The following is a 56716-nucleotide window of genomic DNA, read 5'->3' as shown; positions in this document are numbered from 1 at the left end:
AGCTGGCCGCCGCCGCCATGGGGCAGACCCCGGCCGGGGACGTCACCCTGGCGGCCATACCCGGGGCTCCCGCTCCCACCGTGCCGCGCGGCCTGCGGGCACCGGCACCCGCTCCGTCCCCCGCCCCGCAGGACGCTCGGCACGCCCCGGCCGCTCCCACGCCGCCGGAGCCGATCCCCGTCTCCGGAACCCCTTACGCCGCCGCGCCCGGCGGGGACACCGCGGGCGGGCCGCCCACCATCAGCTACGCCCACCCGCGCCGCCGTACCAGCACCGAACCGCCCGAGCCCGCGCCGCGCCCCGCCGCGCCGCCCCCGCTCGGCGAGCAGCCGCGCCCGGTCGCCGGGGACGCGAGCGGCTGGTCCATGGACGAGCGGCTCTACAACCAGGTCTGGGGCATGTTCGAAGACCTGGCCCGCTCGGTCGCCGCCTACCGGGGCGCCGTCGAGTTCGCCGACTCCCGGATGGACCGCGAGCTCGACGAGGCCCTGTCCGACCCGCGCCACCGCCTCGGCGGCTCCGGCAACGCCGCCCGCGACACGGCCCGGGCCCGCCGCGAAGAGCTGGTCGCGCAGGCGCAGGCCGTCCTCGACCGGGACCTCGTCGTGCTCACCGCCGAGTCCGAGGTGGTCGAGCCCGCGCTGCCGGCCTCGTACGCACGCTGGGACAACCCGGTCTGGCACGCGCACGCCGTGCCCTCCGAGAGCCCGCTGGCGCTGCGCCTCGGCGACCTCCACCTGCCCGAGCGGCCGGAACTGCGGATCCCCATGCTGGTCCGGGTCCCGCTGGAGCGCGGCCTGTGGATCGACAACGGCCGCACCGGCTCCGAGGCCGCCATGGCCATGGACACCGACCGGCTGCGGCGGGCCGCCATGGACATGGCCGTCGCGCACGCCGCGCGTCTGCTCGCCGCCCATCCGGCCGACCGGTTCGCCGTCCACGTCATCGACGCGGGCGGCGCCGGAGCCGCCTCGCTCGCTCCGCTGGTGCGCGCCGGGGTGCTGGCCGGGCCGCCCGCCGCCGGTGCCGCCGGGGTCACCGAGACCCTGGAGCGGCTGACCCGGCGCGTGGACCTCGTACAGATGGCGGTGCGGGCCGGGGCTCCGGAAGACCTGCCGCCGGATGTGGACACCTCCGACCAGCTGCTGCTCGTGCACGACTTCCCGCACGGGTTCGACGACCGGGCCGTCACCCGGTTGCGCTACCTCGCCGACGAGGGTCCGGCGGTCGGAGTCCACCTGCTGATGGTCGCCGACCGCGACGAGGCCTCGGCCTACGGGCCGCTGCTGGATCCGCTGTGGCGCTCGCTGATGCGGCTGTCGCCCGTGCCGGACAACCATCTCGCCGATCCGTGGGTCCACCACGCCTGGACCTTCGAGCCGGACCTGCCCCCGCGGGGCAGCCGGGTCCTCGAGCAGGCGCTGGAGCGGGTCGCGGCGGCCAGGCGCACCGCCGGGTAGCGGCCGCGGCGGCCCGCCGTCCGGCCCGGATGACCGTCCGCTGACCAGTTCTTGGCTTCCCCTTTACCTTATGTGCCTGCGACGGGTAGGCTCGTGAGCGCGGAGGGGAGTATTCCTGCTTTCCTGCTACGACGTGCCCGTCAATACGGACTGCAATCGGTCCCGGGGCGCCGGCCCGTGGCCTCCTGGCCGTCCGGGTGGAAGAGACCTCCGGCAGCGATGACGCTGACAAAGTGCTGAGCCATCTGCCGGAGGCATGTTCATAGTGGACGTTTCCTTGACCCTCTGGGTGCTGACCATTCTCGGTCTGGGCATCCTCATCGGCGCCGATTTCTTCATCGGCCGCAAGCCCCACGACGTTTCCATGAAGGAAGCCGGCGTCTGGACGGTCGTCTGGATCGTCCTCGCCGCGCTCTTCGGCCTCGGCCTGCTGGTCTTCGGGCACGGCCAGGCCTCGCAGGAGTTCTTCGCCGGTTTCATCACCGAGAAGTCCCTGAGCGTGGACAACCTCTTCGTCTTCGTCCTGATCATGGCGAAGTTCGCGGTCCCCTCCCAGCTCCAGCAGCGCGTACTGCTGGTGGGCGTGCTGATCGCCCTCGTCCTGCGCGCGATCTTCATCGCCGCCGGCGCCGCGATCATCACCAACTTCTCGTGGGTCTTCTACATCTTCGGCGCGTTCCTCATCTACACCGCGTGGAAGCTGATCCAGGAGGCCCGCAAGGACGAGGAGGAAGAGGAGTTCGAGGAGAACCGCCTCCTGAAGTCCATCGAGAAGAAGTTCGGCGTCGCCGACCGCTATCACGGCACGAAGCTCTTCATCCGGAACAACGGCAAGCGCGTCCTGACCCCGCTGATGGTCGTCATGCTCGCCATCGGCACCACCGACGTGCTGTTCGCCCTGGACTCGATCCCCGCGATCTTCGGCCTCACCCAGGACCCGTACATCGTCTTCACCGCCAACGCCTTCGCCCTGATGGGTCTGCGCCAGCTGTACTTCCTCATCGGCGGCCTGCTCAAGAAGCTGGTCCACCTCAGCTACGGCCTCTCCGTCATCCTGGGCTTCATCGGCGTCAAGCTCGTGCTGCACGCCCTGCACGAGTCCGGCCTGCACGTCCCGCAGATCTCCATCCCGGTTTCCCTGGGCGTCATCTGCGGCGTCCTGGTGATCACCACGATCACCAGCCTGATCGCCTCGAAGAAGCAGGCGGCGGCCGAGGCCGCCGCCGATCCGGAGAGCATCGACGCCTGAACGCGCCGGTAGGTCCTACGGGGCTACACGGGGGCGGCCGCTTCGGCCGCCCCCGCTTCCGATTCCGCCACGGCGCCCGTCCGCTGCCGTACGACCACCGGGTTCGTTTCCGGGAGCAGTGCGAAGCAGGTCAGTGAGACCGTGGCGATCGCCGTCAGGTACACCGCGACCGCCCACGGCGGGCCCGAGCCGTCCGCCAGGGCCGTCGCCGCGATCGGGGTCAGGGCGCCGCCCAGCACTCCGCCGAGGTTGTAGCCGACGGCCGCGCCCGTGCAGCGGATCCGCGGGGCGTACAGCTCGGGCAGGTACGCGCCCACCACCGCGAACATCGTCACCATGCCGAGCAGGGCGCCGAGCAGTCCCAGCGTCATCAGCAGCGGGTCCGCCGTGCGCAGCAGCGCCACGAACGGGAACATCCACAGCACGCAGGCCGCGCAGCCGGCCAGGCACAGCGGGCGGCGGCCGTAGCGGTCGCCGAGCACCGCGACCGCCGGGGTCGCCAGGCCCTTGAGCGCGACGGCCGCCATGATGCACGCCAGCATCACCGTGCGGTGCACGCCGAGGTGCTCGGTGGCGTAGGCCAGCGACCAGGTGGTGACCGCGTAGAAGACGGCGTAGCCCACGGCCAGTGCCCCGCCGGTCAGCAGGAGCAGCCGCCAGTGGTCCCGTACGACCTCGGCCAGTGGGGCGTCCGCCCGGCGGCCGGTCTCGGCGAGCGCGCGGAACTGCGGGGTCTCCTCCACCGAGCGGCGCAGCCACAGCCCGGCCAGCGCCAGCAGCCCCGCCGCCCAGAACGGCACCCGCCAGCCCCAGGCGGCGAACTGTCCGTCGGTGAGCGTGCCCGACAGGGTCAGCATCAGGCCGTTGGCCAGCAGGAACCCGACGGCCGGGCCCATCTGCGGGAAGCTCGACCACAGCCCGCGCCGCCGCTCGGGGGCGTGCTCGGCGGTCAGCAGTACCGCGCCTCCCCACTCACCGCCGAGGCCGAAGCCCTGGAGGAAGCGCAGCACGACCAGCAGGATCGGCGCGGCCACACCGATCGAGGCGTACGAGGGAACGCAGCCCACCGCCACCGTGGCGAGGCCGGTCAGCAGCAGGGAGCCGAGCAGCACCGGGCGGCGGCCGTGGCGGTCCCCGATGTGGCCGAAGACGGCGGAGCCCAGGGGGCGGGCGAGGAAGCCGACGCCGAAGGTGCCGAAGGCGGCGAGGGTGGCGGCGAGCGGCGAGAAAGAGGGGAAGAAGAGCGGGCCGAGCACCAGGGCGGCGGCGGTGCCGTAGACGAAGAAGTCGTAGAACTCGATGGCGGTGCCGGCGAGGGAGGCCGAGGCGAGCCGGAGCATCGAGGGGCGCGGGGCCGCGGGGGCGAGGTCCGCGGGGGTGGGGTCCGCGAGGGTGGGGATGGCCGGGGCGGCCGGGGAGGGGTCCTGTTGCATGCTGCAGCAATTACCCCGCCCCGCACCCCCAGGACGTGCGTTCGGCCATCATCGACCGGAAGGAGTGCAGTCCGGCGCAAGGTTGACGGATTCGGTACCCGCTACCAGCCGCGCTCGCGCCATTGGGCCAGGTGCGGCCGCTCGGCGCCGAGCGTGGTGTCGTTGCCGTGGCCCGGGTAGACCCAGGTCTCGTCCGGCAGTTGCTCGAAGAGCTTGTGCTCGACGTCGTCGACGAGCCGGGCGAAGGCCTTCGGGTCACCCCAGGTGTTGCCGACGCCGCCCGGGAAGAGGCAGTCGCCGGTGAACACGTGCGGGTGGCCGTGCGGGTCGTCGTAGACCAGCGCGATCGAGCCGGGCGTGTGGCCGACCAGGTGGCGGGCGGTCAGCGTGATCCGTCCGACGGTGATCGTGTCCCCGTCCGCGACGAGCACGTCGGTGGCGACCGGGATGCCCTCGGCGTCGTGGGCGCCCGCGTACGTCCGCGCGCCGGTCGCCTCGACCACCGCCTGGAGCGCGCCCCAGTGGTCGCCGTGCCGGTGCGTCGTGACCACGGACGCGATGCCGCTGTCGCCGATCAGGCTCAGCAGCGTCTCCGGCTCCGCGGCCGCGTCGATCAGCAACTGCTCGTCGGTGGCACGGCAGCGCAGCAGGTAGGCGTTGTTGTTCATCCCGCCCACCGCGACCTTGGAAATCATCAGGTTCGAGAGTTCGTGCACGTCGGCCGGACCGCCGACCTTGACCGTTCCGCTGTATGTCATATCGGCATCCTAGAGCGGGGGGAGCTCGGGCAGGCCGTCGCCGGCCAGGACGGCGAGGTGGGCACCCCGGAGACCGCGCCCGGCCAGCCAGCCGAGCAGTTCGTCCTTGGGGCCCTCGAGGACCACCGGGGTGCCCTCGGTGCCGCCGGTGTGCCAGACCTGGCCGGGCATGGCTGCCCGCAGCGTCACCGGCGGCACGTCCGGACGGCCCGACCAGCGATCGGCGAGGAAGTCGATCTCCCGGTCGGTGAACTCCTCGGGGAGGTCCGAGAGCTTGTAGCCGATGTTCAGGTCGACGTGGTGCAGCTCGACCTCGATCAGGCGCCGGAAGGGGACGCGGGCGGCGACGTCGGTGACGCCGTTGCGCAGCTCCACGACGCGGGTCCAGTCCTGCGGGCGCTCGGCCACGGCCTCCCAGCGGGTGGCGGAATTCCGGACGTCCTCGAGCTGTTCCAGGAGAGGCCGGCCGAAGTCGCGCTCGATGTCGGCCTCGCGGCTCTCGGCGCTCTCGTACATCGGGAGGCCCTCGAAAACGTTTACCAGGGCGTCGGCGTTGTGGGCGAGGTGGGCCAGGATGTGGCCGCGGGTCCAGCCGGGGAGATGTGACTCTTCGGCCAGGGCGGCGTCGTCCAGCTTCGCGGCCGCGGTCAGCAGCCGGTCCGTGGCTTCACGTACAGATCGCAGGTCGTGCACATGATCAATCATGCGGACGAGCCTAGTCCTTCGAGGGTCGCCGCCACACGATCGGGTGAAGCGATTGGCGTAGTGCCGGAAATCGAATGCACGTGCTATACGCTCGGAGTCCACGGAGCCCAGTCTCCGAGTCCATCGCAGAGGCGCCCCCCAATACCCTGGGACGGGGGCCCGTGCCCCCGCTCTCTCAAGAAAGGTGCGGACCGGCGTGACCGACCGTCTCATCGTTCGTGGCGCTCGCGAGCACAACCTCAAGAACGTCTCGCTCGACCTGCCCCGCGACTCACTCATCGTCTTCACCGGACTCTCCGGTTCGGGCAAGTCCTCCCTGGCCTTCGACACGATCTTCGCCGAGGGCCAGCGCCGCTACGTCGAGTCGCTCTCGTCGTACGCCCGCCAGTTCCTCGGGCAGATGGACAAGCCCGACGTCGACTTCATCGAGGGCCTCTCCCCGGCCGTCTCGATCGACCAGAAGTCCACGTCCCGCAACCCGCGCTCGACCGTGGGCACCATCACCGAGGTCTACGACTACCTGCGCCTGCTCTTCGCCCGCATCGGCAAGCCCCACTGCCCCGAGTGCCGCCGCCCGATCTCCCGGCAGTCGCCGCAGGCGATCGTCGACAAGGTGCTCGCGCTGCCCGAGGGGAGCCGCTTCCAGGTGCTCTCGCCGCTCGTGCGCGAGCGCAAGGGCGAGTTCGTCGACCTCTTCTCCGACCTCCAGACCAAGGGCTACAGCCGGGCCCGTGTGGACGGGGAGACGATCCAGCTCTCCGAGCCGCCCACGCTGAAGAAGCAGGAGAAGCACACCATCGAGGTGGTCATCGACCGCCTCACGGTCAAGGAAGGCGCCAAGCGCCGGCTGACCGACTCCGTCGAGACCGCCCTCGGGCTGTCGGGCGGCATGGTGATCCTGGACTTCGTCGACCTCGCCGAGGACGACCCCGAGCGTGAGCGGATGTACTCCGAGCACCTCTACTGCCCGTACGACGACCTGTCCTTCGAGGAGCTGGAGCCGCGTTCCTTCTCCTTCAACTCGCCCTTCGGCGCCTGCCCCGAGTGCACCGGCATCGGTACGCGCATGGAGGTGGACCCGGAGCTGATCGTCCCGGACGAGGACAAGTCCCTGGACGAGGGCGCGGTCTCGCCGTGGTCGCTCGGCCACACCAAGGACTACTTCCAGCGGCTGATCGGCGCCCTCGCCGAGGAGCTGGGCTTCCGCACCGACATCGCGTGGGCCGGGCTGCCGCTGCGGGCGAAGAAGGCCCTGATGTACGGCCACAAGACGCAGATCGAGGTCCGCTACCGCAACCGGTACGGGCGCGAGCGCGCCTACACCACGGCCTTCGAGGGCGCGGTGCCGTTCGTCAAGCGGCGCCACTCGGAGTCCGAGAGCGACGCCAGCCGCGAGCGCTTCGAGGGCTACATGCGCGAGGTGCCCTGCCCCACCTGCGAGGGAACCCGCCTCAAGCCGATCGTGCTCGCGGTGACGGTGATGGACCGCTCCATCGCCGAGGTCGCCGCGATGTCGATCAGCGAGTGCGCGGACTTCCTCGGGCGCATGAAGCTCGACGCCCGCGACAAGAAGATCGCCGAGCGGGTCCTCAAGGAGGTCAACGAGCGGCTCCGCTTCCTCGTCGACGTCGGCCTGGACTACCTCTCGCTCAACCGCGCCGCCGGCACCCTGTCCGGCGGCGAGGCCCAGCGCATCCGGCTGGCCACGCAGATCGGCTCCGGTCTCGTGGGCGTGCTGTACGTGCTGGACGAGCCCTCCATCGGCCTGCACCAGCGGGACAACCACCGGCTGATCGAGACGCTCGTACGGCTGCGCGACATGGGCAACACGCTCATCGTCGTCGAGCACGACGAGGACACCATCAAGGTGGCCGACTGGGTCGTGGACATCGGCCCCGGCGCCGGCGAGCACGGCGGCAAGGTCGTGCACAGCGGCTCGCTGAAGGACCTGCTGAAGAACAGCGAGTCGATCACCGGGCAGTACCTGTCGGGCAAGCGGGCCATCCCGCTCCCCGATGTACGCCGCCCCGTGGACCCGGCGCGCAGACTCACGGTCCACGGCGCCAAGGAGAACAACCTCCAGGACATCGACGTGTCCTTCCCGCTGGGCGTGCTCACGGCGGTGACGGGCGTATCGGGCTCCGGCAAGTCGACACTGGTCAACGACATCCTGTACACGCACCTGGCCCGCGAGCTCAACGGCGCCCGGTCGGTGCCGGGACGGCACACGCGGGTGGACGGCGACGACCTCGTCGACAAGGTCGTGCACGTCGACCAGTCGCCGATCGGGCGGACCCCGAGGTCCAACCCGGCGACGTACACCGGTGTCTTCGACCACGTCCGCAAGCTCTTCGCGGAGACGATGGAGGCGAAGGTGCGCGGCTACCTGCCGGGCCGCTTCTCCTTCAACGTCAAGGGCGGCCGGTGCGAGAACTGCTCCGGCGACGGCACGATCAAGATCGAGATGAACTTCCTGCCGGACGTCTACGTCCCGTGCGAGGTCTGCCACGGCGACCGGTACAACCGGGAGACGCTGGAGGTCCACTACAAGGGCAAGTCCATCGCCGAGGTCCTGAACATGCCGATCGAGGAGGCCTCGGAGTTCTTCGGGGCGGTCCCGACGATCGCCCGGCACCTGCGCACGCTGAACGAGGTGGGGCTGGGGTACGTGCGCCTCGGCCAGTCGGCGCCGACGCTGTCGGGCGGTGAGGCGCAGCGCGTGAAGCTGGCCTCGGAGCTGCAGAAGCGGTCGACGGGGCGCACGGTGTACGTCCTGGACGAGCCGACGACGGGCCTCCACTTCGAGGACATCTCGAAGCTGATCAAGGTGCTCTCGGGGCTGGTGGACAAGGGGAACACGGTGATCGTCATCGAGCACAACCTCGATGTCATCAAGACCGCGGACTGGGTCGTCGACATGGGTCCGGAGGGCGGGTACGGCGGCGGTCTCGTCGTCGCGGAGGGCACCCCCGAGCAGGTCGCGTCGGTGGGTGCGAGCCACACGGGCAAGTTCCTGCGGGACATCCTGGGCGCGGACCGCGTTCTGGAGGCCGGTGCCCCGGCTCCGGCCCTGCCGGCGAAGAAGACGGCCGCTCGCAAGAAGGCGGCGGCTCCGGCCGCGGCCGCGAAGAAGACGGCGGCCGCGAAGAAGGCGGCGGCGCCCGCCGCTGCGAAGAAGGCCGCGCGCGCCCGCAAGGAGTAGCCCTCCGGGGTGGGTGCGGCGCCGTTTGCGGCTGCGGCGCCGTGGCCGTGCCTCAAACGCCGGCGGGGCTGGAGGATCCAGCCCCGCCGGCGTTACCCGCGGGCACCCTTAGGCGGCGATGCCGATCGCGTGGCCGGCCGTCGAGGGGTCGGACAGGGTGGTCAGGAGCGCGTCCGCGACGTCCGCGCGGGAGACGACCTTGCCGCCCGGAACGTTGGCGTCGATCGCGCGGCGGTAGGTCCCGGTGCGCGGCCGGTTCAGCAGGCGCGGCGGGCGGATCACCGTCCACCGGGTGCGGCTGGCGGCGATCGCCGCCTCCATCACCGCGAGGTCCGCGTACAGGTCCCGCAGCGCCCGGCGCAGCAGCGGGTAGACCAGCAGCCGGGTGAGCGCGCCGTCCTCCGGCCCGTCGGGGGCCACCGGCGCCGCGCTGACCGCCGACAGGCGGCTCACCCCCGCCCGGTCCATCGCCGAGACGATCGACCGCAGGGCCGGGCCCGCGACCGGGGTGAGCCTGGCCTGCTTGTTGCTCGCGGGCCCGAGCGCGGAGACCACCGCCTCCCGGCCCTCCAGGACCGGGATCAGCGCCTCCTCGTCCGTCAGGTCCCGGACCACCACCACCCGGAGCCGCTCGTGCGCCGGGACCTCCAGCCGCGCCGGATCGCGGACGACCGCCGTCACCTCGTGTCCCGCGTCGAGCGCCTGCCGGACGACCTCGTGGCCGACTCCGCCCGTGGCTCCGAACACCGTGAGTCTCATCCTGGCTCCCGCATCCCGATAATGGGTGGGTGAGCGTTTACTCACCCCTGCTTCCGCTAGGGTGAGCGAATGCTCACCCCCAAGTCAAGCCGGCCCACCCCCGAGCGCCTGCTGGACGCCGCCGAGACGCTGATGCGCACCAGCGGGCTGGCCAACGCCACCACCAAGGCGATCGCCCGCGAAGCCGGCTGTTCGGAGGCCGCGCTCTACAAGTACTTCGCGAACAAGGAAGAACTGTTCGTGCGCGTGCTGATGGAGCGGCGCCCCAACGCCGGGGCGATGATGGCGGCGCTCACCACCGATCCCGGGGAGCAGCCGGTCGAGGAGCGGCTCGCCGAGATCGCCCGCCACGCCTCGCTCTTCTACGCCGACGCCATGCCCATGGCCGCCTCGCTCTTCGCGGACCCCGTCCTGCTCACCCGCCACCGCGAGGGCGTACGGAGCATCGGCGCGGGCCCGCACATCGTGCTGGAGGCCCTGACCGGCCACCTGCTCCGGGAACTCGAACGGGGCCGGCTCCGCCCCGACGCCGACCCGCGGGCCGCCGCCGCGCTGCTGCTCGGCGCCTGCTTCCAGCGGGCCTTCTTCCTGCACTTCTCCGGCCCCGACACGGTCGACCCGGTCGAGGACTTCGCCCCCGCCCTGGCCAGGACCGTCTGGGCGGCGCTGCGCTGAGGCCCCGAGGGCCCAAACCCGAGAGGCGGAAGCCAGAGAGGCGGAAGCGTCAGAGCTCGGCCGCGTACGGGGGCTCCGCGCCCGCCCGTGCGCAGGTCAGCGCGGCCGCGTGGGCGGCGTAGGAGAGAACCCCGGGCCAGTCCACCGGACCCGTGCCGCCCCCACCGCCCCATCCGCCCCATCCGTCCCCGCCGGCCGCGCTGCCCGAAAGCCGGTGCAGCAGCGCCGCGTTCACGGTGTCGCCCGCCCCGATGGTGTCCACCACCTCGACCCGGCGGGAGGACGCCGAGTACTCCTCTCCCTCCCGCGTCCACACCGTCATGCCCGCCGCTCCCCGGGTGAGCACCACCGCTGAGGGACCCGCGGCCAGCCAGTCGCCGACCCGCCCGCCCAGCCACGCCGCGTCCTCCTGCGACAGCTTCAGCACGCGGACGTGGGGCAGCCAGGACAGGAAGCGGGCCCGGTAGGCCGCCGGGTCGGCGATCAGCGCCGGCCGGATGTTGGGGTCGAGCAGGGTCAGCAGCCCGCGCCCCGACTCCCGGCGCAGCAGGGCCTCGTAGGCGCCGGCCCCGGGCTCCAGCACCAGCGAGCAGGTGCCGAGCGCGAGGGCCCGTACCCCCGCCGGAAGCGCGGGCGGCAGGCGGAACAGCCGGTCGGCCGTGCCTTCGACGTAGAAGCCGTACGCCGCCGAGCCGTCCGGGGCCAGCGAGGGCACCGCCAGCGTGGTGGGCTCCGGCCCGCGCTGGACCAGCGAGAGGTCCACACCGGCCGCGCGCAGCCCCGCGAGCAGCGAGTCGCCGAAGCCGTCCGTCGAGACCCGGGAGCAGAAGGCGACCCGCGCGCCCAGCCGGCCCAGCGCGAGCGCGGTGTTGTACGGTCCGCCGCCCGGCCGGGGCAGCAGGGCGCCCGGCGGCCGCGCCACGGGCACCAGGTCGATCAGGGCTTCTCCACCGACGACGATCACGCGGGGGAAGGTATCCCATCGGCCGGCGGTATCGTCGGGGGACCCAGCCGACCAGCCCCCGGGAGAACCGCATGTCCGCCTTGCCGCCCGCAGCCCGCCGTACCGTGCTCAAGGGCGCCGCAGCGACCGTCGGGGCCGCCGGTGCGGGAGCGGCGCTCACGGCCTGCTCCACCGAGTCCGACAGCGGCGCCGGTTCCCCGGCGGTCCCCGCCGAGCCCGTCGAGCTGGGCGCCGCGTCCGATGTGCCGGTCGGCGGCGCGATGCTGTTCCGGAAGGAGAAGCTCCTGGTCAGCTGCGCGGAGGCGGGACAGTACAAGGCGTTCAGCGCCCAGTGCACCCACGCCGGCTGCGTACTGGACAAGATCGTCGAGGGCCAGGGGAACTGCCCCTGCCACGGCAGCCGCTTCGACGTGACCACGGGCAAGGTGCTGCGCGGCCCGGCCGGTGACCCGCTGCCCGAGGTCCCGGTGAGGGCCGAGGGCGGCAAGCTCATCGCGGGCTGACCCGCGACCGGGCCGTCCGCGCTCATTCCCAGTCCCAGCCGATCCCCAGGACCCCGCGCCGCACCCCCTGCTCCACCAGGTGCACGGCGCGGTGCGGGCCGCTCGGGGTCAGGTCCGCGAGCCACCCGCGCGGCGCGTCCGGCCCGCTGCGGGTGAAGCGGCGGCAGCGCACCGGCAGCGCGGCCTCGTCGAAGCGGACCTGGAGCACGTACTGCCCGCCCGTGTAGCTGAAGCCGCGCACGTACTCGGCGCTGCGGCCGCCCGTACCGTCCTCGAAGCCGTAGCCGAAGACGTACGTGTCCCCGGCGCGCAGCCGGGCGTCGAAGAGCAGCTCGGCGACGACCACCTCGGCCTCGGGGTGGCGCCGGATCCGCCCGGTCCGGCAGTTCTCGTCGGCCCGCACCCGGATGCGCGCCGGATCGCAGCCCGGGTCGCCGTGGTGGACGGCGATGTACCGGTCGACCCCGTCGCGGTGGGCCCGTACGACGTGCTGCGACTCGCGGCCCAGCAGCTGCCCGGCGGGCCCGATCCGCACCCGCTCGTGGTGGCCGACGGTGTGCAGGCCGCCGTCGGCGGGCAGTTCCATGCCGGCCAGCAGTCCTTCCACGGCCGCGCCCACGCTGAACAGCGCCCGGTAGGAGCGGGCGGGAGGCCGGGCCGTCTCCGGGCCGGCGGGTTCCGGCGCTTCCAGCAGCCGCAGCAGGGTGCCCTCGGGCAGTTCGAGGATCTGCTCCAGGGCCCCTACGGCCTTCAGGGACTCGGCGCGGCGCGGCCGCCGGGCGCCCTGCTGCCAGTAACTGAGGCTGGTCACCCCGATCTTGATGCCGCGGGCGGCGAGCCGGTGCTGAACCCGGTGCAGGGGCAGCCCGCGGGCGGTGAGGGCGGCGCGGAGCGCCAGGTGGAAGGGCCCGGTGTGCAGCAGGTGCGGCAGCTCCGGGGTGCTGTCCGAGAAGGTGCGCTCAGCACTCGACCGCATGGCGCCTCCTCCTGTGAACGTTCACGCGCGGTGGTGCGGGCGGCCGCGCGGACGAGGTCCGAGGCCCGGGTGGGTCCAGGTGGACCGATGGCGGACGTTCACACTTCAGCCCCACCGTTCACACCGCGATGTCACGCCGTATTGAAGCCTGTTGACCTGTTCCCGACAACACCCTGATGCTCCTCCTCAGCGTCCGGACGCGCTCCTCCACCCCCACTCCCCACCTCGGGAGGAACGCGATGCGCAATCCCCACCGGCGGCTCCACCTCGCCGCCTTCGTCACCGCCCTGCTCCTCGCCCTGCCCACCGGTACCGCCACCGCCGCCGATGCCGGTCCGGGCTCCGCCACCGCCATGACCGCCGTCACCGATGTGACCGAGACCGCCGGGAACACCGGGGCCGCCGAGAACGCGGCCCTGGCGTACAAGCGGCTCGGCATCACCATGCAGGCACAGCAGAAGACCAACTGGTGCTGGGCCGCGGCCGGCAACACCATCGCCACCTGGTTCGGCCGCGGCTACAGCCAGAACCAGTTCTGCAACGCCGCCTTCAACCGCCAGCAGGGCTACGACTGCCCCAACAACCAGGCCACCCTCGGCAACGTGCAGACCGCCCTGCGCTGGGCCGGCATCAACTCCGGCTCCTACGTCAACGGCTGGCTCCAGTACTCCACCGTGCAGAGCGAGATCAACGCCGACCGCCCGGTCGAGACCCGCATCCAGTGGTCCAACGGCGGTGGCCACATGCACGTCGTCTACGGCTACGACACCGCGAACAGCTGGGTGTACTGGGGCGACCCGTGGCCTTCCAGCGACCGCTACAACTGGGCCTCGCACGCCTGGTACGTGGACAACGGCACCTTCTCCTGGACCCACTCGCTCTACCGGATCGGGGCGTGACCTCATGAATCCTCGCCTCGCCACGGCGCTCGTCGCCGGGGCCGCGCTGCTCGCCCTGGCCCCCACCCAGGCGACCGCCGCCCCCGTCCCGCAGCCCCAGAGCGACACCGCCGAGAACCGGGCCGCCGCCGCACTGGCGGCCGCGGCCCCCGACACGCTCGCCACCCTGTCCCGCTTCTTCGCCCGCGAGGGCAAGGTCTCGCCGACCTCCGCGCAGCCCCGTATCGACGGCGAGGCGATAGCCGTCAGCTACCTCTCGCCGGACTTCGTCGCCGGGAAGGCGGGCGCACCCGTGGCCCGGCTGGAGTTCCTCGCCAGCAAGGCCGTCTCCTCGGACGGTCAGCAGGCCGCCCTGTGGACCGCCAAGACGGAAGCGGGCTGGCAGGTGGTGAACATCGCCACCGGCGACGACGAGTTCCGCTACGCCCGGCTCGGCGCGGCGAAACTTCCCGGCGGCACGGTGTTCCGGGAGCCCCAGATCGACGCGTGGTACGTGGCCGGCGGCGAGCGGGTGCTGCCGCTGGACCCGGACGCGGTGGGAGCCGTGGGCGAGCGGGGTACCAGCCTCGCCGCCTACCGGGCCCGGGTCGTGAAGGCTTACGGGGACAAGCTCCCCGGGTCCGCCTACGCCAAGTCCGGGAAGGCCGGTGGCTTCGCCCCCACGGAAGCCACGGCCGGGTCCGGAGCAACGGAGGGACTGCCGGTCGCCGCCGGAGCCGTGGCTCTGGCTCTGGCGCTGGGCGCGGCCGGCCTGCCGGCCGTGCTGCGCTCCCGACGGCAGCGGGTGGTGCGGGCGTAGCCACCCGAGGGGACCCGGCCGCCGGCCAGGCGGCCGGGCCCCGCGGGGTCGTCTTCCCCCGCCTGCCCCGGGCCCCGCGGGGTCGTCTTCCCCCGCCTGCCCCGGGCCCCGCGGGGCCGCCCGCTGCCTGCCCCCGGGCCCCCTCGGACCCCCCGCCGCGGGAGGGGGAACGGCTCGGTTGTCGGCGGGCGACAGTAGGGTGGCTGGCATGGCCGACCCTTCCAGCTACCGTCCCGAGCCAGGACAGATCCCCGACTCCCCGGGGGTCTACAGATTCCGCGACGAGCACCGCCGGGTGATCTACGTCGGGAAGGCCAAAAGCCTGCGCCAGCGGCTGGCCAGTTACTTCCAGGACATCGCCGGACTGCACCCGCGTACCGCCACCATGGTGACCACGGCGGCCTCCGTCGAGTGGACCGTGGTCTCCACCGAGGTCGAGGCGCTGCAGCTCGAGTACTCATGGATCAAGGAGTACGACCCCCGGTTCAACGTCAAGTACCGGGACGACAAGAGCTACCCCTCCCTCGCCGTCACCATGAACGAGGACTATCCGAGGGTCCAGGTCATGCGCGGCCCCAAGAAGAAGGGCGTGCGCTACTTCGGCCCCTACGGGCACGCCTGGGCCATCCGCGAGACCGTCGACCTGATGCTCCGGGTCTTCCCCGTCCGCACCTGCTCCGCCGGGGTGTTCAAGCGCTCCGCCCAGATCGGCCGCCCCTGCCTGCTCGGCTACATCGGCAAGTGCTCCGCGCCCTGCGTCGGCCGGGTCACCCCCGAGGAGCACCGGGAACTGGCCGAGGACTTCTGCGACTTCATGGCCGGCCGCACCGGCAGCTACCTCTCCCGCCTCGAACGCGAGATGCGCGAGGCCGCCGAGGAGATGGAGTACGAGAAGGCCGCCCGGCTCCGCGACGACATAGGGGCCCTGCGCCGGGCGATGGAGAAGAACGCGGTCGTGCTCGCCGACGCCACCGACGCCGACCTGATCGCGGTCGCCGAGGACGAGCTCGAAGCCGCCGTACAGATCTTCCACGTACGCGGCGGCCGGGTCCGCGGCCAGCGCGGCTGGGTCACCGACAAGGTCGAGGCCGTCGACACGGCCGGGCTCGTCGAGCACGCCCTGCAGCAGCTGTACGGGGAGGAGAAGGGCGAGGCCGTCCCCAAGGAGGTGCTGGTCCCGGCGCTCCCCGACGACGCCGACGCCCTCGCCCTGTGGCTCGCCGAGCGGCGCGGCTCCCTCGTCAGCCTGCGCATCCCGCAGCGCGGGGACAAGAAGGCGCTGATGGAGACCGTCCACCGCAACGCCCAGCAGTCCCTCGCCCTGCACAAGACCAAGCGCGCCGCCGACCTCACCACCCGCTCGCGGGCCCTGGAGGAGATCGCCGAGGCGCTGGAGCTGGACGGCGCGCCGCTGCGCATCGAGTGCTTCGACATCTCGCACCTGCAGGGCGACGACGTCGTGGCCTCGATGGTCGTCTTCGAGGACGGCCTGGCCCGCAAGGGCGAGTACCGGCGCTTCCAGATCAAGAGCTTCGAGGGGCAGGACGACGTCCGCTCCATGCACGAGGTCGTCTCCCGCCGCTTCCGCCGCTACCTCCAGGAGAAGCTGAAGACGGGGGAGTGGTCCCCCGAGGACGCCGACGGCGAGCAGCCGGGGGCGGCCGAGGACGACGGGCGGCCCAAGCGCTTCGCGTATCCGCCGCAGCTCGTCGTGGTCGACGGCGGGCAGCCGCAGGTGGCCGCCGCCAAGCGGGCCCTGGAGGAGCTCGGGATCGACGACGTCGCCGTGTGCGGCCTGGCCAAGCGGCTGGAGGAGGTCTGGCTGCCGGGGGAGGACGACCCGGTGGTGCTGCCCCGCACCAGCGAGGGGCTGTACCTGCTCCAGCGCGTGCGCGACGAGGCACACCGCTTCGCCATCCAGTACCAGCGCAACAAGCGCGGCAAGCGCCTGAAGTCCGGACCGCTCGACGAGGTGGCCGGGCTCGGCGAGAGCCGCAAGCTGGCCCTGCTCAAGCACTTCGGTTCGGTGAAGAAGCTCCGGCAGGCGACAATCGACCAGATCTGCGAGGTCCCGGGCATAGGCCGCAAGACGGCCGAGACCGTGGCCGCGGCCCTCGCCCAGGCGGTTCCCGCCGGTCCCGCCGTCAACATGGCGACCGGGGAGATCATTGAGGATGAGATCCCCGCGCCCGCGGGGGCGGCATCCGAACGGGGGACCGAGCAATGACCGAGCGCGAATCCCAGCACGACCGCGGATCAGAGCATGATTCCGGGCACGAATCCGAATCCGAGTACGACCGAGACGGAGCACAGGTGAGTACGGGCACGACAGTGGAGCCCGGAGATACCGCCGAGGCGGCCATCCCCGAGCTGGTGATCATCTCCGGAATGTCCGGGGCCGGCCGCAGTACGGCGGCCAAGTGCCTGGAGGACCTCGGCTGGTTCGTCGTCGACAACCTCCCGCCCGCGCTGATCACCACCATGGTGGAACTCGGCGCCCGCTCGCAGGGCAACGTGGCGCGCATCGCCGTCGTCGTCGACGTCCGCGGCCGGCAGTTCTTCGACGCCCTGCGCGAGTCCCTCGCCGACCTGGAGACCCGCGGGGTCACCCGGCGGATCGTCTTCCTGGAGTCCTCGGACGACGCGCTCGTACGCCGCTTCGAGTCGGTCCGCCGCCCGCACCCGCTGCAGGGCGACGGCCGCATCGTCGACGGCATCGCCGCCGAGCGCGACCTGCTGCGCGAGCTGCGCGGCGACGCCGACCTGGTCATCGACACCTCCAGTCTGAACGTGCACGAACTGCGCGCCAAGATGGACGCCCAGTTCGCGGGCGACGAGGAGCCCGAGCTGCGGGCCACCGTCATGTCCTTCGGCTACAAGTACGGCCTGCCGGTCGACGCCGACCTCGTCGTCGACTGCCGCTTCATCCCCAACCCGCACTGGGTCCCCGAGCTGCGCCCCTTCACCGGGCTCAACGAGGAGGTGTCGGGCTACGTCTTCAGCCAGCCCGGTGCCAAGGAGTTCCTCGACCGCTACACCGAGCTGCTCCAGCTCATCGCCACCGGCTACCGCCGCGAGGGCAAGCGGTACGTGACGATCGCGGTCGGCTGCACCGGCGGCAAGCACCGCAGTGTCGCCATGTCCGAGAAGCTCGCCGCCCGCCTCGCCTCCGAGGGAGTCGAGACCGTCGTAGTCCACAGGGACATGGGGCGCGAGTGACCGGACGCACCCTGCGGCTCCGTCGCCTGCGCCGGCTCACCTCCGGCAAGGACGAGGCCGGCGGCGGCCGCGCGGGGCTGCGCCGCGGCGAGGCTCCCAAGGTCGTCGCGCCCAAGGTCGTGGCGCTCGGCGGCGGCAGGGGCCTCTCGGCCTCGCTGACCGCCCTGCGGCGCATCACCGGCGACCTCACCGCCGTCGTCACCGTCGCCGACGACGGCGGCTCCAGCGGGCGCCTGCGCGAGGAACTGGGCGTGCTGCCGCCCGGCGACCTGCGCAAGGCGCTGGCGGCGCTGTGCGGGGACGACGACTGGGGCCAGACCTGGGCACGGGTCATCCAGCACCGCTTCCAGTCCAAGGGCGACCTGCACGAGCACGCCGTCGGCAATCTGCTGATCGTCGCCCTGTGGGAGCAGCTCGGCGATCCCGTCCAGGCCCTGGACCTCGTCGGCAAGCTGCTCGGCGCCCACGGCCGGGTACTGCCGATGTCGGCGGTCCCCCTGGAGCTCCAGGCCCTGGTCAAGGGCCACGACCCGGCCCGCCCCGAGGACGTGGACACCGTACGGGGGCAGGCCACGGTGGCGCTGACCCCGGGCGAGGTGCTCTCCGTACAGGTGGTGCCGGCCGATCCGCCGGCGGTGCCCGAGGCGGTCGCCGCGGTCCTCGACGCGGACTGGGTGGTGCTCGGTCCGGGGTCCTGGTTCTCCTCGGTGATCCCGCACCTGCTGGTGCCGGAACTGCTCGACGCGCTGGTCGAGACGAAGGCCCGGCGGGTCCTCTCGCTGAACCTCGCTCCGCAACCCGGTGAAACAGAGGGCTTCTCTCCGCAGCGTCATTTGGAGGTTTTGGCCCGACACGCCCCTAAACTCGCCCTGGACGTGGTGCTGGCCGATCAGGCCGCCGTGCCCGACCGCGAGTCCCTCGCCGATGCCGCAAAACGGTTCGGCGCCGCGGTCGAGCTGGCGCCGGTTGCCAGGCAAGACGGCTCTCCGAAGCATGATCCGGAGCTGCTCGCCGCCGCGTACGACCGTATTTTTCGGATGCATGGAAGGATCGGCCCATGGCGATGACGCCCGCGGTGAAGGATGAGATCGCCCGCCTGCCCGTCACCCGCACCTGCTGCAGGAAGGCGGAGGTCTCGGCGATCCTTCGGTTCGCGGGCGGGTTGCACCTGGTGAGCGGCCGGATCGTCATCGAGGCGGAACTGGACGCGGGGATCGCGGCCCGCCGCCTGCGCAAGGACATCCTCGAGATCTTCGGCCACTCCTCGGACCTGGTGATCATGGCTCCGGGCGGCCTGCGCCGGGGCAACCGGTACGTGGTCCGCGTGGTCGCCGGCGGCGACCAGCTGGCACGCCAGACCGGACTCGTGGACGGCCGCGGCCGCCCGATCCGGGGTCTTCCCCCGCAGGTGGTCTCCGGGGCCACCTGCGACGCCGAGGCGGCCTGGCGCGGGGCCTTCCTGGCCCACGGCTCGCTCACCGAGCCGGGACGCTCCTCCTCCCTGGAGGTCACCTGCCCCGGTCCGGAGGCCGCGCTGGCCCTCGTCGGGGCGGCCCGCCGGCTCTCCATCGCCGCCAAGGCCCGCGAGGTCCGCGGTGTGGACCGGGTCGTCGTACGGGACGGGGACGCCATCGGCGCCCTGCTGACCCGGCTCGGCGCCCACGACTCCGTGCTGGCCTGGGAGGAGCGGCGGATGCGGCGCGAGGTGCGCGCCACCGCCAACCGCCTCGCGAACTTCGACGACGCCAACCTGCGCCGCTCGGCGCGGGCCGCGGTGGCCGCCGGAGCCCGGGTGCAGCGCGCCCTGGAGATCCTCGCCGAGGAGGTACCCGAGCACCTCGCGGCGGCCGGCCGGCTGCGCATGGAGCACAAGCAGGCCTCCCTGGAGGAGCTGGGCGCGCTCGCCGACCCGCCGCTGACCAAGGACGCGGTCGCGGGCCGGATCCGCCGGCTGCTGGCGATGGCGGACAAGCGGGCGCAGGACCTGGGGATCCCGGGCACCGAGTCGAACCTGGACCTCAGCGACAGCGAGGAGCTGGCCGACAACATGGCCGGCTGAGGCCGCCCGGCGCCGGGTGGCGCCAGACGGCGGAAGCTGTGACTCCGGAAGGGGCCCGTGCGATCACTCGTGCGGGCCTCTTTCCGTAGGCCCCATTGACATGAGCATGGGCTGGTCGTGAGCCTGTCGTCCGAAGCTTTCGTGGCAGACGACGCCCAGGGGGGCACATGAGGCACCGCGCGAGATCGATCCTCGCCGCAAGCGCACTCGTCTTCGGCACCACACTGGCCGCACTACCCGCAGCGGCCCACGCCCAGGCCGAGGCGGCCGGAAAGTCCGCCGCCGACGAGGTGCGGGTCTACGACGCCGACATCACCAAGGAACAGGTCCCGCTCGTCCTGGCCGCCGGCCAGGACGCGCACGAGCTCTCCGAACGAGCCCCGGACACCGGGACCGCCAAGGTCGAGCTCTTCCTCACCGGGGGGCAGGCCAAGGAGCTGGCGGCCCAGGGGATCAAACTCGCCGAGCGCAAGATCGCCGCCAAGGCCGCGGCGCGCGCCCAGGAGGCCGGAGACGGGGTGTTCCGCCCCTACAGCGGCAAGGGCGGGCTCCAGGAGGAGATCCTGCGCACGGCCCAGGAGAACCCGGGCCTCACCAAGGTCGTCTCCATCGGCAAGACCGTCCAGGGCAAGGACATCCTCGCCCTGAAGGTCACCAAGAACGCCAAGAAGAGCAAGGACGGCGACAAGCCCTCCGTGCTGTACATGTCGAACCAGCACGCCCGTGAGTGGATCACCCCCGAGATGACGCGGCGGCTGATGCACCACACCCTCGACAGCTACGGCAAGGACTCGCGGATCACCAAGCTGGTGGACTCCACCGAGCTGTGGTTCCTGCTCTCCGCCAACCCCGACGGCTACGACTACACCTTCGCCCCCGACGGCCAGCGGCTGTGGCGCAAGAACATGCGCGACAACAACGCCGACGGCAAGATCACCGCCGGCGACGGCGTCGACCTCAACCGCAACTTCGCCTACAAGTGGGGCTACGACAACGAGGGCTCCTCGCCGAACCAGTCGAGCGAGACCTACCGCGGCGCCAAGGCCTCCTCGGAGCCGGAGACCGTCGCCCTCGACAAGTTCCAAAAGCGCCTCGGCTTCGCGTACGCCGTCAACTACCACTCGGCCGCCGAGCTGATCCTCTACGGCGTGGGCTGGCAGGTGGCCACCCCGACCCCCGACGACATCGCCTACAAGGCGCTCGCCGGCACCCCGGAGAACCCGGCCGTGCCCGGCTACTACCCTCAGGTCTCCTCGGAGCTCTACACCACCAACGGCGAGGCGGACAGCCAGGCCGCCAACGCCAACGGCGTCATGATGTTCACGCCGGAGATGACCACCTGCCAGACGGCCTCCGCGATCGACCCGGACGACCGGTGGAAGCCCGAGGACTGCGCCTCCGGCTTCAACTTCCCGGACGACGAGAAGCTCATCCAGGCGGAGTTCGCCAAGAACATCCCCTTCGCGCTCTCCGTGGCCGAGAGTGCCGAGCACCCGGACCAGCCGAAGTCCTCCCTGGGCCTGACCGCCCCGGACTTCACCCTCGACCCCTTCACCACCTCCTACGTCGCCCGCGGCGAGGACCAGACGGTCGCCGTCACGGCCCGCAAGGGGCTGAAGGACAAGGAGCTGCATTTCAGGATCAACAGCGGCCGCGAGCACGACGAGGACCTCAAGGCCTGGAGGGGCGGCGACGTCTACGGCGGCGACGACAACAACTGGTTCGACGAGTACCGGGCCGAGGTGGACGGCGCGAAGCCCGGCGACAAGGTCGAGGTCTGGTTCACCGGCCGCGACCGCTCCGGCAAGCAGGTCTCCAGCGAGCACTTCACGTACACGGTGGCCGAGCGGCCGCGCGCCGACGTACTGGTGATCGCGGAGGAGGGCGCACCCGCCCAGCACGCGCCGGAGTACGTCGACGCCCTGCGGGCCAACGGCAAGAGCGCGGCGGTCTGGGACGTGGCGGTCCAGGGCGCCCCCCACCACCTCGGCGTGCTCTCGCACTTCCGCACGGCCGTCCACTACACGGGGGCCAAGTCCCCGGGCGGCGACACCCAGCTCGCGGTGCGCGACTACCTGAACGAGGGCGGCAAGCTGATAGAGGCCGGTGAGCTGGCCGGCGGCAACGCCCAGGTGGGCCGCGCCGTGACCAACGACTTCAGCCAGTACTTCCTCGGCGCCTACGGCCGCGCGGGCGTCACCGGCCCCACCGGCTTCACCGGCGCGGGCTCCCTCACCGGGGCCAAGGGCGGCCTCGGCGACGCCACGGGCAACCCCCTCGACCGCCCCGGCTCCTACACGGTCACCTCCGACACCCTGCCCGCGGCGCAGTTCCCGCAGTTCAAGAGCGCGCAGTCGGGCCAGTACGCCGGAGTCGTGAACCCGTACGCCCCCTACGCCGGCAGCTGGATGGCCTCGGCCACCCACGAGGACGACGACTGGAAGCGCCTCACCCGCACCATCGACCTCACCGGGGTCAGCGCGGCCGACAAGCCGCAGCTCAAGATGGCGCTCAACTGGAACACCGAGGAGGGCTACGACCACGCGGTCCTGGAGTCGCACACCGTCGGCGGCGACGACTGGACCACGCTGCCCGAGGCGGGCGGCCTGACCGGCACGACCGTTCCGGAGGAGTGCGGGGCCGGATTCTTCATCAACGGCCACCCGTTCCTGCGCCGCTACCTCACCCTCGACGCCGGTGGCTGCACCCCGCAGGGCACCAGCGGCTCCTGGAACTCCTTCACCGCCTCCTCCGGCGGCTGGAAGCAGGTCTCCTTCGACCTGAGCGCCTACGCCGGCAAGAGCGTCGAGGTCTCTCTCTCCTACATCACCGACCCGGGCTCGGGCGGCCGCGGCGTCTTCGCGGACGAGGCGCGCCTGTCCACCGGCGGCACCGACCAGGCGGCCGAGGGATTCGAGACCTCGCTCGGCGTCTGGACCGCTCAGGGCGCACCTGCCGGAAGTCCCGATGTTCCGGGCGATTGGTCCCGGTCGGGCGAGCTGTTCAAGTCCTACGCGTCCGTGACTACGCGTGACACCGTGCTCCTGGGCTTCGGCCTGGAACACGTGCCTGCCGCGGCGGACCGTGCCGTACTCGTCGGTAAGGCGCTGCGCTCGCTGAACCGCTGATCAGAGCCCCCGCATTCGCTCACCGTGAGTGACAGGGCAAAAGGTCCCCGAGGTCCCGTACTCGTCTTGGAGTGCGGGGCTTCGGGGCGTGTCCGAGGATGGGTCGATGTCACTCGGAAGCTCACGGAGAGGTAGGGTCGTAAGCGGTCGGGGACATCCCATACAGCTCGCCGGCGGACAGGCCGGCGCACCAACGAGGAGATCGGTTCGTGACGATCCGCGTAGGCATCAATGGTTTTGGCCGAATTGGCCGCAACTACTTCCGTGCGCTCCTGGAGCAGGGAGCGGACATCGAGATCGTCGGTGTCAACGACCTGACTGACAACGCCACCCTGGTGCACCTTCTCAAGTACGACACGATCCTGGGCCGCCTCAAGGCCGAGGTCAGCCACACCGACGACACCATCACCGTCGGCGGCAACACCTTCAAGACCTTCGCCGAGCGCGACCCCGCGAACCTCCCCTGGGGCGAGCTGCGCGCCGACATCGTCATCGAGTCGACCGGCATCTTCACCAAGAAGGCCGACGCCGCCAAGCACATCGCGGCCGGCGCGAAGAAGGTCCTCATCTCGGCTCCGGCCAAGGACGAGGACATCACGATCGTGATGGGCGTCAACCAGGACAAGTACGACGCGGCCAACCACCACGTCATCTCCAACGCCTCCTGCACCACCAACTGCGTGGCGCCGATGGCCAAGGTCCTCCTGGAGAACTTCGGCATCGTCAAGGGCATGATGACGACGGTCCACGCCTACACGAACGACCAGCGCATCCTGGACTTCCCGCACTCGGACCTGCGCCGCGCCCGCGCCGCCGCCGAGAACATCATCCCGACCACCACGGGTGCCGCCAAGGCCACCGCGCTGGTCATCCCGGAGCTGGCCGGCAAGCTCGACGGCATCGCGATGCGCGTCCCGGTTCCCACCGGTTCCGTGACCGACCTGGTCATCGAGCTCGAGCGCGAGGTCACCAAGGACGAGGTCAACGCCGCGTTCCAGAAGGCCTCCGAGGGCCAGCTCAAGGGCATCCTGGACTACACCGAGGACGCGATCGTCTCCTCCGACATCGTGAACTGGCCGTTCTCCTGCACCTTCGACTCCTCCCTGACCATGGTCCAGGGCAAGAACGTCAAGGTCATCGGCTGGTACGACAACGAGTGGGGCTACTCCAACCGCCTCGTCGACCTGACCGTGTTCGTCGGCGGTCAGCTCTAAGCATCAAGGCAGGCACCACAATGTGAGCACCGGGGCTCGTTCAGCGCGACGAAGCGCTGTACGGGCCCTGTTGCTTGCCTTGTACCTCTCACCCCGCACGGATACAGGATCCGGCCGGGGAAAAGGAGCAGTAGAACCATGAAGACGATCGACGAACTTCTCGCCGAGGGCGTATCCGGTAAGCGGGTTTTCGTCCGCGCCGACCTCAACGTGCCGCTCGCGAACGGTGAAATCACCGACGACGGCCGCATCCGCGCCGTCCAGCCGACCATCGCGAAGCTCGCCGAGGCCGGCGCCCGCGTGATCGTGGCCTCGCACCTGGGCCGCCCCAAGGGCGCCCCGGACCCGGCCTTCTCGCTCGCCCCCGCCGCGGCCCGCCTCGGCGAGCTCCTCGGCGCGGACGTCGCGTTCGCCACCGACACCGTCGGCGACTCCGCCAAGGAGACCGTCGCCGCCCTCGCCGACGGCCGGGTCGCCGTCATCGAGAACCTGCGCTTCAACGCCGGTGAGACCTCGAAGGACGACGCCGAGCGCGGCGCCTTCGCGGACCAGCTCGCCGAGCTCGCCGACGTCTACGTCGGCGACGGCTTCGGCGCTGTCCACCGCAAGCACGCCTCGGTCTTCGACCTCCCCGCGCGCCTGCCGCACGCGGCCGGCTACCTCATCGCCACCGAGGTCGGCGTCCTGAAGAAGCTGACCGCCGAGGTCAAGAGCCCGTACGTCGTCGTCCTCGGCGGCGCCAAGGTCTCCGACAAGCTCGCCGTCATCGACGAGCTGCTCGGCAAGGCCGACCGCCTGCTCATCGGCGGCGGCATGGCGTACACCTTCCTGCACGCCAAGGGCTACGAGGTCGGCATCTCCCTGCTCCAGAAGGACCAGGTGGACGTCGTCAAGGAGTACATGGCGCGCGCCGAGGCCAACGGCGTCGAGCTGGTCCTGCCCGTGGACATCCTCGCCTCGAAGGACTTCCCGGACCTGAAGACCAAGGCGCCGGCGCAGTTCATCACGGTGGACGCGGACAAGATCCCCGCGGACCACGAGGGCCTGGACATCGGTCCCAAGACCCGCGAGCTGTACGCCTCGAAGATCGCCGACGCCGAGACCGTCTTCTGGAACGGCCCCGTGGGCGTCTTCGAGCACCCCGACTACGCCGGCGGCACCCGCGCGATCGCGCAGGCCCTCGTCGACAGCAGCGCGTTCACCGTCGTCGGCGGTGGCGACTCGGCCGCGGCCGTGCGCACGCTCGGCTTCGACGAGAACGCTTTCGGCCACATTTCGACCGGTGGCGGCGCCTCCCTCGAGTACCTCGAGGGCAAGACGCTCCCCGGCCTCGCCGCACTGGAGGTCTGACCCCTGATGACTGAGAACACCGCCGGCCGCACCCCGCTGATGGCGGGCAACTGGAAGATGAACCTCAACCACCTCGAGGCCATCGCCCACGTCCAGAAGCTCGCCTTCGCCCTGGCCGACAAGGACTACGACGCCGTCGAGGTCGCGGTCCTGCCGCCCTTCGTCGACCTGCGCTCGGTCCAGACCCTGGTCGACGGCGACAAGCTGAAGATCAAGTACGGCGCCCAGGACATCTCGGCGCACGACTCCGGCGCCTACACCGGCGAGATCTCCGGCCCGATGCTGTCGAAGCTGAAGTGCACGTTCGTGGCGGTCGGCCACAGCGAGCGCCGCCAGTACCACGGCGAGAGCGACGAGATCTGCAACGCCAAGGTCAAGGCCGCCTACAAGCACGGGATCACGCCGATCCTGTGCGTCGGCGAGGGCCTGGACATCCGCAAGGCCGGCCGGCAGGTCCCGTACACGCTGAACCAGCTCGACGGCGGCCTCAAGGACATTCCGGCCGAGCAGGTCGAGTCCATCGTGATCGCGTACGAGCCCGTCTGGGCGATCGGTACCGGCGAGGTCGCCACCCCCGAGGACGCCCAGGAGGTCTGCGGTGCCATCCGCGCCCGCCTCGCGGAGCTGTACTCGCAGGAGCTGGCCGACAAGGTCCGCATCCAGTACGGCGGCTCGGTCAAGTCCGGCAACATCGCCGCGATCATGGCCCAGCCCGACGTCGACGGCGCCCTGATCGGCGGCGCGGCGCTGGACACGGACGAGTTCGTGAAGATCGTCCGCTTCCGCGACCAGTGAGCCTCATCGTGAGTATGCGGTAGGGCGGATCCGTCGTACCCTTGCGGGGGCCGGCAGGCTGGACCATCAGCTGCCGGCCCCCGTGCTCGTTTCGCAATGCGGGATAGCCCAGAAAGCCAGAAAGTAGGAATCAGCCGTGATTATGGGGTTCTCGATCGCCCTGGTCGTCTTCAGCGCCCTGCTGATGCTGCTCGTGCTGATGCACAAGGGCAAGGGCGGCGGCCTTTCCGACATGTTCGGCGGCGGTATGCAGTCGTCGGTCGGCGGCTCCTCGGTCGCGGAGCGCAACCTCGACCGCATCACCGTGGTGATCGGTCTGCTGTGGTTCGCGTGCATCGTCGCGCTCGGTCTGCTCATGAAGTCCAGCAACTGAAGCGTTCTGGCCATTCCGGCAGTCCGGTCGGCTCTCCCCGGCCTATCATGAGGTCCGGCGTTCACGTCTGGAATGGGTAACTCCGTTCACTGGACGCGCGTTGGGCCTTACGTAGACTTGGGCGCCCGCGACGGAATCCACTCACGTTTCGCGGCACCATCACGCAGGGAGTTACGACCGTGGCAAGTGGCAACGCGATTCGTGGCAGTCGGGTCGGAGCGGGGCCGATGGGTGAGGCCGAGCGCGGCGAGTCCGCGCCCCGCCTGCGCATCTCCTTCTGGTGCTCGAACGGGCACGAGACGCAGCCGAGCTTCGCCAGCGACGCACAGGTGCCGGATACATGGGACTGCCCGCGCTGCGGGTTCCCGGCCGGCCAGGACCGGGACAACCCGCCGGCGCCGCCGCGCACCGAACCGTACAAGACGCACCTGGCGTACGTACGCGAGCGGCGCACCGACGCCGACGGCGAGGCGATCCTCGCCGAGGCGCTCGCCAAGCTGCGCGGTGAGATCTGACGCGTCCCGGATAAAGAACCGACGCGACTTCGGGCCCGGCCCGCAGGAGGCTTCTTCTCCTGCGGGCCGGGCTGCTTTGTGTCGGTTGCGCCGCTTCCTATCCCTTAGGTTGGGGAACGGCGGGGCACGACAGGACGGAAGAAGTGGGTTGATGTCCGAGATGAACGCAGACAGCCGCACGAAGCTCAACCGGACCCCCGAGTGGCAGGCACTCGGCAAGCACCGGGACGAGCTGGGACAGACGCATCTGCGGGAGCTGTTCGCGGCTGATCCCGGCCGGGGCGCCGGCTACACCCTGCGGGTCGGGGACCTGCACATCGATTACTCGAAGCACCTCGTGACCGACGAGACGCTGACACTGCTGCGGGCACTGGCGGCCGCGACCGGCGTGGCCGAGCTGCGCGAGGCCATGTTCCGCGGCGAGAAGATCAACACGACCGAGGACCGGGCGGTCCTGCACACCGCGCTGCGCGCCCCGAAGGACGCCGTCGTCGAGGTGGACGGCGAGAACGTCGTGCCCGGCGTCCACGCCGTCCTCGACAAGATGGCGGCCTTCGCCGACCGGGTCCGGTCGGGGGAGTGGACCGGGTACACCGGCAAGCGCATCAAGAACGTCGTCAACATCGGCATCGGCGGATCCGACCTCGGTCCGGCGATGGCGTACGAGGCGCTGCGCGCCTTCACCGACCGCGCCCTGACCCTGCGTTTCGTGTCCAACGTGGACGGGGCCGACCTGCACGAGGCCGTGCGGGACCTGGACCCGGAGCAGACGCTCTTCATCGTCGCCTCGAAGACCTTCACGACGATCGAGACCATCACCAACGCCACCTCGGCGCGGGAATGGCTGCTCGCGGGTCTCGGCGGGGAGAAGGCGGCCGTGGCACGGCACTTCGTGGCGCTGTCGACCAACGCCGAGAAGGTCACCGACTTCGGCATCGACCCGGCGAACATGTTCGAGTTCTGGGACTGGGTCGGCGGGCGCTACTCCTTCGACTCCGCGATCGGCCTCTCGCTGATGGTCGCGATCGGCCCGGCGGCCTTCCGGGAGATGCTGGACGGCTTCGCGGCCATGGACCACCACTTCCGCACGGCGCCGCCGCAGGAGAACGCGCCGCTGCTGCTGGGCCTGTTGGGGATCTGGTACGGGGCGTTCTTCGACGCCCAGTCGCACGCGGTGCTGCCCTACAGCCACTACCTGTCCCGGTTCACCGCGTACTTGCAGCAGCTGGACATGGAGTCCAACGGCAAGTCCGTCGACCGCGACGGCAACCCGGTGGAATGGCAGACCGGTCCGGTGGTGTGGGGCACGCCCGGCACCAACGGCCAGCACGCGTACTACCAGTTGATCCACCAGGGCACGCGGGTGATCCCCGCGGACTTCATCGGCTTCGCGCGGCCGGTGGGCGAACTCCCGCCGGCGCTGGCGGCCCAGCACGACCTGCTGATGGCCAACTTCTTCGCGCAGACGCAGGCGCTGGCCTTCGGCAAGACGGCGGACGAGGTCCGGGCCGAGGGCGCCCGGGAGCCGCTGGTCCCGCACAAGACCTTCGCCGGGAACCACCCGACGACGACGATCCTGGCGCCCGAGCTCACGCCGTCGGTGCTGGGCCAGCTGATCGCGCTGTACGAGCACAAGGTGTTCGTCCAGGGCGCGGTGTGGAACATCGACTCCTTCGACCAGTGGGGCGTCGAGCTCGGCAAGGTCCTGGCCAAGCGCATCGAGCCCGCGCTCGCCGAGGGCGAAGAGGTGCCCGGCATGGACGAGTCGACGCGCGCGCTGGTGGCGACGTACCGCTCGCTGCGGGGCCGCTGACCGCCGGCCCCACCCGTACGCGACAGGGCCCGCCCTCCGGTTTCGGAGGGCGGGCCCTGTCGCGTACGGACCGTCAGGCCGAGGCCGGGGGGTACATGGCCGGGGGGAGCTTCGCGGCCGCCGCGCGGTCGAGCAGCCACAGGGTGCGGGAGCGGCCGTACGCGGCCGCGGCCGGAGCCTGTACCTCGCCCGCCCCGCCCAGCGCGATCGCCACCGCGCCGGCCTTGTCCTCGCCCGCCGCCAGGAGCCAGACCTCGCGGGCCGCCCGGATCGCCGGGAGGGTGAGCGAGATCCGGGTCGGCGGCGGCTTCGGCGCGCCGTGTACGCCGACCACCGTGCGCTCGCGCTCGCGGGCCGCCGGGTGCTCCGGGAACAGCGAGGCCACGTGCGTGTCCGGGCCGACGCCCAGCATCAGGACGTCGAAGCGGGGGACCGGGCCGTGATCCTCGGGTCCGGACGCCTTGCGCAGCTCCGCCGCGTACGAGGCGGCCGCCGCGTCCACGTCGGCCCCGTACGGGCCGTCGGAGGCGGGCATGGCGTGTACCCGCGCGGGGTCCACCGGGACGGCGTCCAGCAGGGCCTCGCGGGCCTGTACGTGGTTGCGCTCGGGGTCGTCGGCGGGCACGTACCGCTCGTCACCCCACCACAGGTCGATCCGGGACCAGTCGATGGCGTCCCGGGCCGGGGCCGCGGCCAGCGCGGCGAGCAGGCCGTTGCCGTTGCGGCCGCCGGTGAGGACCACCGACGCGGTGCCGCGGGCCGCCTGCGCGTCCACGATCTTCGTGATCAGCCGGGCGGCCGCGGCCTGGGCCATCAGCTCCTTGTCCCGGTGGACGACGACCTGGGGAGTCGTCATACCCATGTGCTGCCGCCTTGTCGGTAGTTCGGTGTTCGGGGTGCGGGTGCGGACACCGCCGCGCGGAGCCGTTCCCCACCCCGCCCCTTCCCGCTGTGCCGAATCGCGGCTTCGCCGCGGGCGGGCTGAGGGCGGGCGGAGAGGGCTCCGCGCGGCGGGTCCGCTACTTCGCCGCGGCCTTCTTGGCCGGCTTCGCCGGAGCGAGCTTCACCGGGGCGGCCGGGGCCTCGGCCGCCGCCTCGGCCTTGGCCGGAGCCGGCTTCGGGGCCTCCGCCTTGGCCGCCGCGGGCGCCTGCAGGCGCGCCACGCCGAACTTCAGCGAGGACTCGTAGGTGTTGTCCGGGTCCAGCCGGCGCAGCTCCTCCGCGAGCAGCTCCGCCGTGTCGCGCCGCTTGAGCGCCACCGCGCGGTCGGGCTGTCCCGGCATGCACAGCGTGGCCAGCGACCCGTCCGCCCGGTCCAGGACGATCTCGCCGTCCTTGGTCTCCAGGCGGACCGCGGTGAGCCCGGGGCCCGTCGACGAGGTGCGCTTGACGGGCACCTCGAGCCGGTCCGCGAGCCACATGGCCAGCAGTTCGCAGCTCGGGTTGTCGTCCTCGCCCTCGACGTTCGCCGAGGTCACCGAGTGGGTCTGCTGGTCGAGCGCGGCCGCCAGCATGGAGCGCCACGGGGTGATCCGGGTCCAGGACAGGTCCGTGTCACCGGGGGCGTACGCCGCGGCGCGGGTGCCGAGCGCCCCGATGGGTTCCTCGGCGGAGTAGGTGTCCGTGATCCGGCGCTGGCCGAGCGACCCCAGGGGGTCGCCCGCCAGGTCCTGCGGAGCACCCTCGGGCCACCAGACGACGACGGGCGCGTCCGGGAGGAGCAGGGGGAGAACCACCGACTGGGCATGGTTGACCAGTTCGCCGTGCAGGCGCAGGACAACCGTTTCGCCAGTGCCGGAGTCCGTCCCGACGCGGACTTCCGCGTCGAGACGGGCGCCCTGGCGGCTGCGCGGCGAGCGGCTGACCCGCTTGATGACGACGACGATCCGCGAAGGGTGCTCGTGGGACGCGTCGTTCGCCGACTTGAGCGCGTCGTACGCGTTCTCCTCGTCGGTCACGATCACCAGCGTGAGGACCATGCCGATGGCAGGCGTGCCGATGTCCCGGCGCGCCTGCACCAACGCGGCGTTGATCTTGCTGGAGTTGGTCTCCGTGAGGTCGATCTTCATGGCCGGCGCCAGCTCCGTCCGTCTCGTGCGAGCATCTCGTCCGCCTCGACCGGCCCCCAGGTGCCCGACGGGTACTGCGCGGGCTTGCCGTGCGCGTCCCAGTACTTCTCGATCGGGTCGAGGATGTTCCAGGACAGCTCGACCTCCTGGTGGCGCGGGAAGAGGTTCGCGTCACCCAGCAGAACGTCGAGGATCAGCCGCTCGTACGCCTCGGGGCTCGACTCCGTGAAGGACTCGCCGTAGGCGAAGTCCATCGTGACGTCCCGGACCTCCATGGAGGTGCCCGGAACCTTGGAGCCGAAGCGCACCGTCACGCCCTCGTCCGGCTGGACCCGGATGACCAGGGCGTTCTGCCCCAGCTCCTCGGTCGCGCCCGACTCGAACGGCAGGTACGGGGCCCGCTTGAAGACGACCGCGATCTCGGTCACCCGGCGGCCCAGGCGCTTGCCGGTCCGCAGGTAGAACGGGACGCCCGCCCAGCGGCGGTTGTTGATCTCCAGGCGGATGGCCGCGTAGGTGTCGGTCTTCGACTTGGGGTCGATGCCGTCCTCTTCGAGGTACCCGACGACCTTCTCGCCGCCCTGCCAGGCCGCCGAGTACTGGCCGCGCACGGTGTGCTTGCCCAGGTCCTCGGGCAGCTCCACGGCGGTCAGCACCTTGAGCTTCTCGGCCACCAGCGCCTTGGGGTGGAAGGAGCCGGGCTCCTCCATCGCCGTGAGCGCCAGCAGCTGCAGCAGGTGGTTCTGGATGACGTCGCGGGCCGCGCCGATGCCGTCGTAGTAGCCGGCCCGGCCGCCGATGCCGATGTCCTCGGCCATGGTGATCTGCACGTGGTCGACGTACGACCGGTTCCAGATCGGCTCGAACATCGTGTTGGCGAAGCGGAGCGCCAGGATGTTCTGGACGGTCTCCTTGCCCAGGTAGTGGTCGATCCGGAAGACCTCGTTGGGCGGGAAGACGTCGTGCACGAGCTGGTTGAGCTCCTGCGCACTGGTCAGGTCGTGCCCGAACGGCTTCTCGATGACCGCGCGCCGCCAGGAGCCCTCCTTCTGGTCCGCCAGCCCGTGCTTCTTGAGCTGGGCGACGACCTTGGGGAAGAACTTGGGCGGGACGGACAGGTAGAAGGCGAAGTTGCCACCGGTGCCCTGCGCCTTGTCGAGCTCCTCGATCGTCGACTTCAGCGTCTCGAACGCCTGGTCGTCGTCGAAGTCGCCCTGGACGAAGCGGCAGCCCTGTACGAGCTGCTGCCAGACCTCTTCGCGGAAGGGGGTGCGCGCGTGTTCCTTGACCGCGTCGTGGACCTCCTGCGCGAAGTCCTCGTCCTGCCACTCGCGGCGGGCGAAGCCGATCAGCGAGAAGCCCGGCGGAAGCAGGCCGCGGTTGGCGAGGTCGTAGACGGCAGGCATCAGTTTCTTGCGCGACAGGTCACCCGTAACGCCGAAAATGACCAGGCCGGACGGCCCCGCGATGCGCGGGAGCCGCCGGTCCTGTGCGTCACGAAGCGGGTTCGCTCCGTTTACAGACAAAATGTTCAGGCCTCCGTGGGGGCGAGGCGCTCAAGCTCCGCCTCGGTCGACTTCAGCAGGTCGTTCCAGGACGACGCGAACTTCTCGACGCCCTCGTCTTCGAGCAGCTGCACCACATCGTCGTACGAAATGCCCAGCTTCGCGACCGCGTCGAGCTCGGCGCGCGACTGGTCGTAGGTGCCGCGGATGGTGTCGCCGGTGACCTCGCCGTGGTCGGCGGTGGCCTCCATGGTGCCCTCCGGCATGGTGTTGACCGTGCCGGGCGCGACCAGGTCCACCACGTACAGGGTGTCCTTGTACGCGGGGTCCTTGACGCCGGTCGAGGCCCAGAGCGGGCGCTGCTTGTTGGCGTGCGCCTTGTCCAGGGCGGCCCAGCGCTCGGTGCCGAAGACCTCTTCGAAGGCCTCGTAGGCCAGACGGGCGTTGGCGAGCGCCGCCTTGCCCTTCAGGGCCTTGGCCTCGTCGGTGCCGACGACGTCCAGGCGCTTGTCGATCTCGGAGTCCACGCGGGACACGAAGAAGGAGGCGACCGAGTGGATCTTGGAGAGGTCCAGGCCCGCGGCCTTCGCCTTCTCCAGGCCCGCCAGGTACGCGTCCATGACCTCGCGGTAGCGCTCCAGCGAGAAGATCAGCGTGACGTTGACGCTGATGCCCTTGCCGATGACCTCGGTGATCGCCGGCAGGCCGGCCTTGGTCGCCGGGATCTTGATGAGCGTGTTCGGACGGTCCACCAGCCAGGCCAGCTGCTTGGCCTCGGCGATGGTCGCCGGGGTGTTGTGGGCCAGCCGGGGGTCGACCTCGATCGAGACGCGGCCGTCCTGGCCCTCGGTCGAGTCGTAGACCGGGCGCAGGATGTCGGCGGCGTCGCGGACGTCCGCCGTCGTGATCATGCGGATCGCCTCTTCGACGGTGACCTTGCGGGCGGCCAGGTCGGCGAGCTGCTGCCCGTAACCCTCGCCGCCGCTGATCGCCTTCTGGAAGATCGCCGGGTTGGTGGTGACACCGACCACGTGCTGCTGGTCGATGAGCTCGGCCAGGTTGCCGGACGTGATGCGCTTGCGGGACAGGTCGTCCAGCCAGATCGCGACGCCCTCGTCGGAAAGGCGCTTCAGTGCGTCTGTCATGGGGATTGCATCTCCTACTGGTCTTGGTGCGGACGTCAGTGCGCGGCGGCGGTGATCGATTCCCGGGCGGCGGCGGTCACGGCTTCGGCGGTCAGCCCGAACTCGCGGTACAGCACGGCGCCGTCGGCCGAGGCGCCGAAGTGCTCCAGCGAGACGATCCGGCCGGCGTCGCCGACGTAGCGGTGCCAGGTCAGGCCGATGCCGGCCTCGACCGCGACGCGCGCCTTGACCGACGGCGGCAGGACGCTGTCCTTGTACGCCTGGTCCTGCTCCTCGAACCACTCGACGGACGGCATCGAGACGACGCGCGCCGGGACGCCCTCGGCCTGCAGCGCCTCGCGCGCGGCGACGGCGAGCTGGACCTCGGAGCCGGTGCCGATGAGCACGACCTGGGCGGGGCCGCCATCGGCCTCGAACAGCACGTACCCGCCCTTGGCGGCGTCCTCGTTGCGCTCGTACGTCGGCACGCCCTGGCGGGTCAGCGCCAGACCGTGCGGGGCGCCCTTGCCGAACACCTTGGTGTGACGCCTCAGGATCTCGCGCCAGGCGACGGCGGTCTCGTTCGCGTCGGCCGGGCGGACCACGTTCAGGCCGGGGATGGCGCGCAGCGAGGCGACGTGCTCGACCGGCTGGTGGGTCGGGCCGTCCTCGCCGAGGCCGATGGAGTCGTGCGTCCACACGTAGGTGACCGGCACGTGCATCAGCGCGGAGAGGCGCACGGCGTTGCGCATGTAGTCGGAGAACACCAGGAAGGTGCCGCCGTAGATACGGGTGTGGCCGTGCAGGGCGATGCCGTTCATGGCCGCGGCCATGGCGTGCTCGCGGATGCCGAAGTGGATGGTGCGGCCGTACGGGTCGGCCTCCGGCAGCGGGTTGCCCACCGGCAGGAACGAGGAGTGCTTGTCGATGGTGGTGTTGTTGGAGCCGGCCAGGTCGGCCGAGCCGCCCCACAGCTCCGGGATGACCGCGCCGAGCGCCTCGAGGACCTTGCCGGAGGCGGCGCGGGTGGCGACGCCCTTGCCGGCCTCGAAGACGGGGAGCTTGTCCTCCCAGCCCGCGGGCAGCTCGTTGGCGTTGATGCGGTCGAACTCGGCGGCGCGCCGCGGGTTGGCGGTGCGCCAGGCGGAGAACTCCTTCTCCCACGCGGCCTTGGCCTCGCGGCCGCGGTCGAGCGCCTTGCGGGTGTGCGCGATGACCTCGTCGGAGACCTCGAAGGTCTGCTCCGGGTCGAAGCCGAGCACGCGCTTGGTGGCGGCGACCTCGTCGTTGCCGAGGGCCGAGCCGTGCGAGGCCTCGGTGCCCTGGGCGTGCGGGGCCGGCCAGGCGATGATCGAGCGCGCGGCGATGAAGGAGGGGCGCTCCGTCTCGGCCTTGGCGGCCTGGAAGGCGTCGAACAGGGCCTTCGGGTCGAGGTCGCCGTTGGCCTGCGCGGCGACGCGCTGGACGTGCCAGCCGTACGCCTCGTAGCGCTTCAGGGTGTCCTCGGAGACGGACGTCTCCGTGTCGCCCTCGATGGAGATGTGGTTGTCGTCCCACAGGAGCACCAGGTTGCCGAGCTTCTGGTGGCCCGCCAGCGCGGACGCCTCGTGGGAGATGCCCTCCTGGAGGCAGCCGTCGCCCGCGATCGCGTAGATCATGTGGTCGAACGGGGAGGCGCCCTGGGCGGCCTCGGGGTCGAACAGGCCGCGCTCGTAGCGGGCGGCCATGGCCATGCCCACCGCGTTGGCGATGCCCTGGCCCAGCGGACCGGTGGTGGTCTCCACGCCCGCGGTGTGGCCGTACTCCGGGTGGCCGGGGGTCTTCGAACCCCAGGTGCGGAAGGCCTTGAGGTCATCCAGCTCGAGGCCGAAGCCGGCCAGGTAGAGCTGGGTGTAGAGCGTCAGGGACGAGTGCCCCGCGGAGAGCACGAAACGGTCGCGACCGACCCACTCCGGGTCCGCCGGGTCGTGCCGCATCACCTTCTGGAAGAGGGTGTACGCGGCGGGGGCCAGGCTCATCGCCGTACCGGGGTGGCCGTTACCGACCTTCTGGACCGCGTCGGCGGCCAGGATGCGGGCGGTGTCGACAGCACGCTGGTCCAGTTCGGTCCAGTCGAGCTCTGTGGTCGTCGGCTTGGTGCTCACCGTGGGTCAGGGCTCCTCTCCACATGTCTAGTCCCGGTGACGAACGGTGCACCGGCGCGATTCCGAGCCTACCCCCGCGACGGCGTGCAGCTATTCGAGTACCCGCGGTCCGGTTGTGACGTCTGAGCGCCGATCGGACCAACACGAGGCGACCCCCGCGCTGGGCGAGGTAAGGGCTACGTCTAGAGTGGCGTGGTACGCGCAGGCCTCACCTAAACCCTTGTGTATTGCGGGGTTCGTGTCGGGGCTTGCTGGATTCTCTGTCAGGGGTGTGCGTGACGGCCGTCGAATCCCGTCCAGCGGGGGTGCTCGGGACCCCTCCCGTTCACCGGCCGTTCGGGGCCCGGGTCATGGCTTTCGTGGCTTTGACCAAGCCGCGGATCATCGAACTTCTGCTGATCACCACAGTGCCGGTGATGTTCCTCGCCGAGCAGGGTGTGCCGTCGCTGTTGCTGGTTCTCGCGACCTGCTTCGGCGGCTACCTGTCCGCGGGCGGCGCCAACGCGCTGAACATGTACATCGACCGCGACATCGACGCGCTGATGGACCGGACCTCGCAACGCCCCCTGGTGACCGGCATGGTCAGCCCGCGGGAGTGCCTGGTCTTCGGCATCACGCTGGGCGTGCTCTCCACCCTGTTCTTCGGCCTGCTGATCAACTGGCTGTCGGCCGCGCTCTCGCTCGGCGCGCTCCTCTTCTACGTCGTGGTCTACACGATGCTCCTGAAGCGGCGCACCTCCCAGAACATCGTCTGGGGCGGCATCGCGGGCTGCATGCCGGTGCTCATCGGCTGGTCGGCCGTGAAGAACGAGGTCTCCTGGGCCGCGGTCATCCTCTTCCTCGTCATCTTCTTCTGGACGCCGCCGCACTACTGGCCGCTGTCGATGAAGGTGAAGGACGACTACGCGCGCGTCGGCGTGCCGATGCTGCCGGTCGTCGCGGGCAACAAGGCCGTGGCCAAGCAGATCGTCATCTACAGCTGGGTGATGGCGGCGGTCTCGCTGCTGCTGACCCCGCTGGGGTACACCGGCTGGTTCTACACCTCCGTCGCCCTGGTGGCCGGCGGCTGGTGGCTGTGGGAGGCGCACGCGCTCAACGCGCGGGCCAAGTCGGGCCTGACGGGCGCGAAGCTCAAGGAGATGCGGCTGTTCCACTGGTCGATCACCTACGTGTCGCTGCTCTTCGTCGCCGTCGCCGTGGATCCCTTCCTCCGCTGATTACTCACCGGTAGCATGCCTTCCATGGCAGAAACCGAGGAGACCGCCAACACGGCGGACAAGAAGCAGGACCGTAAGGCCGCGCGGCTGGCCAAGCAGATCGGCGCGTTCGCCAAGCAGCACGGCGGCGCCGAGGGCCAGCTCGCGCACATGGGCCAGGCCGGCACCCGGATCGTGCTCGTGGGCACGGACGGCGGCTGGGGCGACCTGGTGGCCCCGACCTACGGCACGGCGCGGCTGGCGGCCGAGAAGGCCGGGCTGACCCTTCACGAGGAGTTCGACGGCGAGTTCGCCGCGCGCGTGAAGACGGGGCCGTACGAGTGGACCCGCATGGCCGGCATGCAGCTCGGCGGGACCGCGAACCCGGCGGCCTGAGCGCGGCCGGAGCGGTTGCGCGGCACGTGCCGGCAGCCGTCCGTCACCCGGTCCGTCACCCTCTCGGTCAACAGCGCGAGCAACACCTCACACCCCGCTCACCCGTTAGGACGTGTGGAAGCCCCTTCCTCACGTCCGCAACGGGATGCCCGGATGATCGAAACGCCGCCCCTGGTGGACCAGTACTGCCAGGGAGTGCTCCGCACGGAGCTGGGCCTCGCCACCTTCGAGGCCCAGCTGATCCAATCGGCCGGCCCGCCCGCCGCCGGCACCACCTTCTTCGACACCCAGACCGGCTTCGCGCTGCGCCGCTGGTGTCCGCCGCTGCTCGGGCTGGAACCGCACTGCGCCCCCGCCCGCTACCTCGCCCGGCGGCGCGAGCTGGGCGCCGCCGAGTCGGCCCGCAGGCTGCTGCGCGGCTCCGGGGTCGCCGCCCGGCTGGTCGACACCGGGGCGGCCGGAGACCTCACCGCGCCCAAGGAACTGGCGCTGGCCGGTAACGGCGAGGCCTTCGAACTGGCGCGGCTGGAGCTGCTGGCCGAACAGGCCGCCGACACCTCCGGATCCGCCGCCGCCTTCCTGGCCAACCTCGCCGAGGCCGTCCACCACGCCGCCGCCGGGGCCGTGGCCTTCACCTGCGGCTCCGGGCCGCGGTACGCGGACGCCGTCGCCGGCGCGCCCGAGCCGCCCGGGCCGGGCGAGGTACACGGGGCGGCCGGGCGGTGGCTGGCCGGTCGGGCCAGGGGCGGGGCAGTACGGGACCCCGTACTGCTGCGACACCTGCTGTGGAGCGCGCTGGCGTCCGGACTGCCGCTCCAGCTGCACACGGGCGGGGACGCGGGGGAGCCGAGGCGGCTGACGGATTTCGTGCGGGCGGCCGCGGGCCCGGGGACGCGGCTGGTCCTGCTCGGCGGATACCCCTACCACCGGCAGGCCGCGCGGCTGGCGGCGCTCTTCCCGCACGTCCACGCCGACCTCGGCGCGGCCCTGGGGCCGACCGGGGCCCGGGCGGCCGAGGTGCTGGCCGAGTCCCTGGAGACCGCGCCATTCGGAAAACTGATGTTCGCGGGCGGCGGACGGCAGCTGCCCGAACTGCACGCGGTCGGCGCCCTGGTCTTCCGGGAGGCGCTGGGCCGGGTCCTCGGCGGATGGGTCGCCGAGGGGTCCTGGTCCTGGAGGGACGCGGAGCGGGTGGCGGCGATGGTCGCGGCGGGCAACGCGCGGCGCGTCTACCGGCTCGACGAGCGGGGCTGAGGCCCCGCGGGCTCAGGCGTTGGTGAGCTGGGCGTCGCCCTGGGCCGGGATCCCGGCCTGTGCCGACGGGCGCTCCCGCAGGCTCAGCGCGAGCCGGAGCACCGCGATCCACACCAGGCAGGAGCCGAGCATGTGGGCGGCGACCAGAGCCTCGGGCACCTTCGTGAAGTACTGGACGTAGCCGATGGCGCCCTGGGCGAGCAGCACGATCAGCAGGTTCCGCGCATGGGCCCGGACGTCGTCGGGGGCGTCGGCCACGCGCAGCAGCAGCCACATTGCGACGGCGAGCGCGCACACCACCCAGGCGGAGACCGCGTGCACGTGGGCGGTCGTCGCCCAGTCGAAGGGCATCCGCTTGATCTCGCTGCGGTCGCCGGCGTGCGGGCCGGAGCCGGTGACCACGGTGCCCGCCGCGATCAGTACGAGGGTGGTCGTGAGCAGCGCCCACGAGAGCCCCCGCACCGGAGCGGGCACGCGCGGGCGGGCGGGGCCGTCACCCTCGCGGGTGCGCTGCCAGGTGATCACCGTCACGGCGATCAGAGAGGTGGCGAGCAGGAAGTGACCGGCCACGCTGTAGGGGTTGAGCCCCGTCAGGACGGTGATGCCGCCGAGGACCGCGTTGCCCATCACGAGGGCGAACTGGACCCAGCCGAGCCGGGTGAGCGAGCGGCGCCACGGAACGGCGCAGCGGGCGGTGGTGATGGTCCAGCCGACGGCCGCGCAGAGCACGTACGTCAGCATGCGGTTGCCGAACTCGATGGCCCCGTGGAAGCCCTGCTCCTGGGTCACGATCAGGCTGCCGTCGGTGCACTTGGGCCAGGTGTCGCAGCCGAGACCGGATCCGGTCAGGCGCACCGCGCCGCCGGTGACGACGATGACGACGCTCATGAGCACCGCTGCGAACGCGGCCCGCTGGACGGTCCGGGGCGACGGGGTCCAACGGCGGGCGAGGTATGCGAGAGGGGTCAACACGGCCCTTATCGTACGCGGAGCCTTGTGCAAACTTTCACGAGGGGGTGGCGGCTGGGGCGTCGGGGCCGACGACCAGCCGGAACCGGGCTCCGGCGGGGTCGCCTTCGGCGTGCCACCAGACGCGGATCCGCCAATGGGCGCCGTCGCCCGGGTAGTCGGGTGATGCCGCGAAGCCCCGTACCAATTCGGACGCTACGTCCTCGGCTGTCCTGTTTCGCACTTCCGCCCCGCTACGCCAAGGATGTGGAGCGACGTTCCACAGCCCGTCGGGGCCGCGCACCTCGATCCGCCACACCGCGACCCAGGGGGTCACCTCCAGCATCGTGCGGACCTGATCGGCCTCCAGCCGCAGCCGGACGGCGATCTCCTCCTCGGCGACACCCTGGATCCGGGCGGCCACCACGGCCTGGGGCAGCAGCCGTTCGGGCAGCAGGCCGCGGGCGCGCAGGCCGGCCAGGGAGCCGAAGGCGAGGAAGCGCAGCCGCAGTTCGAGCTGGCGGCCGATGTGGTCCAGGGCCTCCTCGGCCTCCTGGGACTCATCGGAGCCCGGATCGGCGAGCAGCAGCCGGCGGAAGGCGCCCTCCGCGTCGACCGCCCAGGCCACGGACTCCTCGGCGAGGCCCAGCTCGGCGAGCCGGTCACCGAGGAAGACCTTCGCCTGCGCGAGGCCGCGCTGGTTGACGGGATCCTCCTGGTCCAGGGCCGCCCAGACCTCCACGGCGCTGCGCGTCAGGTCCCGGGCACGCTCGCCGGCCGCCCGCTCCATGGCGCTCGGACCGCTCTCGGCGCCGGGGCCGAGGGGGTGCTTGGGCAGCCGCTCCCCGTCGCTGAGCGGCCAGGACAACCAGACCCCCTGGTTGATCAGGCCGCGGGCGTACCACCGGGCGTACGTGGGGGCGTGCCCGGCGGCCTGCTGCGAGAACCGCAGCCCCTCCTCGATGGCGGCCAGGGCTCCGCCCCGGTCGCCGCCGGCGAAGCGGCGGGCCGCCAGGTCGCTCAGCCGCAGGCCCAGCCGCGCCGCGCACTCGGCGTCTCCACGGGCCGGCTCGCGCAGCGCGCCGATCAGCTCGGCCAGCAGGGCATCTGCCTCCGCGGGCGCCACCTGCGCCGCGCCCGACCGGATCCGCGCCCACTGTTCGTCCAGCCGCAGAACGGCCTCCCGCTGCGCCATGCCGCCCCCCGGCGTCTGTGGTGCGCTGTCGTGTAGACGCGCCCATCTTCCTGCCAGGGCAACGCTCAGGGGAAGGGATTCACTCCCAGCGGAAGAGGCGCCCAGCGGCGCCCAGACCGAGTACGGCCCAGCCCGCGAGGACGGCCACGTCGCCCCACGGCAGCGCGGCCCCGTGCTGGAGTACCTCGCGCAGTCCGTCGGAGAGCGCCGAGATCGGCAGCAGCCCGAGGACGGTCTGCGCCGCCTCCGGGAACTTGTCCATAGGCACGATCACCCCGCCGCCGACCAGCAGCAGCAGGAAGACCAGGTTGGCGGCGGCCAGCGTCGCCTCGGCCTTGAGCGTGCCCGCCATCAGCAGGCCGAGCCCGGAGAAGGCGGCGGTGCCGAGCAGGACCAGGGCGGCGACCGACAGCGGGTTCCCGTGCGGGGACCAGCCCAGCGCCAGGGCGATCACCGTCAGCAGGGCGATCTGGAGCACCTCGGTGACCAGCACCGACAGGGTCTTGGCCGCCATCAGCGCCCAGCGCGGCAGCGGCGAGGCCCCGAGCCGCTTGAGGACCCCGTAGCGGCGGTCGAAGCCGGTGGCGATGGCCTGGCCGGTGAAGGCGGTGGACATCACGGCGAGCGCCAGGATGCCGGGGGCGAGGAAGTCCACGGACTTCTGCGCACCGCCCTCTTCCACGGGCACGGTGATGATGTCCACGGTGGAGAAGAGGGTCAGCAGCAGCGCCGGGATGATCACGGTCAGCAGCAGCTGCTCGCCGTTGCGCAGGAGCATCCGCGTCTCCAGCGCGGTCTGCGCGAGGATCATGCGGGACACGGGCGCGGCCCCCGGGCTGGGGGTGAACGTACCGGCGCTCATGCGCGCAGCTCCTTACCGGTCAGCTCGAGGAAAACGTCTTCGAGGGTGTGCCGCTCCACCGAGAGGCTGTCCGGCATCACCCCGTGCTGCGCGCACCAGGAGGCGACGGTGGCCAGCAGCTGCGGGTCGACGTCGCCGACGACCCGGTAGACGCCGGGGGTGAGCTCGGCGGCCTGGGTGCCGTCGGGCAGGGCTTTGAGCAGCGAGGCGACGTCGAGGGCGGGGCGGCCGGTGAAGCGCAGGGTGTTCTCGGCTCCGCCGCGGCACAGCAGGTCGGGGGTGCCGTGGGCGATGACCTTGCCGGAGTCGATGATGGCGACCTCGTCCGCGAGCTGCTCGGCCTCGTCCATGTGGTGGGTGGTGAGGACGACGCAGACCCCGTCGGCGCGCAGTTCCCGTACGAGGTCCCAGGTCGCGCGGCGGGCCTGCGGGTCGAGGCCGGCGGTCGGCTCGTCCAGGAAGACCAGCTCGGGGCGGCCCACGACGGCCATGGCGAGGGCCAGGCGCTGCTGCTGGCCGCCGGAGAGCCGGCGGTAGGCGGTGCGGCCGCAGCCGCCGAGGCCGAGGCGTTCCACCAGGGAGGCCACGTCGAGCGGGTCGGAATAGAGCTTCGCCATGTGGCTCAGCATCTCCACGGCCCGGGCGCCGGAGTAGACCCCGCCGGACTGGAGCATGACGCCGATGCGGGGGCGCAGGGCGTCGGCCTGGGTGACGGGGTCGAGGCCGAGGACGCGGACGGATCCGGCGTCGGGGCGGCGGTAGCCCTCGCAGGTTTCCACAGTGGTCGTCTTGCCCGCGCCGTTGGGACCCAGGACTGCGGTGACCGAGGCCCTGCGGACGGTGAGGTCCAGGCCGTCCACCGCTGTTCTGGGGCCGTACCGCTTCACCAGTCCGCGGATTTCCACGGCGGGGTCTTTGCTCATGGGGGTTGAGTCTACGGAGCGGGGAGAAGTCCCCGGGGCGGGGTCGTAGGTCCCGCCCCCGAAGGGTTGTCGACCTGCGCTTTCATGACCTTTTCGCAGGCCTCGGGCACGGGTGGCGGCCGTAGCGTCGAATGGTGAACAGCATCGCTCAGAACGTCGAAGCCACCTCGGGGCAGGCCGAGCGCAAGGCCCACGACCTCGGGCCTCCGCCCCGGTACTTCGTTTCGGCGATGCTCGCGGGCGCCTACATAGGCATCGGCGAGGTGCTGCTCCTCGTGGCGATCTCGCCGTTCGTGGCCCAGGGCTCGGCGGCTGTGAAGCTGCTGGAGGGCGCGGTCTTCCCGATCGCGCTGACGATCGTGATGTTCGCCGGAGCGCAGCTCTTCACCAGCAACGTGATGGTCATGCTCGTCGGCGCCCTGTCCGGGCGGACCGGCCCCAAGGACCTGGCCCTGTCCTGGGCGCTCTCGCTGTCCGGCAACCTGGCCGGGGCCTTCGCCTTCGGCGCCATGGTGCACGCCTCGGGGGTGACCTCCTCGCCCTCCGCGCGGGCCATGCTCACCGAGATGGTCCACGCGAAGACGGAGCTCGGCGGGGGTCAGCTGTTCTGGCGCGCGGTGCTCTGCAACATGCTCGTCTGCCTGGCCATCTGGATGTTCACCCGAGCCCGCGGCGATGCCGCCAAGATCTTCGTGCTGTGGCTGCCCGTGGCCGTCTTCGTCGCGGTCGGATTCGAACACTGCGTGGCGAACATGGCCCTTTTCAGCCTCGCGATCCTGGATGGCTCAGCGGGCTCCGGTGATCTTTTCCGGAATCTGATGTTCACCGTGCCGGGGAACATCGTGGGCGGAGGATTGCTGGTGGGAGCCGTTTACTGGTTCACCGGCGGGGCGCTGCGCGAGGGCGGGGAGACCGCTCCCCTTTAGACGTCCTTTAGGGAGCCCTGCATAAATAAGGTAACCCTTAGTGATGGAGGCCACGAGAGGTGGTCTCCATCACGGCTTGTCGGGCGCCGACTAATTACGCAACAATGGCGTTGTGAAATACGGCGAACGGATGAGCGAGGCCTCCCAGGGCGAACTCGCGACCGGTGAGCGGTCAACCCGCAACCGGGTCGCGCGGTCGATCCTGGACCACGGTCCCTCCACCGTCGCCGACCTCGCACAGCGCCTCGGCCTCACCCAGGCCGCCGTTCGCCGCCACCTCGACACGCTCGTCGCCGACGACGTGGTCGCACCCCGTGAGCAGCGCGTGTACGGCGCGCGCACCCGGGGTCGGCCCGCCAAGGTCTTCGCGCTGACCGACTGCGGCCGGGACGCCTTCGACCAGTCCTACGACACGCTCGCCGCGGACGCCATGCGCTGGATCGCGCAGGCCGCCGGCGGGGGCGTGCAGGGAGAGGCGGCGGTGGCCGCCTTCGCGAAGGCGCGACTGGCGGCGCAGGCGGAGACTTACCGGGAAGCCGTGGAGGCGGCCAACCCTGAAAGTCGGACCGAGGCCCTTGCCAAGGCGTTGACCGGAGACGGGTACGCTGCTACGGCGAAGAGCGCTCCCGGTCCGCACAGCGGTGAACAGCTCTGCCAGCACCACTGCCCGGTCGCACACGTCGCCGAGCAGTTCCCGCAGCTCTGCGAGGCGGAGACCGAGGTCTTCTCCCGTCTGCTCGGGACGCATGTGCAGCGCCTCGCCACGATCGCCCACGGCGACGGGGTGTGCACGACGTTCATTCCGCGCAGCGGAAGCGGCGCCGTTGCCACAGGCGCGACACAGACCGACACATCAGTATCTGCAAGCACGGCCGGGAGGAACCCCGCATGACCACGGAGATTGCTCACCCTGAGCTCGATGGCCTGGGCACCTACGAATACGGCTGGGCCGACTCCGACGCGGCCGGTTCGGCTGCCAAGCGGGGTCTGTCCGAAGAGGTCGTCCGCGACATCTCGGCGAAGAAGTCCGAGCCGGAGTGGATGCTGAACCTCCGTCTCAAGGGCCTCAAGCTGTTCGGCAAGAAGCCCATGCCCAACTGGGGTTCCGACCTCTCGGGCATCGACTTCGACAATATCAAGTACTTCGTGCGTTCCACCGAGAAGCAGGCCGCTTCGTGGGAGGAACTGCCGGAGGACATCAAGAACACGTACGACAGGCTCGGCATCCCGGAGGCGGAGAAGCAGCGCCTCGTCGCCGGTGTCGCGGCCCAGTACGAGTCCGAGGTCGTCTACCACCAGATCCGTGAGGACCTGGAGGAGCAGGGCGTCATCTTCCTCGACACGGACACCGCGCTCAAGGAGCACCCGGAGCTCTTCCAGGAGTACTTCGGCACGGTCATCCCGGTCGGCGACAACAAGTTCGCGTCGCTGAACACCGCCGTGTGGTCGGGCGGCTCGTTCATCTACGTGCCCAAGGGCGTCAAGGTCGACATCCCGCTCCAGGCCTACTTCCGTATCAACACGGAGAACATGGGCCAGTTCGAGCGGACGCTGATCATCGTCGACGAGGACGCCTACGTCCACTACGTCGAGGGCTGCACCGCCCCGATCTACTCCTCGGACTCGCTGCACAGCGCCGTGGTCGAGATCATCGTGAAGAAGGGCGGCCGCTGCCGCTACACGACGATCCAGAACTGGTCGAACAACGTCTACAACCTGGTCACCAAGCGCGCCGTGGCGTACGAGGGCGCGACCATGGAGTGGATCGACGGCAACATCGGTTCCAAGGTCACCATGAAGTACCCGGCCGTCTACCTGATGGGCGAGCACGCCAAGGGCGAGACCCTCTCCATCGCCTTCGCGGGCGAGGGCCAGCACCAGGACGCCGGCTCCAAGATGGTCCACATGGCGCCGAACACCTCCTCGAACATCGTCTCCAAGTCGGTGGCCCGAGGCGGCGGCCGCACCTCCTACCGAGGCCTCGTCGAGATCGGCGAAGGCGCCCACGGCTCCAAGTCCAACGTGCTGTGCGACGCCCTCCTGGTCGACACCATCTCCCGCTCGGACACCTACCCCTACGTGGACGTCCGCGAGGACGACGTGTCCATGGGCCACGAGGCGACCGTCTCCAAGGTCTCCGACGACCAGCTCTTCTACCTGATGAGCCGCGGTCTGACGGAGTTCGAGGCCATGGCGATGATCGTGCGCGGCTTCGTCGAGCCGATCGCACGCGAACTGCCGATGGAGTACGCGCTGGAGCTGAACCGGCTGATCGAGCTGCAGATGGAAGGTTCGGTCGGCTAGTCCCGGCCCGCCCGACGTCCCACAGCAGATTCATTTAGGAAGAGAGCAACACGACAGCCATGGCTGAGGCTCAGAACATTCCGGCGGGCTCCACCACCGCCGGCGCGATCGCGGTGGCCGCCGAGTCCACCGTCGCCACCCGGATGAGCGCACCCCCGTCCTTCGACGTGGCGGACTTCCCCGTCCCCCACGGCCGCGAGGAGGAGTGGCGCTTCACCCCGATGGCGCGCCTGCGTGGTCTGCACGACGGCACCGCGGTCGCCAACGGCACCATGAAGGCCCAGATCGACGCGCCCGAGGGCGTCACGGTCGAGTCCGTGGAGCGCGGCGACGCACGCATCGGCAAGGCCGGCGTCCCGGTGGACCGGATCGCCGCCCAGGCGTTCTCGTCCTTCGCCAAGGCCACGGTCGTCACCGTGCCCAAGGAGACCGTGCTGACCGAGCCCGTGCGCGTCTCGCTGCACGGCGAGGGCGGCACGACCTTCGGCCACACGGTCTTCGACGTGCAGGCCTTCGCCGAGGCCGTCATCATCATCGACCACACCGGTGACGGCGTGCGCGCCGCCAACGTCGACTTCCTCGTCGGCGATGGCGCCAAGCTCACCGTCGTGTCCGTGCAGGACTGGGACGACACCGCCGTCCACTGCTCCCAGCACAACGCGCTGATCGGCCGGGACGCGACCTTCAAGTCGATCGTCGTCACCTTCGGCGGCGACCTCGTCCGCCTGCACCCGCGCGTGAACTACGCGGGCCCCGGCGGCGAGGCCGAGCTCCTCGGCCTGTACTTCACGGACGCCGGCCAGCACCAGGAGCACCGCCTCCTGGTCGACCACAAGGCCCCGCACTGCAAGTCGCACGTGGTCTACAAGGGTGCGCTGCAGGGCGACGGCGCCCACGCCGTCTGGATCGGTGACGTCCTCATCGAGAAGACCGCCGAGGGCACCGACACCTACGAGATGAACCGCAACCTCGTCCTCACGGACGGCGCGCGGGTCGACTCGGTGCCGAACCTGGAGATCGAGACCGGCGAGATCGTCGGCGCCGGCCACGCCTCCGCGACCGGCCGCTTCGACGATGAGCAGCTGTTCTACCTGCAGTCCCGCGGCATCGCGGCTGACGACGCCCGCCGCCTGGTCGTCCGCGGCTTCTTCGCCGAGCTCGTCCACCAGATCGGTGTCGCCGACATCGAGGAGCGCCTGCTCTCCAAGATCGAGACCGAGCTCCAGGGTTCCGTCTGATGACTTACGTCAAGGCCTGTGCGCTGAGCGAGCTGGAGGAGAACACCCCCAAGCGGGTGGAACTCGACGGCACGCCGGTGTCCATCGTGTCCGCCGAGGGGGAGGTGTTCGCGATCAACGACATCTGCTCGCACGCGAACGTCTCGCTCTCGGAGGGCGAGGTCGAAGACTGCATGATCGAGTGCTGGCTGCACGGCTCGGCCTTCGACCTGCGCACCGGCAAGCCGTCCGGTCTGCCCGCGACGCGCCCCGTACCCGTATACCCCGTAAAGATCGAAGGGGACGACGTGCTCGTCTCCCTCACCCAGGAGTCCTGAGGTATCCATGGCAACGCTTGAAATCCACGACCTGCACGTCTCCGTCGAGGCCGAGAACGGCGCCCGCGAGATCCTCAAGGGCGTCGACCTCACCGTCAAGCAGGGTGAGACGCACGCCATCATGGGTCCGAACGGCTCCGGCAAGTCCACGCTGGCGTACTCGCTGGCCGGTCACCCGAAGTACACCATCACCGGTGGCACCGTGACCCTCGACGGCGAAGACGTCCTGGAGATGTCCGTCGACGAGCGCGCCCGCGCCGGCGTCTTCCTCGCCATGCAGTACCCGGTCGAGGTCCCCGGCGTCTCGGTTTCCAACTTCCTGCGTACGTCGGCCACCGCCATCCGCGGCGAGGCGCCGAAGCTGCGTACCTGGGTGAAGGAGGTCAAGTCCGCCATGGAGCAGCTCCAGATGGACCCGGCCTTCGCCGAGCGCAACGTCAACGAGGGCTTCTCCGGCGGCGAGAAGAAGCGCCACGAGATCCTGCAGCTGGAGCTCCTGAAGCCGAAGATCGCGATCCTCGACGAGACCGACTCCGGCCTCGACGTCGACGCCCTGCGCCAGGTCTCCGAGGGCGTCAACCGCGTCCGCGCGACCGGTGAGGTCGGCACCCTGCTGATCACGCACTACACGCGCATCCTCCGCTACATCAAGCCCGACTTCGTCCACGTCTTCTCCGAAGGCCGCATCGTCGAGTCCGGCGGCGCCGAGCTCGCCGACAAGCTGGAGGCGGAAGGCTACGAGTCGTACAGCACGAAGGGTGGCGCGACCGCGTGACACAGCTGCCTGGCCTCCTCGACATCGAGGCGATCCGCAAGGACTTCCCCCTGCTGGATCGTGTGGTCCACGACGGGAAGAAGATCGTTTACCTGGACAACGCGGCGACTTCGCAGAAGCCGCGCCAGGTGCTCGACGCGCTGAACGAGTACTACGAGCAGCACAACGCCAACGTCCACCGCGGCGTGCACGTGCTCGCCGAGGAGGCCACGGCGCTGTACGAGGGCGCCCGCGACAAGGTCGCCGCCTTCATCAACGCACCGAGCCGCAACGAGGTGATCTTCACCAAGAACGCCTCGGAGTCGCTCAACCTGGTCGCGAACATGCTCGGCTGGGCCGACGAGCCCTACCGGGTCGACAGCGACACCGAGATCGCCATCACGGAGATGGAGCACCACTCCAACATCGTCCCGTGGCAGCTGCTCGCGCAGCGCACCGGCGCGAAGCTGAAGTGGTTCGGCCTCACCGACGACGGCCGGCTCGACCTGTCCAACATGGAAGAGGTCATCACGGAGAAGACGAAGATCGTCTCCTTCACGCTGGTCTCCAACATCATGGGCACGGTCAACCCGGTCGAGGCGATCGTCCGCCGCGCGCAGGACGTCGGCGCCCTGGTGCTGATCGACGCCTCGCAGGCCGCTCCGCACATGCCGCTGGACGTACAGGCGCTCGGCGCCGACTTCGTGGCCTTCACCGGCCACAAGATGTGCGGCCCGACCGGCATCGGCGTCCTCTGGGGACGCCAGGAGCTGCTGGAGGACCTGCCTCCGTTCCTCGGCGGCGGCGAGATGATCGAGACCGTGTCGATGCACGCCTCGACCTACGCCCCGGCGCCCCACAAGTTCGAGGCCGGTACGCCCCCGATCGCCCAGGCCGTCGGCCTCGGCGCGGCCGTGGACTACCTGACCGCGATCGGCATGGACAAGATCGCCGCGCACGAGCACGCGATCACCGAGTACGCGATCAAGCGGCTCGCGGAGGTCCCGGACCTGCGGATCATCGGCCCCACCACGGCCGAGGACCGCGGCGCCGCGATCTCCTTCGTCCTCGGCGACATCCACCCGCACGACGTGGGCCAGGTACTGGACGAGCAGGGCATCGCGGTCCGCGTGGGTCACCACTGCGCCCGCCCGGTCTGCCTCCGGTACGGAATTCCGGCGACGACGCGAGCGTCTTTCTATCTGTACTCCTCTCCGGCCGAGGTCGACGCACTGATCGACGGGCTGGAGCACGTACGGAACTTCTTCGGATAAGACGCGACGAGGGCGACGAGGGCCAGTGAAGCTGGAATCGATGTACCAGGAACTGATCCTGGACCACTACAAGCACCCGCGCGGGCGAGGCCTGCGCGACGGCGACGCCGAGGTGCACCACGTCAACCCGACGTGCGGTGACGAGATCACCCTGCGCGTGAAGTACGACGGCGAGACGCTCACGGACGTCTCGTACGAAGGCCAGGGCTGCTCCATCAGCCAGGCCGGCGCGTCGATACTGAACGAGCTGCTCGTCGGCAAGGAGCTGGGCGAGGCGCGGAAGATCCAGGAAGTGTTCCTGGAGCTGATGCAGTCCAAGGGCAAGATCGAGCCCGACGAGGCCATGGAGGAGGTGCTGGAGGACGCGGTCGCGTTCGCCGGCGTCTCCAAGTATCCGGCCCGGGTGAAGTGTGCTCTGCTGAGCTGGATGGCGTGGAAGGACGCGACCGCCCAGGCACTGGGCGACGCCGAGAGGAAGACGGCATGACCGAGAACGCGACGCCCGAAGCGGCGTCGATCAAGCCGGCCACCGAGGAAGAGGTCCGTGAGGCCCTCTACGACGTGGTCGACCCCGAGCTGGGCATCGACGTCGTCAACCTGGGCCTGATCTACGGCATCCACGTCGACGACGCGAACATCGCCACCCTCGACATGACGCTCACCTCGGCGGCCTGCCCGCTGACGGACGTCATCGAGGACCAGGCGAAGTCGGCGACGGAGGGCATCGTCAACGAACTGCGCATCAACTGGGTCTGGATGCCGCCGTGGGGCCCGGACAAGATCACGGACGACGGCCGCGAGCAGCTGCGCGCGCTCGGGTTCAACGTCTGATCCCCATGTGATCCGAGCGTGACGGCCGTCCGACGGCCGAGTGAACACAGGACCCCCGGCACGGGTGTGCCGGGGGTCCTCTGTTTTCCCCTCCGATGGGCCGCGTGTACCGGTAGTCGGCCATGGTGGCCGAATCCTCGCGACAGCGGCTCCGCCGACCTGCACGGGGACGGCACCGAGGCCAAGGACCTCACGCACCCGGAGTGCAAGAAGGCGCGGGCGGCCCGGTTCACGCTGAACCGAGCTCCTCGCGCTGCCTGTCGAGCTCGGCCGCCAGGCCCTCGCGGCGGATCCGCCGGTCTGCGTAGACCAGGCCGGCGGTGAGCTGCGGGAAGCAGAGCAGCAGCGTCTGCGCGACCGTCCCGCCGAGTGCGGCGAGGGCCGCGTGGACGCCGCCGCCGTCGAGCGCCGGGAGCAGGCTGAGGGCGCCGGCGAAGGCGAAGGGCAGCCGGACCGCGTACGCCGTCCCGGCCGTGAGGGCCGCGGCGAGCGCGGTGATGCCGAGCGTGCGCCACCAACTCCCGCGCACCAGGCGGGCCGAGCGGCGCAGGGCGGCGATCGGGCCGAGGGACTCGTACGCGGCGGCTGTCGGCGCGAGGGCGAAGAGGACGCCGAGTCCGAGCGCGGCCGGGAGGGTGGCCGCCGCCAGGAGCGGTGGCAGCCCGGCGGCCAGGACGGCCGCGCCCGGTCCGGCGACGGCGGCCAGGACCAGCAGTTGGGCGCCGAGGACGGCGGCGTAGCGGGGGAGCGCGGCGCGCAGCAGCGCTACGACGGTGGCGGGCCGGCCGAGGACGGCCCGCTGGAGCGCGGCGGTGCTGACGGCGGCGGCGAGCGCGCAGGTCAGCAGGGCGCCGAGGGCGGCGGCGGGCACGAGCGCTGCGACCGGCCGGGCGTGCAGCGCGAGGGCGGCCCCGGTGGCCGCGGCGACGAGCAGCAGCGCGGCGAGCTGGCCGAGGAACATGGCGGCGACGAGCCGGATCCCGTACCGGGCGAGGGCGGCGAAGGCGCCGCCGAGTATGTCGCCCGTTCTCAGGGGCCGCGGGGATATCACGCCGGGCCGGGGCGGCTCGGGTGGCAGCGGGCCGCCGCCCCAGTGGGTCCATCGCTCGGCCATCGGATCCCCGTCTCGTCGTCGGCCCCGTCGGTGGCCCGCCCTCGGCCGCCCTCGGTCGCGGCCGACACCGTAGCCGCCGGCGCGGGGGAAGTCCTGCGGAAACGCAGATGTGTACAGGTGTCCACAACGATGTGTACTCTTGTACGCATGCCCTACGTACTGCTTGCCGCCGCCATCGCCGCCGAGGTCGCCGGGACTACCGCCATGAAGTTCAGCGACGGCTTCACGAGGCTGTGGCCCTCGCTGCTCACGGTCGTGGGGTACGTCATAGCCTTCTCGCTGCTCGCGCAGACGCTGAAGTCGATGTCGGTCGGCACGGCGTACGCGATCTGGGCCGGCGTCGGCACGGCGGCGATCGCCGGCATCGGCATGGTCTTCATGGGGGAGGCCGCGACCGCCGCGAAGATCGGCGGGATCGCCCTGGTGATCGCCGGGGTCGTCCTGCTGAACCTCGGCGGGACGACGCACTGATGGCCCGCCGGTACGACCCCGACCGCAGGCAGCGCATCATCGACGCGGCGATCCGGGTGGTCGGCGCGAAGGGCATCGCGGGGCTGAGCCACCGGAGCGCGGCGGCGGAGGCGGACGTCCCGCTCGGGTCCACGACCTACCACTTCGCGACCCTGGACGACCTCCTGGTGGCGGCGCTGCGGCAGGCGAACGAGGCGTTCACACCGACACTGCCCCCCGGGGCGGACCTGGCCGAGTCGCTGGCGCGGCTGCTGGGCGAGCTGCTGACCGGGGATCGGGCGCGGGCGGAGCTGGAGTACGAGCTCTACCTGGCCGCACTGCGCCGCCCGGCGCTGCGCCCGGTGGCGGCGCAGTGGTACGAGGCCGTCGCCGCCGCCCTGTCGGACCGGGTGGACCCGGGGACGGCGCGGGCGTTGGTGGCGGTGATGGACGGGCTCAGCCTGCAGGTGCTGCTGACGGGCGCGCAGTTCGACGAGGCGTACGCGAGGGAGATCCTCGGGCGGGTGCTGCGGGCCTGAGGGCGGGGGCCCGGGTTGCCGGGCGCGGCTACCGTGTCGCCGGGCGCGGCTACCGTGTCGCCGCGCGGACGGTTTCGAGCGCGGACGCCACGCTCGCCTCGATGTCCCGGATCGGGTACAGGACCTCGCGGACCGTCCGGTCCCGGTCCACGACCAGCGTCAGCCGCTTCAGCCGGCTGACGCCCCCCGCCCGGAAGGTCGGCAGCCGCAGCGCCGCCACGAGCCCGAGCTCCGCGTCCGAGAGCAGCGGGAAGCGCAGCCCCTCGGCCCGCGCGAACTCCAGCTGCTCGTCCGGCCGTTGCGTCGAGACCCCGTGCACCGCCGCGCCCGCCGCGGTGAACTCCGCCAACTGGTCCCGGTAGGTGCACGATTCGAGGGTGCATCCCCGGGCCCCGGGGATCCCGGCCCACCCCGGCGGGTAGGACTCGGCCCGGACGTAGGCGCCCGGGAAGCAGTACAGGACGGTGAAGGGCGTGTCCGCCACCGGGTCGCGGAGCTCGCCGAAACGGTCCGGCAGCAACAGCTCCGGCAGCCGGGTGCCGCGCAGCGCGTGGACCCGTACCGCCTCCCGTGAGGCCTCTCCCGTGGTCGCCGTCATCTCTCCCTCTCCCAGGACCCAGGTGTCTCCCCAGTCCTGGAGGGCCACCAGGACCGGCAGCAGCCCCCGCCCGCGCGGGGTCAGCCGGTACTCGTGCCGCACCGGACGCTCCTGGTACGGCTCCCGTGTGAGCACACCCGCCTCGACCAGCAGTTTCAGCCGCTCGGCCAGCACTTTGCGAGACATGCCCAGCTCGCGCTGGAACTCGTCGAAGCGGTGCACGCCGCGCGCGGCGTCGCGCACGATCAGCAGCGTCCACCAGTCGCCCACGACGTCGAGGGCCTGGGCGATGGAGCAGTCCGCCTGATCGAGGTGGGTGCGCTGGGCCATGGCACTCCTTTGTCCGTTGCCCCGAGGCTGTCATGCTGGCATAGTGCGTTCCCAAAGGAAACTTACTCGGGGCGGTCGTGCTGCAGGGGTTCAAGGACGTGCCGAGAGCGGTCTGGCTGCTCTCGGCGGGCGTATTCGTCAACGCCGTCGCCAGCTTCACCTTCATCTTCGTCTTCGTGTACCTGACCGGCCCGCGCGGCCTCTCGGCCACCGAGGCCGGGCTGATCACCGGAATCGGCGGCGTCGGCCTGATCGCCGGCAACTTCACCGGCGGCTGGTACGGAGACCGCTACGGCCACCGACGCGTGCTGCTCACCGCCTCCACCCTGGCCGGCGGCGCGCTCGTCCTCCTGCCGCCCCTGCCCACCGCCGCGCTCTACGCGGCCCTGCCGCTGGCCCAGTACGCCCTCGGGGTGATCCGCTCCGCCAACTCGGCGCTCGTCGCGGTCATCGTCCCCGAGGGGGCCCGCCGCCAGGCCTTCGCCGTCGTCCGCTGCGTCTCCAACGGCGGCTTCACCCTCGGACCGCCGCTCGGCGCGCTGGTCGCGACGGGGCTCTCCTACGACTGGCTCTTCGTCGCAGACGGAATCGGAACCCTCTGCTTCGCCCTGTGGACCGCCCGCGTCGTCCCGGCGCGCGGCGCGGCGCGCACCCCCGCCGCGGCCCCGGACGGGGGTCTGGGCCGCGGCGTGTGGGGGGAGCTCCGGGCCAGGCCCGCCGTCCTCGTCCTGCTGGGCGCGATCCTGGTCGTCGACGTCGTCTACCGCCAGCAGTACTCGACCTTCCCGGTCTTCCTCGCCGACCACGGCCTCGACACCGGCGTCTACGGGCTGATCATCGCCCTCAACGGAGCCGTCATCCTCGTCCTCGAACTGCCGGCCGCCGTCGCCCTGCGCGCCCGCCCTCCGCTGCGCGTCGTCGGATCCGGGCTGCTGCTCGTCGGCGCCGGATACGGGGCGCTGCTGCTCGGGGCCGGGATCGGGGCCGCCGCCCTGATGATGGTGCTGGTCAGCCTCGGCGAGATCCTCTACAAGACCACCGCCACCGCCTACGTCGCCGACCAGGCGCCCGCACACGCCATCGGGCGGTTCCAGAGCCTGTACGCGGGGGTCTCGGTCAGCGGTGTCGTACTCGGCGCGCCGCTCGGCGGAGCGCTGTACTCCGCCGCACCCGGGCTGTTGTGGCCGCTGTGCGCGGCGCTGGCGGCGGGGGCGGGCGGGGTGGTGCTGTGGATGTCGGCGCGGTCGCCGCGGGAGGCGGGGCCGGTCGCCGGGGGAGAGGCGGCGACGGGCGGGGCGGTGGCGACGGGCGGGGCGGTGGCGGCCGCGGCGGTCGCGGCGGGAGTGGCGGCGGCGGACACCCCCGCGGGACACGGCGCGACACGACCCGCGCCCGGCACATGAGACCGGTTCGCGACCGCGGGCCGTCGCCGGTTAGGTTTTGGACATGACTGCTACGCGTACCACCGGCGCCGTCGCCGCCGGACTTGCCACCATCACCGCCGACGGCACCGTCCTCGACACCTGGTTCCCCGCCCCCCAGCTGGTCGCCGAGCCCGGCCCGGCCGGCACCGAGCGGCTCACCGCCGAACAGGCCGCGGAGCTGCTGGGCGCCACCGCGCCGAAGGCGATCCGCCAGGACGCCGTCCGCGGCGTCGAGGTCGTAGCCGTCCGCACCGTGATCGCCTCCCTGGAGGACAAGCCGCTGGACGCGCACGACGCGTACCTGCGCCTGCACCTGCTCAGCCACCGCCTGGTCAAGCCGCACGGCCAGAACCTGGACGGCGTCTTCGGCCTGCTGGCCAACGTCGCCTGGACCTCGCTGGGCCCCGTCGCGGTCGACCAGGTCGAGACGGTCCGCCTCAACGCCCGCGCCGAGGGCCTGCACCTCCAGGTCACCTCGATCGACAAGTTCCCGCGGATGACGGACTACGTCGCCCCCAAGGGCGTGCGCATCGCCGACGCGGACCGGGTCCGCCTGGGCGCGCACCTCGCCGAGGGCACCACCGTGATGCACGAGGGCTTCGTCAACTTCAACGCCGGCACGCTGGGCACCTCCATGGTCGAGGGCCGCATCTCGGCGGGCGTCGTGGTCGGCGACGGCTCCGACATCGGCGGCGGCGCCTCCACGATGGGCACCCTGTCGGGCGGCGGCAAGCAGATCATCTCGATCGGCGAGCGCACCCTCATCGGCGCCGAGGCGGGCGTGGGCATCGCGCTGGGCGACGAGTGCGTCGTCGAGGCCGGCCTCTACGTGACCGCGGGCACCCGCGTCACCCTGCCGGACGGCCAGATCGTCAAGGCCCTGGAGCTCTCGGGCGCCGACAACATCCTCTTCCGCCGCAACTCGGTCACCGGTGCCGTCGAGGCCCGCCCTTACAAGGCGGCCTGGGGCGGCCTGAACGAGATCCTCCACAGCCACAACTGACCCTCCGCCCCGGACCTTCCCGGCCCGGAACGCGACAGCGCCCTCCCGCCCCGAACGGGGGCGGGAGGGCGCTGTGCGTGCCGGAACGCCGTCCAGGGGGAATTCCCGTCGCCTCGACCTGGGGAACGTCCTCCCCACCCGAGCGGGGGAGGGGGTTCGCCTGCGGGGCCGTGGCGGACGCGTGCGGTCCGGTCAGTGCAGGGGGATCGTGCGGACCAGGCCGGCGAAGGCCTGCTGCTCCGCCTCGGTCAGCTCGACCGTTTCCAGCGGGTGGGCGGCGGAGCCGCGTTGGGCCGGGATCACCGCGAGGCCTTCGAAGGCACCTGGCTCCGGGTGGTGGAAGCGGCTGTCCCACAGCATGTGGCAGAGGCCGACGACCCAGACGAGAGCGGCCACGAGCAGGACGGCGATGCCGATTTCCTGTGCGAGGGAAATGGAGGGGAACACGCGGTCCTCCCAAGGAGTGCGGTACATGATCGGGCGTGGGGACACTCAACACCAGAACCGCCCGAATGGGTAGGGATGTGCTGAGCGTCACGCCAGGGTCGAAGGTCCCGATTTCGCCCCATGGGAGTCCTCGCCGGGCGTCCCGGCCGCGTGCCGCCATGGCGGGTGACAGGGCCGCCAGGGCTACGCCAGCGGGAGCTTGAAGCCCTCGTGGCTCCGGGCGAAGCCCAGCCGTTCGTAGAAGCGGTGCGCGTCGCGCCGCAGCTTGTTGCTGGTCAGCTGCATCAGCCCGCAGCCGCGCTCGCGGGCCCGGTCCACCGCCAGCTCCATCAGGCGGGCTCCGAGTCCTCCGCCCCGCCGGTCCGCCCGGATCCGTACCGCCTCCACGAGCGCCCGCTCCCGCCCGCCCTGACCGAGGCCCGGGATGTACGTCAGCTGCAGGCAGCCCAGGACGGCCCCGTCCTCCACGAGGACCAGCATCTCGTTGCGGGCGTCCGCCTCGATCGCGGCGAAGGCCCGCTCGTGGGCCTCGGTGACCTCGGTGACCCGGGGAAGCTCTGGGACCTCGGGGGCCGCGGCCGCGTCGTCGTCCTGGGCGAGCAGGGCGAGTACGGCGGGCAGGTCCTGGCGCGTCGCGGTACGGAAGATCATGCCGGGATTGTGTCAAAGGGGCCGGGCGGCGGGGCGGTTTCTAGGGATCGTC

53 protein-coding genes (1 of these 53 cut by a window edge) are annotated in these 56716 nt (G+C 71.3%); 34 read left to right on the top strand and 19 right to left on the bottom strand.

What is annotated here, in order from left to right; translation table 11 throughout:
• Together J7F03_RS24115 and J7F03_RS24110 are read left to right on the top strand one after the other, a co-directional pair.
• Window positions 1-1460, top strand: partial view of a TerD family protein gene (locus J7F03_RS24115; RefSeq protein WP_214952803.1) — the 3' portion only. 511 nt of this gene lie to the left of the window's left edge; only the last 1460 of its 1971 coding nucleotides appear in the window; its start codon lies off the left edge, out of view; its stop codon occupies window positions 1458-1460.
• Between the two features lie 265 nt (window positions 1461-1725).
• A complete protein-coding gene (locus J7F03_RS24110) occupies window positions 1726-2709 on the top strand; it encodes a TerC/Alx family metal homeostasis membrane protein (protein ID WP_214952801.1) in 984 nt (327 codons plus the stop codon).
• A 23-nt stretch (window positions 2710-2732) separates the two neighbouring features.
• On the opposite strand, the gene J7F03_RS24105 is transcribed toward J7F03_RS24110, so the two are convergent.
• The 3 genes from J7F03_RS24105 to J7F03_RS24095 all read right to left on the bottom strand — a co-directional run bounded on the left by J7F03_RS24105 (window position 2733) and on the right by J7F03_RS24095 (window position 5605).
• Complete coding sequence (locus J7F03_RS24105) at window positions 2733-4049, bottom strand: MFS transporter (protein ID WP_214952947.1); 1317 nt, start codon at window positions 4047-4049, stop codon at window positions 2733-2735.
• Between the two features lie 194 nt (window positions 4050-4243).
• Window positions 4244-4900: an MBL fold metallo-hydrolase gene (locus tag J7F03_RS24100; RefSeq protein ID WP_214952799.1), complete on the bottom strand. Its 657-nt coding sequence runs from the start codon at window positions 4898-4900 to the stop codon at window positions 4244-4246.
• Window positions 4901-4909: 9 nt separating this feature from the next.
• Entirely contained in the window at window positions 4910-5605 is a 696-nt protein-coding gene (locus tag J7F03_RS24095) for a maleylpyruvate isomerase family mycothiol-dependent enzyme (RefSeq protein WP_214952796.1), read from the bottom strand.
• Between the two features lie 196 nt (window positions 5606-5801).
• Here J7F03_RS24095 and uvrA point away from each other — a divergent pair, with 196 nt between their 5' ends.
• The gene (uvrA, locus tag J7F03_RS24090; RefSeq protein ID WP_214952794.1) at window positions 5802-8807 is read left to right on the top strand and encodes an excinuclease ABC subunit UvrA; all 3006 of its coding nucleotides are present in this window, start codon (window positions 5802-5804) and stop codon (window positions 8805-8807) included.
• 108 nt (window positions 8808-8915) lie between these two features.
• Here the strand turns inward: uvrA and J7F03_RS24085 are convergent, their stop codons facing one another.
• Window positions 8916-9566: an NAD(P)-dependent oxidoreductase gene (locus tag J7F03_RS24085; RefSeq protein ID WP_214952792.1), complete on the bottom strand. Its 651-nt coding sequence runs from the start codon at window positions 9564-9566 to the stop codon at window positions 8916-8918.
• Between the two features lie 69 nt (window positions 9567-9635).
• Between J7F03_RS24085 and J7F03_RS24080 the strand changes: the two genes are divergently transcribed.
• Window positions 9636-10241, top strand: a complete 606-nt coding sequence (locus J7F03_RS24080; protein ID WP_214952790.1) for a TetR/AcrR family transcriptional regulator — start codon at window positions 9636-9638, stop codon at window positions 10239-10241.
• A gap of 49 nt (window positions 10242-10290) precedes the next feature.
• On the opposite strand, the gene J7F03_RS24075 is transcribed toward J7F03_RS24080, so the two are convergent.
• Complete coding sequence (locus tag J7F03_RS24075; RefSeq protein WP_214952788.1) at window positions 10291-11205, bottom strand: carbohydrate kinase; 915 nt, start codon at window positions 11203-11205, stop codon at window positions 10291-10293.
• Window positions 11206-11276: 71 nt separating this feature from the next.
• Between J7F03_RS24075 and J7F03_RS24070 the strand changes: the two genes are divergently transcribed.
• On the top strand, window positions 11277-11708 hold the full coding sequence (locus tag J7F03_RS24070; RefSeq protein ID WP_214952786.1) for a Rieske (2Fe-2S) protein: 432 nt from the start codon (window positions 11277-11279) through the stop codon (window positions 11706-11708).
• A gap of 22 nt (window positions 11709-11730) precedes the next feature.
• Here J7F03_RS24070 and J7F03_RS24065 read toward each other — a convergent pair whose 3' ends face one another.
• On the bottom strand, window positions 11731-12684 hold the full coding sequence (locus tag J7F03_RS24065) for a hypothetical protein (protein ID WP_214952784.1): 954 nt from the start codon (window positions 12682-12684) through the stop codon (window positions 11731-11733).
• Between the two features lie 239 nt (window positions 12685-12923).
• On the opposite strand from J7F03_RS24065, the gene J7F03_RS24060 reads away from it, so the two are divergent.
• The 13 genes from J7F03_RS24060 (at window position 12924) to pgi (ending at window position 28848) form a co-directional block, all read left to right on the top strand.
• A complete protein-coding gene (locus J7F03_RS24060) occupies window positions 12924-13583 on the top strand; it encodes a papain-like cysteine protease family protein (RefSeq protein WP_214952781.1) in 660 nt (219 codons plus the stop codon).
• Between the two features lie 4 nt (window positions 13584-13587).
• Complete coding sequence (locus tag J7F03_RS24055) at window positions 13588-14382, top strand: hypothetical protein (RefSeq protein WP_214952779.1); 795 nt, start codon at window positions 13588-13590, stop codon at window positions 14380-14382.
• Between the two features lie 208 nt (window positions 14383-14590).
• Window positions 14591-16609 carry an excinuclease ABC subunit UvrC gene (uvrC, locus tag J7F03_RS24050; protein ID WP_214952777.1) on the top strand — a complete coding sequence of 673 codons (2019 nt, stop codon included), beginning with the start codon at window positions 14591-14593 and terminating at the stop codon, window positions 16607-16609.
• Window positions 16606-17601 (top strand): RNase adapter RapZ, encoded by a 996-nt coding sequence (gene rapZ / locus J7F03_RS24045; protein WP_251072386.1) that lies wholly within the window; start codon window positions 16606-16608, stop codon window positions 17599-17601. The genes uvrC and rapZ overlap by 4 nt, the downstream gene beginning before the upstream one ends.
• Window positions 17598-18668: a uridine diphosphate-N-acetylglucosamine-binding protein YvcK gene (yvcK, locus tag J7F03_RS24040; RefSeq protein WP_214952772.1), complete on the top strand. Its 1071-nt coding sequence runs from the start codon at window positions 17598-17600 to the stop codon at window positions 18666-18668. Before rapZ ends, yvcK begins: the two co-directional genes overlap by 4 nt.
• A complete protein-coding gene (whiA, locus tag J7F03_RS24035) occupies window positions 18659-19660 on the top strand; it encodes a DNA-binding protein WhiA (RefSeq protein ID WP_112449750.1) in 1002 nt (333 codons plus the stop codon). Before yvcK ends, whiA begins: the two co-directional genes overlap by 10 nt.
• A 167-nt stretch (window positions 19661-19827) precedes the next feature.
• Complete coding sequence (locus tag J7F03_RS24030) at window positions 19828-22788, top strand: M14 family metallopeptidase (RefSeq protein WP_214952770.1); 2961 nt, start codon at window positions 19828-19830, stop codon at window positions 22786-22788.
• Between the two features lie 209 nt (window positions 22789-22997).
• Complete coding sequence (gene gap / locus J7F03_RS24025) at window positions 22998-24002, top strand: type I glyceraldehyde-3-phosphate dehydrogenase (protein ID WP_214952767.1); 1005 nt, start codon at window positions 22998-23000, stop codon at window positions 24000-24002.
• A 138-nt stretch (window positions 24003-24140) separates the two neighbouring features.
• Window positions 24141-25352, top strand: a complete 1212-nt coding sequence (gene pgk / locus J7F03_RS24020) for a phosphoglycerate kinase (RefSeq protein ID WP_214952765.1) — start codon at window positions 24141-24143, stop codon at window positions 25350-25352.
• A gap of 6 nt (window positions 25353-25358) precedes the next feature.
• Window positions 25359-26147, top strand: coding sequence for a triose-phosphate isomerase (gene tpiA, locus J7F03_RS24015; RefSeq protein ID WP_214952763.1), 789 nt, complete (start codon window positions 25359-25361; stop codon window positions 26145-26147).
• Between the two features lie 142 nt (window positions 26148-26289).
• Window positions 26290-26520, top strand: coding sequence for a preprotein translocase subunit SecG (secG, locus tag J7F03_RS24010; protein ID WP_214952945.1), 231 nt, complete (start codon window positions 26290-26292; stop codon window positions 26518-26520).
• A gap of 179 nt (window positions 26521-26699) precedes the next feature.
• A complete protein-coding gene (locus J7F03_RS24005; RefSeq protein ID WP_007263454.1) occupies window positions 26700-27035 on the top strand; it encodes an RNA polymerase-binding protein RbpA in 336 nt (111 codons plus the stop codon).
• A gap of 160 nt (window positions 27036-27195) precedes the next feature.
• The gene (pgi, locus tag J7F03_RS24000) at window positions 27196-28848 is read left to right on the top strand and encodes a glucose-6-phosphate isomerase (RefSeq protein ID WP_214952943.1); all 1653 of its coding nucleotides are present in this window, start codon (window positions 27196-27198) and stop codon (window positions 28846-28848) included.
• A 73-nt stretch (window positions 28849-28921) separates the two neighbouring features.
• Here the strand turns inward: pgi and pgl are convergent, their stop codons facing one another.
• The 5 genes from pgl to tkt form a co-directional block, all read right to left on the bottom strand.
• Window positions 28922-29704: a 6-phosphogluconolactonase gene (gene pgl, locus J7F03_RS23995; protein ID WP_214952761.1), complete on the bottom strand. Its 783-nt coding sequence runs from the start codon at window positions 29702-29704 to the stop codon at window positions 28922-28924.
• Window positions 29705-29867: 163 nt separating this feature from the next.
• Window positions 29868-30917 (bottom strand): glucose-6-phosphate dehydrogenase assembly protein OpcA, encoded by a 1050-nt coding sequence (gene opcA, locus J7F03_RS23990; protein ID WP_214952759.1) that lies wholly within the window; start codon window positions 30915-30917, stop codon window positions 29868-29870.
• The gene (gene zwf / locus J7F03_RS23985) at window positions 30914-32446 is read right to left on the bottom strand and encodes a glucose-6-phosphate dehydrogenase (RefSeq protein WP_214952941.1); all 1533 of its coding nucleotides are present in this window, start codon (window positions 32444-32446) and stop codon (window positions 30914-30916) included. Before zwf ends, opcA begins: the two co-directional genes overlap by 4 nt.
• A 2-nt stretch (window positions 32447-32448) precedes the next feature.
• On the bottom strand, window positions 32449-33567 hold the full coding sequence (gene tal, locus J7F03_RS23980; RefSeq protein WP_214952756.1) for a transaldolase: 1119 nt from the start codon (window positions 33565-33567) through the stop codon (window positions 32449-32451).
• 35 nt (window positions 33568-33602) lie between these two features.
• On the bottom strand, window positions 33603-35690 hold the full coding sequence (gene tkt, locus J7F03_RS23975) for a transketolase (RefSeq protein WP_214952754.1): 2088 nt from the start codon (window positions 35688-35690) through the stop codon (window positions 33603-33605).
• Window positions 35691-35959: 269 nt separating this feature from the next.
• Between tkt and J7F03_RS23970 the strand changes: the two genes are divergently transcribed.
• From J7F03_RS23970 to J7F03_RS23960, 3 genes are all read left to right on the top strand, one after another.
• Window positions 35960-36907, top strand: a complete 948-nt coding sequence (locus tag J7F03_RS23970; RefSeq protein WP_214952938.1) for a heme o synthase — start codon at window positions 35960-35962, stop codon at window positions 36905-36907.
• 24 nt (window positions 36908-36931) lie between these two features.
• Complete coding sequence (locus J7F03_RS23965; RefSeq protein WP_214952752.1) at window positions 36932-37282, top strand: hypothetical protein; 351 nt, start codon at window positions 36932-36934, stop codon at window positions 37280-37282.
• A 153-nt stretch (window positions 37283-37435) separates the two neighbouring features.
• On the top strand, window positions 37436-38536 hold the full coding sequence (locus J7F03_RS23960; protein WP_214952750.1) for an amidohydrolase: 1101 nt from the start codon (window positions 37436-37438) through the stop codon (window positions 38534-38536).
• A gap of 12 nt (window positions 38537-38548) precedes the next feature.
• Here the strand turns inward: J7F03_RS23960 and J7F03_RS23955 are convergent, their stop codons facing one another.
• The 4 genes from J7F03_RS23955 to J7F03_RS23940 all read right to left on the bottom strand — a co-directional run bounded on the left by J7F03_RS23955 (window position 38549) and on the right by J7F03_RS23940 (window position 42464).
• Window positions 38549-39538, bottom strand: a complete 990-nt coding sequence (locus J7F03_RS23955) for a heme A synthase (RefSeq protein WP_214952748.1) — start codon at window positions 39536-39538, stop codon at window positions 38549-38551.
• Window positions 39539-39542: 4 nt separating this feature from the next.
• Window positions 39543-40679 (bottom strand): hypothetical protein, encoded by a 1137-nt coding sequence (locus J7F03_RS23950; RefSeq protein ID WP_214952746.1) that lies wholly within the window; start codon window positions 40677-40679, stop codon window positions 39543-39545.
• 79 nt (window positions 40680-40758) lie between these two features.
• Window positions 40759-41541, bottom strand: coding sequence for an ABC transporter permease (locus J7F03_RS23945; RefSeq protein ID WP_214952744.1), 783 nt, complete (start codon window positions 41539-41541; stop codon window positions 40759-40761).
• Entirely contained in the window at window positions 41538-42464 is a 927-nt protein-coding gene (locus J7F03_RS23940; RefSeq protein ID WP_214952742.1) for an ABC transporter ATP-binding protein, read from the bottom strand. The genes J7F03_RS23945 and J7F03_RS23940 overlap by 4 nt, the downstream gene beginning before the upstream one ends.
• Before the next feature lie 134 nt (window positions 42465-42598).
• Between J7F03_RS23940 and J7F03_RS23935 the strand changes: the two genes are divergently transcribed.
• From J7F03_RS23935 to J7F03_RS23895, 9 genes are all read left to right on the top strand, one after another.
• Window positions 42599-43390 (top strand): formate/nitrite transporter family protein, encoded by a 792-nt coding sequence (locus J7F03_RS23935; RefSeq protein ID WP_214952740.1) that lies wholly within the window; start codon window positions 42599-42601, stop codon window positions 43388-43390.
• Between the two features lie 130 nt (window positions 43391-43520).
• Window positions 43521-44282, top strand: coding sequence for a metalloregulator ArsR/SmtB family transcription factor (locus J7F03_RS42045; protein ID WP_214952737.1), 762 nt, complete (start codon window positions 43521-43523; stop codon window positions 44280-44282).
• On the top strand, window positions 44279-45694 hold the full coding sequence (gene sufB / locus J7F03_RS23925; protein WP_214952735.1) for a Fe-S cluster assembly protein SufB: 1416 nt from the start codon (window positions 44279-44281) through the stop codon (window positions 45692-45694). Before J7F03_RS42045 ends, sufB begins: the two co-directional genes overlap by 4 nt.
• A gap of 59 nt (window positions 45695-45753) precedes the next feature.
• Window positions 45754-46932, top strand: a complete 1179-nt coding sequence (gene sufD, locus J7F03_RS23920; RefSeq protein WP_214952734.1) for a Fe-S cluster assembly protein SufD — start codon at window positions 45754-45756, stop codon at window positions 46930-46932.
• Window positions 46932-47249: a bifunctional 3-phenylpropionate/cinnamic acid dioxygenase ferredoxin subunit gene (locus J7F03_RS23915; protein ID WP_214952732.1), complete on the top strand. Its 318-nt coding sequence runs from the start codon at window positions 46932-46934 to the stop codon at window positions 47247-47249. The genes sufD and J7F03_RS23915 overlap by 1 nt, the downstream gene beginning before the upstream one ends.
• 7 nt (window positions 47250-47256) lie before the next feature.
• Window positions 47257-48024 (top strand): Fe-S cluster assembly ATPase SufC, encoded by a 768-nt coding sequence (gene sufC / locus J7F03_RS23910; protein WP_007263436.1) that lies wholly within the window; start codon window positions 47257-47259, stop codon window positions 48022-48024.
• Window positions 48021-49277 (top strand): cysteine desulfurase, encoded by a 1257-nt coding sequence (locus J7F03_RS23905; RefSeq protein WP_214952730.1) that lies wholly within the window; start codon window positions 48021-48023, stop codon window positions 49275-49277. The genes sufC and J7F03_RS23905 overlap by 4 nt, the downstream gene beginning before the upstream one ends.
• Window positions 49278-49302: 25 nt before the next feature.
• A complete protein-coding gene (sufU, locus tag J7F03_RS23900) occupies window positions 49303-49764 on the top strand; it encodes a Fe-S cluster assembly sulfur transfer protein SufU (protein WP_214952728.1) in 462 nt (153 codons plus the stop codon).
• A complete protein-coding gene (locus J7F03_RS23895; RefSeq protein WP_214952726.1) occupies window positions 49761-50108 on the top strand; it encodes a metal-sulfur cluster assembly factor in 348 nt (115 codons plus the stop codon). The genes sufU and J7F03_RS23895 overlap by 4 nt, the downstream gene beginning before the upstream one ends.
• Before the next feature lie 229 nt (window positions 50109-50337).
• On the opposite strand, the gene J7F03_RS23890 is transcribed toward J7F03_RS23895, so the two are convergent.
• Entirely contained in the window at window positions 50338-51222 is an 885-nt protein-coding gene (locus tag J7F03_RS23890; RefSeq protein ID WP_214952724.1) for a hypothetical protein, read from the bottom strand.
• Window positions 51223-51369: 147 nt separating this feature from the next.
• Between J7F03_RS23890 and J7F03_RS23885 the strand changes: the two genes are divergently transcribed.
• Window positions 51370-51693: a multidrug efflux SMR transporter gene (locus J7F03_RS23885; RefSeq protein ID WP_214952722.1), complete on the top strand. Its 324-nt coding sequence runs from the start codon at window positions 51370-51372 to the stop codon at window positions 51691-51693.
• Complete coding sequence (locus tag J7F03_RS23880; RefSeq protein WP_214952720.1) at window positions 51693-52211, top strand: TetR/AcrR family transcriptional regulator; 519 nt, start codon at window positions 51693-51695, stop codon at window positions 52209-52211. Before J7F03_RS23885 ends, J7F03_RS23880 begins: the two co-directional genes overlap by 1 nt.
• A gap of 49 nt (window positions 52212-52260) precedes the next feature.
• Here J7F03_RS23880 and J7F03_RS23875 read toward each other — a convergent pair whose 3' ends face one another.
• The gene (locus J7F03_RS23875) at window positions 52261-53139 is read right to left on the bottom strand and encodes a winged helix-turn-helix transcriptional regulator (RefSeq protein WP_214952718.1); all 879 of its coding nucleotides are present in this window, start codon (window positions 53137-53139) and stop codon (window positions 52261-52263) included.
• An 80-nt stretch (window positions 53140-53219) separates the two neighbouring features.
• On the opposite strand from J7F03_RS23875, the gene J7F03_RS23870 reads away from it, so the two are divergent.
• Both J7F03_RS23870 and dapD read left to right on the top strand, forming a co-directional pair.
• Window positions 53220-54542 carry an MFS transporter gene (locus J7F03_RS23870; RefSeq protein ID WP_251072394.1) on the top strand — a complete coding sequence of 441 codons (1323 nt, stop codon included), beginning with the start codon at window positions 53220-53222 and terminating at the stop codon, window positions 54540-54542.
• A gap of 43 nt (window positions 54543-54585) precedes the next feature.
• The gene (gene dapD / locus J7F03_RS23865; RefSeq protein WP_214952716.1) at window positions 54586-55566 is read left to right on the top strand and encodes a 2,3,4,5-tetrahydropyridine-2,6-dicarboxylate N-succinyltransferase; all 981 of its coding nucleotides are present in this window, start codon (window positions 54586-54588) and stop codon (window positions 55564-55566) included.
• 192 nt (window positions 55567-55758) lie between these two features.
• On the opposite strand, the gene J7F03_RS23860 is transcribed toward dapD, so the two are convergent.
• Together J7F03_RS23860 and J7F03_RS23855 are read right to left on the bottom strand one after the other, a co-directional pair.
• Complete coding sequence (locus J7F03_RS23860; protein WP_214952714.1) at window positions 55759-56013, bottom strand: hypothetical protein; 255 nt, start codon at window positions 56011-56013, stop codon at window positions 55759-55761.
• A gap of 183 nt (window positions 56014-56196) precedes the next feature.
• Window positions 56197-56664: a GNAT family N-acetyltransferase gene (locus J7F03_RS23855; protein ID WP_214952712.1), complete on the bottom strand. Its 468-nt coding sequence runs from the start codon at window positions 56662-56664 to the stop codon at window positions 56197-56199.
• Window positions 56665-56716: the final 52 nt, after the last annotated feature.

It is taken from the genome of Streptomyces sp. ISL-43 (genome assembly GCF_018614195.1).
Classification (GTDB): Bacteria; Actinomycetota; Actinomycetes; order Streptomycetales; family Streptomycetaceae; genus Streptomyces.
This window is presented reverse-complemented; position numbering and strand designations above follow the sequence as displayed.

Bases quoted from the DNA above. Each gene is read 5' to 3' on its own strand.
- J7F03_RS24105 (WP_214952947.1), bottom strand. From the start codon at position 4,049: ATGCTCCGGCTCGCCTCGGCCTCCCTCGCCGGCACCGCCATCGAGTTC.
- J7F03_RS24100 (WP_214952799.1), bottom strand. From the start codon at position 4,900: ATGACATACAGCGGAACGGTCAAGGTCGGCGGTCCGGCCGACGTGCAC.
- J7F03_RS24095 (WP_214952796.1), bottom strand. From the start codon at position 5,605: ATGATTGATCATGTGCACGACCTGCGATCTGTACGTGAAGCCACGGAC.
- J7F03_RS24085 (WP_214952792.1), bottom strand. From the start codon at position 9,566: ATGAGACTCACGGTGTTCGGAGCCACGGGCGGAGTCGGCCACGAGGTC.
- J7F03_RS24080 (WP_214952790.1), top strand. From the start codon at position 9,636: ATGCTCACCCCCAAGTCAAGCCGGCCCACCCCCGAGCGCCTGCTGGAC.
- J7F03_RS24070 (WP_214952786.1), top strand. From the start codon at position 11,277: ATGTCCGCCTTGCCGCCCGCAGCCCGCCGTACCGTGCTCAAGGGCGCC.
- J7F03_RS24065 (WP_214952784.1), bottom strand. From the start codon at position 12,684: ATGCGGTCGAGTGCTGAGCGCACCTTCTCGGACAGCACCCCGGAGCTG.
- J7F03_RS24060 (WP_214952781.1), top strand. From the start codon at position 12,924: ATGCGCAATCCCCACCGGCGGCTCCACCTCGCCGCCTTCGTCACCGCC.
- J7F03_RS24055 (WP_214952779.1), top strand. From the start codon at position 13,588: ATGAATCCTCGCCTCGCCACGGCGCTCGTCGCCGGGGCCGCGCTGCTC.
- uvrC (WP_214952777.1), top strand. From the start codon at position 14,591: ATGGCCGACCCTTCCAGCTACCGTCCCGAGCCAGGACAGATCCCCGAC.
- rapZ (WP_251072386.1), top strand. From the start codon at position 16,606: ATGACCGAGCGCGAATCCCAGCACGACCGCGGATCAGAGCATGATTCC.
- whiA (WP_112449750.1), top strand. From the start codon at position 18,659: ATGGCGATGACGCCCGCGGTGAAGGATGAGATCGCCCGCCTGCCCGTC.
- J7F03_RS24030 (WP_214952770.1), top strand. From the start codon at position 19,828: ATGAGGCACCGCGCGAGATCGATCCTCGCCGCAAGCGCACTCGTCTTC.
- pgk (WP_214952765.1), top strand. From the start codon at position 24,141: ATGAAGACGATCGACGAACTTCTCGCCGAGGGCGTATCCGGTAAGCGG.
- tpiA (WP_214952763.1), top strand. From the start codon at position 25,359: ATGACTGAGAACACCGCCGGCCGCACCCCGCTGATGGCGGGCAACTGG.
- secG (WP_214952945.1), top strand. From the start codon at position 26,290: ATGGGGTTCTCGATCGCCCTGGTCGTCTTCAGCGCCCTGCTGATGCTG.
- pgi (WP_214952943.1), top strand. From the start codon at position 27,196: ATGAACGCAGACAGCCGCACGAAGCTCAACCGGACCCCCGAGTGGCAG.
- pgl (WP_214952761.1), bottom strand. From the start codon at position 29,704: ATGACGACTCCCCAGGTCGTCGTCCACCGGGACAAGGAGCTGATGGCC.
- opcA (WP_214952759.1), bottom strand. From the start codon at position 30,917: ATGAAGATCGACCTCACGGAGACCAACTCCAGCAAGATCAACGCCGCG.
- tal (WP_214952756.1), bottom strand. From the start codon at position 33,567: ATGACAGACGCACTGAAGCGCCTTTCCGACGAGGGCGTCGCGATCTGG.
- J7F03_RS23965 (WP_214952752.1), top strand. From the start codon at position 36,932: ATGGCAGAAACCGAGGAGACCGCCAACACGGCGGACAAGAAGCAGGAC.
- J7F03_RS23960 (WP_214952750.1), top strand. From the start codon at position 37,436: ATGATCGAAACGCCGCCCCTGGTGGACCAGTACTGCCAGGGAGTGCTC.
- J7F03_RS23950 (WP_214952746.1), bottom strand. From the start codon at position 40,679: ATGGCGCAGCGGGAGGCCGTTCTGCGGCTGGACGAACAGTGGGCGCGG.
- J7F03_RS23945 (WP_214952744.1), bottom strand. From the start codon at position 41,541: ATGAGCGCCGGTACGTTCACCCCCAGCCCGGGGGCCGCGCCCGTGTCC.
- J7F03_RS23940 (WP_214952742.1), bottom strand. From the start codon at position 42,464: ATGAGCAAAGACCCCGCCGTGGAAATCCGCGGACTGGTGAAGCGGTAC.
- J7F03_RS42045 (WP_214952737.1), top strand. From the start codon at position 43,521: ATGAGCGAGGCCTCCCAGGGCGAACTCGCGACCGGTGAGCGGTCAACC.
- sufB (WP_214952735.1), top strand. From the start codon at position 44,279: ATGACCACGGAGATTGCTCACCCTGAGCTCGATGGCCTGGGCACCTAC.
- sufD (WP_214952734.1), top strand. From the start codon at position 45,754: ATGGCTGAGGCTCAGAACATTCCGGCGGGCTCCACCACCGCCGGCGCG.
- J7F03_RS23915 (WP_214952732.1), top strand. From the start codon at position 46,932: ATGACTTACGTCAAGGCCTGTGCGCTGAGCGAGCTGGAGGAGAACACC.
- sufC (WP_007263436.1), top strand. From the start codon at position 47,257: ATGGCAACGCTTGAAATCCACGACCTGCACGTCTCCGTCGAGGCCGAG.
- J7F03_RS23895 (WP_214952726.1), top strand. From the start codon at position 49,761: ATGACCGAGAACGCGACGCCCGAAGCGGCGTCGATCAAGCCGGCCACC.
- J7F03_RS23890 (WP_214952724.1), bottom strand. From the start codon at position 51,222: ATGGCCGAGCGATGGACCCACTGGGGCGGCGGCCCGCTGCCACCCGAG.
- J7F03_RS23885 (WP_214952722.1), top strand. From the start codon at position 51,370: ATGCCCTACGTACTGCTTGCCGCCGCCATCGCCGCCGAGGTCGCCGGG.
- J7F03_RS23880 (WP_214952720.1), top strand. From the start codon at position 51,693: ATGGCCCGCCGGTACGACCCCGACCGCAGGCAGCGCATCATCGACGCG.
- J7F03_RS23875 (WP_214952718.1), bottom strand. From the start codon at position 53,139: ATGGCCCAGCGCACCCACCTCGATCAGGCGGACTGCTCCATCGCCCAG.
- dapD (WP_214952716.1), top strand. From the start codon at position 54,586: ATGACTGCTACGCGTACCACCGGCGCCGTCGCCGCCGGACTTGCCACC.
- J7F03_RS23855 (WP_214952712.1), bottom strand. From the start codon at position 56,664: ATGATCTTCCGTACCGCGACGCGCCAGGACCTGCCCGCCGTACTCGCC.